The 56447-nt window shown below is 63.7% G+C and carries 57 protein-coding genes (1 of these 57 running past the window's edge); 25 read left to right on the top strand and 32 right to left on the bottom strand.

What is annotated here, in order from left to right:
- From speB to ACIQC5_RS22815, 15 genes are all read left to right on the top strand, one after another.
- Positions 1–227, top strand: partial view of an agmatinase gene (gene speB, locus ACIQC5_RS22885; RefSeq protein ID WP_400287393.1) — the 3' end only. The gene continues 772 nt to the left of window position 1, outside the view; the window shows 227 of its 999 coding nt (coding positions 773–999); its start codon lies beyond the left edge, outside the window; its stop codon occupies positions 225–227.
- Complete coding sequence (locus ACIQC5_RS22880) at positions 224–1663, top strand: purine-cytosine permease family protein (RefSeq protein ID WP_400287392.1); 1440 nt, start codon at positions 224–226, stop codon at positions 1661–1663. Before speB ends, ACIQC5_RS22880 begins: the two co-directional genes overlap by 4 nt.
- Before the next feature lie 12 nt (positions 1664–1675).
- Positions 1676–3196, top strand: a complete 1521-nt coding sequence (locus ACIQC5_RS22875) for an aminobutyraldehyde dehydrogenase (protein WP_400287391.1) — start codon at positions 1676–1678, stop codon at positions 3194–3196.
- 29 nt (positions 3197–3225) lie between these two features.
- Complete coding sequence (locus ACIQC5_RS22870; protein ID WP_400287390.1) at positions 3226–4503, top strand: D-arabinono-1,4-lactone oxidase; 1278 nt, start codon at positions 3226–3228, stop codon at positions 4501–4503.
- Between the two features lie 80 nt (positions 4504–4583).
- On the top strand, positions 4584–5342 hold the full coding sequence (locus tag ACIQC5_RS22865) for an SDR family NAD(P)-dependent oxidoreductase (RefSeq protein WP_400287389.1): 759 nt from the start codon (positions 4584–4586) through the stop codon (positions 5340–5342).
- Between the two features lie 37 nt (positions 5343–5379).
- Positions 5380–6303: an NAD-dependent epimerase/dehydratase family protein gene (locus ACIQC5_RS22860; RefSeq protein ID WP_400287388.1), complete on the top strand. Its 924-nt coding sequence runs from the start codon at positions 5380–5382 to the stop codon at positions 6301–6303.
- A gap of 8 nt (positions 6304–6311) precedes the next feature.
- Positions 6312–7190, top strand: coding sequence for a polysaccharide deacetylase (locus ACIQC5_RS22855; RefSeq protein WP_400287387.1), 879 nt, complete (start codon positions 6312–6314; stop codon positions 7188–7190).
- Between the two features lie 125 nt (positions 7191–7315).
- Complete coding sequence (gene mscL / locus ACIQC5_RS22850; protein WP_400287386.1) at positions 7316–7768, top strand: large conductance mechanosensitive channel protein MscL; 453 nt, start codon at positions 7316–7318, stop codon at positions 7766–7768.
- A 212-nt stretch (positions 7769–7980) separates the two neighbouring features.
- Complete coding sequence (locus tag ACIQC5_RS22845; RefSeq protein WP_400287385.1) at positions 7981–8865, top strand: amino acid-binding protein; 885 nt, start codon at positions 7981–7983, stop codon at positions 8863–8865.
- A 372-nt stretch (positions 8866–9237) separates the two neighbouring features.
- Positions 9238–10578 carry an MFS transporter gene (locus tag ACIQC5_RS22840; protein WP_400287384.1) on the top strand — a complete coding sequence of 447 codons (1341 nt, stop codon included), beginning with the start codon at positions 9238–9240 and terminating at the stop codon, positions 10576–10578.
- A 104-nt stretch (positions 10579–10682) separates the two neighbouring features.
- Positions 10683–11366 carry a GntR family transcriptional regulator gene (locus ACIQC5_RS22835; RefSeq protein WP_400287383.1) on the top strand — a complete coding sequence of 228 codons (684 nt, stop codon included), beginning with the start codon at positions 10683–10685 and terminating at the stop codon, positions 11364–11366.
- Positions 11363–12178 carry an aspartate/glutamate racemase family protein gene (locus ACIQC5_RS22830; protein WP_400287382.1) on the top strand — a complete coding sequence of 272 codons (816 nt, stop codon included), beginning with the start codon at positions 11363–11365 and terminating at the stop codon, positions 12176–12178. The genes ACIQC5_RS22835 and ACIQC5_RS22830 overlap by 4 nt, the downstream gene beginning before the upstream one ends.
- A gap of 28 nt (positions 12179–12206) precedes the next feature.
- A complete protein-coding gene (locus tag ACIQC5_RS22825) occupies positions 12207–13637 on the top strand; it encodes an amidohydrolase family protein (protein ID WP_400287381.1) in 1431 nt (476 codons plus the stop codon).
- Positions 13638–13645: 8 nt separating this feature from the next.
- A complete protein-coding gene (locus ACIQC5_RS22820; RefSeq protein WP_400287380.1) occupies positions 13646–14380 on the top strand; it encodes an aspartate/glutamate racemase family protein in 735 nt (244 codons plus the stop codon).
- A gap of 271 nt (positions 14381–14651) precedes the next feature.
- On the top strand, positions 14652–15302 hold the full coding sequence (locus ACIQC5_RS22815) for a hypothetical protein (RefSeq protein ID WP_400287379.1): 651 nt from the start codon (positions 14652–14654) through the stop codon (positions 15300–15302).
- Positions 15303–15514: 212 nt separating this feature from the next.
- Here the strand turns inward: ACIQC5_RS22815 and ACIQC5_RS22810 are convergent, their stop codons facing one another.
- From ACIQC5_RS22810 to ACIQC5_RS22790, 5 genes are all read right to left on the bottom strand, one after another.
- Positions 15515–16099: a dihydrofolate reductase family protein gene (locus ACIQC5_RS22810; RefSeq protein WP_400287378.1), complete on the bottom strand. Its 585-nt coding sequence runs from the start codon at positions 16097–16099 to the stop codon at positions 15515–15517.
- A 6-nt stretch (positions 16100–16105) separates the two neighbouring features.
- The gene (locus ACIQC5_RS22805) at positions 16106–16453 is read right to left on the bottom strand and encodes a hypothetical protein (RefSeq protein WP_400287377.1); all 348 of its coding nucleotides are present in this window, start codon (positions 16451–16453) and stop codon (positions 16106–16108) included.
- Between the two features lie 280 nt (positions 16454–16733).
- Positions 16734–18107, bottom strand: a complete 1374-nt coding sequence (locus ACIQC5_RS22800; protein ID WP_400287376.1) for an NAD(P)(+) transhydrogenase (Re/Si-specific) subunit beta — start codon at positions 18105–18107, stop codon at positions 16734–16736.
- Entirely contained in the window at positions 18104–18463 is a 360-nt protein-coding gene (locus ACIQC5_RS22795) for an NAD(P) transhydrogenase subunit alpha (protein ID WP_400287375.1), read from the bottom strand. Before ACIQC5_RS22795 ends, ACIQC5_RS22800 begins: the two co-directional genes overlap by 4 nt.
- Positions 18463–19710, bottom strand: a complete 1248-nt coding sequence (locus ACIQC5_RS22790; protein WP_400287374.1) for a Re/Si-specific NAD(P)(+) transhydrogenase subunit alpha — start codon at positions 19708–19710, stop codon at positions 18463–18465. The genes ACIQC5_RS22795 and ACIQC5_RS22790 overlap by 1 nt, the downstream gene beginning before the upstream one ends.
- A 187-nt stretch (positions 19711–19897) precedes the next feature.
- Between ACIQC5_RS22790 and ACIQC5_RS22785 the strand changes: the two genes are divergently transcribed.
- Positions 19898–20509: an NADPH-dependent FMN reductase gene (locus tag ACIQC5_RS22785; protein ID WP_400287373.1), complete on the top strand. Its 612-nt coding sequence runs from the start codon at positions 19898–19900 to the stop codon at positions 20507–20509.
- 4 nt (positions 20510–20513) lie between these two features.
- On the opposite strand, the gene ACIQC5_RS22780 is transcribed toward ACIQC5_RS22785, so the two are convergent.
- The gene (locus tag ACIQC5_RS22780; RefSeq protein ID WP_400287372.1) at positions 20514–20975 is read right to left on the bottom strand and encodes a DUF6194 family protein; all 462 of its coding nucleotides are present in this window, start codon (positions 20973–20975) and stop codon (positions 20514–20516) included.
- Between the two features lie 3 nt (positions 20976–20978).
- A complete protein-coding gene (locus ACIQC5_RS22775; RefSeq protein WP_400287371.1) occupies positions 20979–21671 on the bottom strand; it encodes an HAD family hydrolase in 693 nt (230 codons plus the stop codon).
- A 124-nt stretch (positions 21672–21795) separates the two neighbouring features.
- Here ACIQC5_RS22775 and ACIQC5_RS22770 point away from each other — a divergent pair, with 124 nt between their 5' ends.
- Both ACIQC5_RS22770 and ACIQC5_RS22765 read left to right on the top strand, forming a co-directional pair.
- Positions 21796–22437, top strand: a complete 642-nt coding sequence (locus ACIQC5_RS22770) for an NADPH-dependent F420 reductase (RefSeq protein ID WP_400287370.1) — start codon at positions 21796–21798, stop codon at positions 22435–22437.
- Between the two features lie 205 nt (positions 22438–22642).
- Entirely contained in the window at positions 22643–23428 is a 786-nt protein-coding gene (locus ACIQC5_RS22765) for a VOC family protein (RefSeq protein WP_400287369.1), read from the top strand.
- Between the two features lie 20 nt (positions 23429–23448).
- On the opposite strand, the gene ACIQC5_RS22760 is transcribed toward ACIQC5_RS22765, so the two are convergent.
- The 8 genes from ACIQC5_RS22760 to ACIQC5_RS22725 form a co-directional block, all read right to left on the bottom strand.
- Positions 23449–24333: a PaaX family transcriptional regulator C-terminal domain-containing protein gene (locus ACIQC5_RS22760; protein ID WP_400287368.1), complete on the bottom strand. Its 885-nt coding sequence runs from the start codon at positions 24331–24333 to the stop codon at positions 23449–23451.
- 103 nt (positions 24334–24436) lie between these two features.
- A complete protein-coding gene (locus ACIQC5_RS22755) occupies positions 24437–24928 on the bottom strand; it encodes an acyl-CoA thioesterase (protein WP_400287367.1) in 492 nt (163 codons plus the stop codon).
- 10 nt (positions 24929–24938) lie between these two features.
- Entirely contained in the window at positions 24939–26297 is a 1359-nt protein-coding gene (locus ACIQC5_RS22750; RefSeq protein ID WP_400287366.1) for an MFS transporter, read from the bottom strand.
- 2 nt (positions 26298–26299) lie between these two features.
- Positions 26300–28702, bottom strand: coding sequence for a bifunctional salicylyl-CoA 5-hydroxylase/oxidoreductase (locus tag ACIQC5_RS22745; RefSeq protein WP_400287365.1), 2403 nt, complete (start codon positions 28700–28702; stop codon positions 26300–26302).
- 14 nt (positions 28703–28716) lie between these two features.
- Positions 28717–30405, bottom strand: a complete 1689-nt coding sequence (locus ACIQC5_RS22740) for an AMP-binding protein (protein ID WP_400287364.1) — start codon at positions 30403–30405, stop codon at positions 28717–28719.
- A gap of 48 nt (positions 30406–30453) precedes the next feature.
- Positions 30454–31326, bottom strand: coding sequence for an acyl-CoA thioesterase (locus ACIQC5_RS22735; RefSeq protein WP_400287363.1), 873 nt, complete (start codon positions 31324–31326; stop codon positions 30454–30456).
- A 5-nt stretch (positions 31327–31331) separates the two neighbouring features.
- Entirely contained in the window at positions 31332–31814 is a 483-nt protein-coding gene (locus ACIQC5_RS22730; protein WP_400287362.1) for a cupin domain-containing protein, read from the bottom strand.
- A gap of 18 nt (positions 31815–31832) precedes the next feature.
- The gene (locus ACIQC5_RS22725; RefSeq protein WP_400287361.1) at positions 31833–32678 is read right to left on the bottom strand and encodes a fumarylacetoacetate hydrolase family protein; all 846 of its coding nucleotides are present in this window, start codon (positions 32676–32678) and stop codon (positions 31833–31835) included.
- 134 nt (positions 32679–32812) lie between these two features.
- Between ACIQC5_RS22725 and ACIQC5_RS22720 the strand changes: the two genes are divergently transcribed.
- Both ACIQC5_RS22720 and ACIQC5_RS22715 read left to right on the top strand, forming a co-directional pair.
- Positions 32813–33211 (top strand): RidA family protein, encoded by a 399-nt coding sequence (locus tag ACIQC5_RS22720; RefSeq protein WP_400287360.1) that lies wholly within the window; start codon positions 32813–32815, stop codon positions 33209–33211.
- A 29-nt stretch (positions 33212–33240) separates the two neighbouring features.
- Entirely contained in the window at positions 33241–33585 is a 345-nt protein-coding gene (locus ACIQC5_RS22715) for an iron chaperone (RefSeq protein WP_400287359.1), read from the top strand.
- 20 nt (positions 33586–33605) lie between these two features.
- On the opposite strand, the gene ACIQC5_RS22710 is transcribed toward ACIQC5_RS22715, so the two are convergent.
- From ACIQC5_RS22710 to ACIQC5_RS22655, 12 genes are all read right to left on the bottom strand, one after another.
- Positions 33606–34409 (bottom strand): IclR family transcriptional regulator C-terminal domain-containing protein, encoded by an 804-nt coding sequence (locus ACIQC5_RS22710; RefSeq protein WP_400287358.1) that lies wholly within the window; start codon positions 34407–34409, stop codon positions 33606–33608.
- A gap of 91 nt (positions 34410–34500) precedes the next feature.
- Positions 34501–35172 (bottom strand): 3-oxoacid CoA-transferase subunit B, encoded by a 672-nt coding sequence (locus ACIQC5_RS22705; protein WP_400287357.1) that lies wholly within the window; start codon positions 35170–35172, stop codon positions 34501–34503.
- A 2-nt stretch (positions 35173–35174) separates the two neighbouring features.
- Positions 35175–35861: a 3-oxoacid CoA-transferase subunit A gene (locus tag ACIQC5_RS22700; RefSeq protein ID WP_400287356.1), complete on the bottom strand. Its 687-nt coding sequence runs from the start codon at positions 35859–35861 to the stop codon at positions 35175–35177.
- 5 nt (positions 35862–35866) lie between these two features.
- Positions 35867–37087 (bottom strand): thiolase family protein, encoded by a 1221-nt coding sequence (locus ACIQC5_RS22695; protein ID WP_400287355.1) that lies wholly within the window; start codon positions 37085–37087, stop codon positions 35867–35869.
- Between the two features lie 76 nt (positions 37088–37163).
- Positions 37164–37598 carry a 4-carboxymuconolactone decarboxylase gene (gene pcaC, locus ACIQC5_RS22690; RefSeq protein ID WP_400287354.1) on the bottom strand — a complete coding sequence of 145 codons (435 nt, stop codon included), beginning with the start codon at positions 37596–37598 and terminating at the stop codon, positions 37164–37166.
- Entirely contained in the window at positions 37595–38398 is an 804-nt protein-coding gene (locus ACIQC5_RS22685) for an alpha/beta fold hydrolase (RefSeq protein WP_400287353.1), read from the bottom strand. Before ACIQC5_RS22685 ends, pcaC begins: the two co-directional genes overlap by 4 nt.
- The gene (locus ACIQC5_RS22680) at positions 38391–39809 is read right to left on the bottom strand and encodes an adenylosuccinate lyase family protein (RefSeq protein WP_400287352.1); all 1419 of its coding nucleotides are present in this window, start codon (positions 39807–39809) and stop codon (positions 38391–38393) included. Before ACIQC5_RS22680 ends, ACIQC5_RS22685 begins: the two co-directional genes overlap by 8 nt.
- Entirely contained in the window at positions 39806–40438 is a 633-nt protein-coding gene (gene pcaG / locus ACIQC5_RS22675) for a protocatechuate 3,4-dioxygenase subunit alpha (protein WP_400287351.1), read from the bottom strand. Before pcaG ends, ACIQC5_RS22680 begins: the two co-directional genes overlap by 4 nt.
- A 4-nt stretch (positions 40439–40442) precedes the next feature.
- Positions 40443–41312 carry a protocatechuate 3,4-dioxygenase subunit beta gene (pcaH, locus tag ACIQC5_RS22670; protein WP_400287350.1) on the bottom strand — a complete coding sequence of 290 codons (870 nt, stop codon included), beginning with the start codon at positions 41310–41312 and terminating at the stop codon, positions 40443–40445.
- Positions 41313–41362: 50 nt separating this feature from the next.
- Positions 41363–43234 (bottom strand): bifunctional sugar phosphate isomerase/epimerase/4-hydroxyphenylpyruvate dioxygenase family protein, encoded by a 1872-nt coding sequence (locus ACIQC5_RS22665; RefSeq protein WP_400287349.1) that lies wholly within the window; start codon positions 43232–43234, stop codon positions 41363–41365.
- Positions 43234–44145: a shikimate dehydrogenase gene (locus ACIQC5_RS22660; protein ID WP_400287348.1), complete on the bottom strand. Its 912-nt coding sequence runs from the start codon at positions 44143–44145 to the stop codon at positions 43234–43236. The genes ACIQC5_RS22665 and ACIQC5_RS22660 overlap by 1 nt, the downstream gene beginning before the upstream one ends.
- Before the next feature lie 202 nt (positions 44146–44347).
- Positions 44348–45118 carry an IclR family transcriptional regulator gene (locus ACIQC5_RS22655; protein WP_400287347.1) on the bottom strand — a complete coding sequence of 257 codons (771 nt, stop codon included), beginning with the start codon at positions 45116–45118 and terminating at the stop codon, positions 44348–44350.
- A gap of 202 nt (positions 45119–45320) precedes the next feature.
- On the opposite strand from ACIQC5_RS22655, the gene ACIQC5_RS22650 reads away from it, so the two are divergent.
- A complete protein-coding gene (locus ACIQC5_RS22650; protein WP_400287346.1) occupies positions 45321–46643 on the top strand; it encodes an MFS transporter in 1323 nt (440 codons plus the stop codon).
- A gap of 138 nt (positions 46644–46781) precedes the next feature.
- On the opposite strand, the gene ACIQC5_RS22645 is transcribed toward ACIQC5_RS22650, so the two are convergent.
- The gene (locus ACIQC5_RS22645) at positions 46782–49520 is read right to left on the bottom strand and encodes an FG-GAP repeat domain-containing protein (RefSeq protein ID WP_400287345.1); all 2739 of its coding nucleotides are present in this window, start codon (positions 49518–49520) and stop codon (positions 46782–46784) included.
- Between the two features lie 285 nt (positions 49521–49805).
- Between ACIQC5_RS22645 and ACIQC5_RS22640 the strand changes: the two genes are divergently transcribed.
- A complete protein-coding gene (locus ACIQC5_RS22640) occupies positions 49806–50042 on the top strand; it encodes a hypothetical protein (protein ID WP_400287344.1) in 237 nt (78 codons plus the stop codon).
- A 26-nt stretch (positions 50043–50068) separates the two neighbouring features.
- On the opposite strand, the gene ACIQC5_RS22635 is transcribed toward ACIQC5_RS22640, so the two are convergent.
- The 4 genes from ACIQC5_RS22635 to ACIQC5_RS22620 form a co-directional block, all read right to left on the bottom strand.
- Positions 50069–50356, bottom strand: coding sequence for a MoaD/ThiS family protein (locus ACIQC5_RS22635; protein WP_400287343.1), 288 nt, complete (start codon positions 50354–50356; stop codon positions 50069–50071).
- A 7-nt stretch (positions 50357–50363) separates the two neighbouring features.
- Positions 50364–51527 (bottom strand): WD40/YVTN/BNR-like repeat-containing protein, encoded by a 1164-nt coding sequence (locus ACIQC5_RS22630; RefSeq protein ID WP_400287342.1) that lies wholly within the window; start codon positions 51525–51527, stop codon positions 50364–50366.
- Positions 51528–51682: 155 nt separating this feature from the next.
- Positions 51683–52474, bottom strand: coding sequence for a glycoside hydrolase family 16 protein (locus ACIQC5_RS22625; RefSeq protein ID WP_400287341.1), 792 nt, complete (start codon positions 52472–52474; stop codon positions 51683–51685).
- A gap of 64 nt (positions 52475–52538) precedes the next feature.
- Positions 52539–52739, bottom strand: coding sequence for a hypothetical protein (locus ACIQC5_RS22620; protein WP_400287340.1), 201 nt, complete (start codon positions 52737–52739; stop codon positions 52539–52541).
- Positions 52740–52905: 166 nt separating this feature from the next.
- On the opposite strand from ACIQC5_RS22620, the gene ACIQC5_RS22615 reads away from it, so the two are divergent.
- The 3 genes from ACIQC5_RS22615 to ACIQC5_RS22605 form a co-directional block, all read left to right on the top strand.
- The gene (locus tag ACIQC5_RS22615) at positions 52906–55515 is read left to right on the top strand and encodes a CHAT domain-containing protein (protein ID WP_400287339.1); all 2610 of its coding nucleotides are present in this window, start codon (positions 52906–52908) and stop codon (positions 55513–55515) included.
- Positions 55512–55874, top strand: a complete 363-nt coding sequence (locus ACIQC5_RS22610) for a CU044_2847 family protein (protein WP_400287338.1) — start codon at positions 55512–55514, stop codon at positions 55872–55874. Before ACIQC5_RS22615 ends, ACIQC5_RS22610 begins: the two co-directional genes overlap by 4 nt.
- 139 nt (positions 55875–56013) lie before the next feature.
- On the top strand, positions 56014–56447 hold a 434-nt coding region (locus ACIQC5_RS22605), incomplete at its 3' end, for a cation:dicarboxylate symporter family transporter (protein ID WP_400287337.1).

Genomic DNA, 56447 nt, shown 5'->3' with positions numbered 1-56447 from the left:
AGATGGGCGGACTCCACTCCCGCGAACTCCTTGCCCTGCTCCGCGGACTCAACGGCATCAACATCGTGGGCGCCGACGTCGTGGAGGTCGCCCCGGCCTACGACCATGCGGACATCACCACCGTTGCCGCGGCCACCTTGGTCTTCGATCTCCTCGGGCTGATGGTGAACCGCAGCAAGGCCACCTCAGTCCGTGAACTGCAATCCGCAAGTTGGACTGCGTCATGAGCACCGCGCCCACAACAGAGGTACCCCGGCTCGAGGACAAAACCATCCAGCCCATCCCGGCCAACGAGCGCCACGGCAAAGCCCGTGATCTCTTCACCATCTGGTTCGGCTCCAACATCATGATCATGACCATCGTGACAGGCGGACTCGCCACCACGGTGTTCGGCCTCGGCTTTGTGCCGGCGATCGTGGGCATCATCATCGGCAACATCGTGGGCGGCATCTTCATGGCGCTGCACTCCGCCCAAGGCCCGCAACTGGGCGTGGCGCAGATGATCCAGACCCGCGGGCAGTTCGGCTCCTTCGGGGCACTGCTGATCGTGGTCATCGTGGTGGTCATGTACGTCGGCTTCTTCGCAGCGAACCTCGTCTTCGGTGGCGAAGCAATGGCCGCGGTGAGCCCGGGCATCAGTGTTGACGCGGGCATCGTCATCATCGGAGTGGTCAGTGTTATCGCCACGATTTTCGGCTACAGGCTCATCCACGCTTATGCACGCATCCTGAGCGTCGCGGCGGGTTTGGCACTGCTGCTGGCCTTCGTCTGGATCCTCGTGGTCCACGGCCTGCCAGCCAGCTTCCTCGAACAAGGCAACTTCAACTGGGTCGGTTTCATGGGGACCATCTCGGTCTCCGCACTGTGGCAGTTGGCCTACGCGCCATACGTCTCCGACTACTCCCGCTACATGCCGCAAGGAACGGGGTCCGCCCCCGCATTCTGGGCATCGTACTCAGGCTGTGTCCTGGGCACGCTGTTCCCCATGATCCTTGGCGCCCTGGTAGGAACGCTCGCCATGACCATGAGCGGGGGCGACGTGGAGATCGTCGGCAGCCTGGGCGCGTTGCTCCAGCCATGGACCCTGATCATCGTAGGCATCTTCTGCCTGGGCGTCGCGGCGTCAAACGCCATGAACCTTTACTGCGGCGTCCTGTGCACCCTCACCATCGGGCAGACGTTCAAGCCCACGTGGTTGCCACGGGCCAAGACGCGCAGCATCGCTGCGATCATCCTCTTCGTTGTCGCAGTCAGCATCGCCCTGTTCGCCCGCGACAATTTCATCCTCTTCTACACCAACTTCCTGTCCTTCCTGATGTACGTCCTGGTTCCGTGGACCGCTATCAACCTGGTGGACTACTACCTTCTGCGGCACGGCGACTACCGGGTTGAAGACTTCTTCAAGCGCGACGGCGGTGTGTACGGGCGGTTCAATTGGGTCGCCATCGGTTCATACGTAGCAGGCGCCCTGATCCAGGTCCCCTTCTCGGCAACCGCGATCTACACAGGCCCACTGGCCGCCGCGTTGGGCGGCGTGGACATCTCCTGGATCGTCGGGCTGGTGGTGGTTGCTCCCCTCTACTACATCGCGGCCCGGGTTTTCCGTAAGAAGACGGAAACCGCCGCCTTTCCCACCACTGCACTCACCGCAGACCTCATCTGAAAGCGAATCATCATGACCACCACGCATGCCGAACAGTTCACTGTCCGACGCTCCTCCTCCGACCACGCTTCCGCCGGCGTCCTGCCGCTCCCTCTGCCCCTTCCTCCGGCAGGACATTTCATCAACGGGTCGTTCGTTCCGGGCTCCTCCCAGCAGTCCATAGACGTCGTGGATCCCGCCACCGAACAGGTCATCGCATCCGTCCAAGCGGGCACCGCCGCAGATGTCGACGCCGCCGTTGAAGCCGCCGTCGCAGCCCAGAAGTCCTGGGGAGCCACCACGCCCAAGGAACGCGCCGATGTCCTGAACCTGATCGCCACCATCATTGAAGAGAACCGGCAAGCGTTCGAGGTCATCGAGTCCGCCAACACGGGCAAGCCACAGGCTGTCGCCGAGGATGACGTCACGAGCACCATCGATACCTTCCGTTTCATGGCCGGCGCTTCCCGCACGCTCACGTCCATGGCCGGCGGCGACTACGCTACCGACCACACCTCCGTGATCCTCCGCGAACCCGTGGGCGTCGTCGGCGTCATCACCCCCTGGAACTACCCGCTGCTCATGGCCGCTTGGAAGATCGCACCGATTCTCGCCGCAGGCAACAGCATCGTCCTGAAGCCCTCCGAGCAGACCCCGTTGTCCACGCTGAAGCTGGCCGAACTCGTTGCCGGGCGAATCCCGGACGGGATCCTCAACGTGGTCACTGGCCAGGGACGGACGGTTGGGCAGCGGCTTTCGGAGCACCCCGACATCGCCTTGGTCGCCCTGACGGGCAGCGTTGTGAGTGGCCAGGCCGTTGCGGAAACCGCCGCAAAGTCGGTCAAGCGCGTCCACTTGGAGCTCGGCGGCAAGGCCCCGGTTGTTGTCTTCCCCGACGCCGACCTCCGCGCCGCCGCTGCTGGAGTCCGCAATGCAGGATTCTGGAATGCCGGTCAGGACTGCGGTGCAGCGTGCCGTGTGCTGGTCCACGAGTCGGTGGCCGCAGAATTCACCGAGCATCTGGTTCGGGAGGTCGGCACGCTGGTAGTCGGCGCACCCGAGGCTGGGGACGACGTCGAAATCGGTCCCATGATCTCCCGCCCCCACTTCGAACGCGTCAAGGAATCCCTTGCTGAAGCCCGCGCTGCAGGCCTGAATATCGCGATTGGCGGCTCGGCATTGGAAGGCCCCGGCTACTTCATCGAGCCAACGGTCATCAGCAACGTCCCTGCCGGCGCGCCCATCGCAACCCACGAAATCTTCGGTCCCGTGGTCACTGTGGAGACCTTCAGCACCACCGAAGAAGCCGTCACCCGAGCCAACGAGAGCCCGTATGGCCTGTCCGCGTCGGTATGGACCAAGGACTCCAGCCTCTCCCTGCGGATTCCCAAGCAGTTGGACTTCGGCACCGTCTGGGTGAATGCGCACCTGGTCCTTGCCTGTGAGGTACCTTGGGGCGGATTCAAGGGCTCCGGCTACGGTCGGGACCTGTCGCTGTACGCCCTGGATGATTACTCGCGCACCAAGCACGTCATGATCAACCACGGCGCATAAGACGTCAAACAAGCAACGGAGCTTTCACCATGACCACTAAAGATCTTCGCCGCGCCGCCACTCCCACGGCGCCTTTCGGAACAGACATCACCTGGACCAACTGGGGCGGCAACCAGAGCGCGACACCGGCCTTCACCGTCCGGCCGGGGAACGAACAGGAAGCGCTCGACGCCGTCCGTTTCGCCATCCGCGAAGGGTTGCCTGTGCGGGCGGTCGGCTCAGGACATTCGTCCTCACCCCTGGTTCAGACTGGCGGCGTCCTGATGGACATGTCCGGGCTCTCAGCGATCACGGGTACTGACAAGGCCGGGCGTCGCGCCCGTGCCCTTGCCGGCACCACCATCAACGCCTTCGGGGATCCCTTGTGGGAGCAGGGCCTGGCCCTGGGTAATCAAGGCGACATCGACAAGCAGCAAATCGCCGGGGCACTGGCCACCAGCACCCACGGATCCGGGAAACACCTGGGCAGCTTCTCGTCCAACCTCCGCTGGGTGAAGCTGATCAACGGCTATGGCGACATCGTGGAAATCGGCGAAGGTCAGCTCCGCGAACTCCGGGCCGCCCAGGTTGCTTTGGGTACGCTTGGTGTCTTCCTGGAAGTGGAACTGGCTGTTGAGGACAGCTACTACCTGCAGGAACAGATCACGTATCCCACGTGGGAAGAAACCACCGCCACATGGCAGACCGATATCGACAACAACCGGCACTACTCGTTCCTGTGGTGCCCTGCGGACGATTCCTGTGAGCTCCTGGATCTCCCTGGCGCGCCCGGTCTGAGCATGGCCAACCGCAGCTACACCAAGCGGTACAACGTTGCTGCCATCCAGGACGAGCGCGGGATTTCGACCGTGGAAGGTGCCCGGCTGGACCGCTCGTACCGGATTTACCCTGGCGGTTTCACCACCCAGTTCCACGAACTCGAGTACTTCGTCCGCAGCGAGGACGGCTTTGCCGCCGTCGAGGCCATCCAGGACCTGATCCGCACCAAATATCCCGAGCAGAAGTACCCTGTTGAAGTCCGCTGGGTGAAGTCCGACGACGCCTACATGTCCCAGTTCCAAGGGCGAGACAGCACCGTCATCACGCTGACCACCGAACCCGGCACCGACTACTGGCAGTTCTTCCGGGACGCCGACGCCGTGCTGCAGGAATTCGAGCCGCGGGCCCACTGGGGGAAGATCCACTTCATGACACGGGGCCGCCTTGAGCGTCTCTACCCCGAGCTTGACACCTTCATTCACGTCCGCCGCGAATTCGATCCCCGGGGAATCTTCCTGAACGACCACACACGGGCCCTCGTAGGCTAGTCGATCAAATTCCGGCCGATGCCCAAGGCCGTGCGCCCGGGGCACCTCAAACCACCCACTTTGATGAGGGAAGAGAACACATGAGCCATTTTTCGAACAAGGTCTACCTTGTCACAGGAGCCAGCTCCGGCATCGGTCTCGCCACAACCCGGGCCCTCCTGGCACAAGGGGCAAAAGTTGCAGCCGTCGCGCTCCAGGACGGGTTGCTTGATGAGGCAAAACGCCGGCTTTCGGGCGACGTTCTCTTCATCGACGCCGACGTTTCCAAGTCCGCGCAGGTGGATGCTGCCTTCACGCGCGCGGAAGCTGAACTCGGACCGCTGAGCGGAGCTTTCAACGCCGCAGGAATCTCCCGTGTTGCTCCCATCACCGAAACATCCGACGAGCTGTGGCAGACATTGATCCACGTGAACTTGTCCGGCACCTTCCATTTCGCCAGGGCAGCGGCACGATGCCTGACATCAAATGGCGGTGGATCCCTTGTCTGCACAGCCAGCGAGCTGTCACTCGTCGGCCAGGCCGGCTACACCGCATATGCCGCTACCAAGGGTGGCGTCCTGTCGATGATGCGGGCCTTGGCCGCAGAATTGGCGCCTGCCGGCGTCCGGGTCAACGCCTTGTCACCAGGCACCACTGACACTCCCATGCTCGCGGCCGAGTTCGCGAACGAACAAGAACGGGCCAGAGACGAAGCTTCCGTCCCACTGGGCCGATTCGCCCAGGCTGAGGAGATTGCCGCCGCGGCGCTGTGGTTGCTGGGCCCTGAGTCCTCCTACGTCACTGGCACAAACCTTGTGGTGGACGGTGGCCGAACCACCACCTTCCCGCTCGGTCACTGAACCGAACACCCACCACGCGCACTGAAAGGCACACCACATGAGCTCTGTCCTGGTCACAGGCGGTGCCGGATTCACCGGACGCCACATCGTCAACGAACTTGCCGATGCCGGCTACACGACCATCAGCTTCAATCGGGATTTCCTTGACGCTCCACGGCCCGATGTTGTTTCCGTTCAAGGCGAGCTGTTTGATATCCCGCGCCTCTTGGAGATCTTCAAGGAACACGACGTCGACACCATCGTCCACACCGCGGCAATATCCCACCCGACCTACTCCCTGAGCTTCCCGCTGGCAACGTTTGCTGCCAACGTCGAAGGAACAGTGGCAGTGTTCGAGGCAGCACGAATCCACGGCATCAAACGGATCATCAACTTCTCTTCCGAGTGTGTGTACGGGAAGACCTCAGCATCGGTCGTTCTCGAATCGGAGCCGGTAAGTCCCACCACGCCTTACGCGGTCACCAAGGTGACTGGGGAATGGCTCGGGCAGGTCTACAGCGACAGGTATGGCATCGACGTCATCTCCCTGCGCATCAGCCAGGTTTACGGGCCCGGGAACCGCATGGACGAAGTCATGCGGGACATCATGCGCGGCGTAGTCCGGGACGGTTCATTCTCACAGGACCACGGTGCCGACCATCGCTACAACCTGGTCTACGTCCGCGACGTCGCCCGTGCCATTCTGGCGGCAGTCCGGGCACCGCAACCAGCCTCGGGGAGGCCGCTGGCCTACAACATTTCCGGCAGCGAGTACTGGACCCTCAGCGACGTCGTCAAAGAAGTCCGGATCGCTTTCCCGAACGTCAGCGTGGAGATCGGGCCCGGCCCGGATCCCACCCTGGACCTGCAAGGCCACTTCAGCGTCGCTTCAGCAGCCGAGGAACTCGGGTACGAACCGGCTTGGCCACTGCAGCGGGCCATCGGCGATTATGCTGAATGGCTCTCCACCCACGACTTCTAGGAGCGGACATGGCCTTCGACACCAGCGGCTGGAGACAGGGGGCTGCGTGCGTTGCCGCGTTGACCTTCGACGTCGATGCAGAGTCGCCCATCCTGGCTGCCGGCCGCCGGCATGCGGACAACGCGATGGCGATGACTCACCAGGCGTTTGGACCGAAGGTGGGAGTTCCCCGGATTCTCCAGATGCTGAAGGAGGTGCAGCAGCCAGCCACATTCTTCATTCCCGGCGTCACCGCAGAACGATACCCCCACATGGTTGAACAGGTGCTGGAAGCGGGTCACGAGATCGCGCACCACTCACACACCCACCGCACTGCCGTGAGCATGGGTTTCGATGACGAACGCAGGGACTTCGATCAGGCACTTTCCGCGCTCGGACGCTTTGGCATCTCTCCCAAGGGGCATCGAGCCGCGATGTGGGAGCCTTCATGGCAGACTCCATCGCTGGTGGCCGAATACGGGCTGACATACGATTCCAGCCTGATGGACTCGGACATCCCGTATCTCATTGAGACCCCTGCCGGGATAGTCGCGGAGCTCCCCCCGCACTGGAGCCTGGACGATTGGGAACAATATGCCTTCCTTCCCGAACCCAAGATCGGTGAAATCATCCAATCGCCACTGCTCGTAGCCGATATGTGGATTCACGAGATCGACGCCATGCGACGACACGGCGCCCTTTTCATGCTCACGTGCCACCCGTTCCTCACTGGACGGGCAGGACGGCTGGAGGCGCTGCGAACGGTCATCGAAACGGCCATGGAACGCGGCGACGTCCGCTTCACCACCTGCGAAGCACTCGCCGAAGCGGCACTCGGTGACCCCGCTTTGGTTGCCGAACCCCTGAGCCCCACCACAGCGTCTGCGGAGCTGTATCCGGACTACTAACCCTGTTTATCCTCCCCAACAGAGCGACGCTCCGTCCCACGCCCCAGTGCCCCCACGTGAAACCTGCAAGTGGTAGTTTGTTCTCTGCCTAAGCCACACACCCGTACCCAGTCGGAGGACATTCCATGCTTAAGGGTTTCAAGGACTTCATACTTCGCGGCAACGTGATTGAACTGGCCATTGCCGTCGTTATCGGCAGTGCCTTCACCGCTCTCGTAGCAGCCTTCACCAACCACATCATCAACCCCGTGATTGCTGCGGCCGGCGGCATGAATGCCGAAGGGCTTGGCTTCAAGATCTGGGAGAACAATCCGGCCACGTTCGTCGATTTCGGCGCGGTGCTGACTGCCCTGGTGACCTTCGTGATCACCGCGGCAGTGGTCTACTTCATCTTCGTGGCGCCCATGAACAAGATCAACTCCATGGTTAAGGACCGCCTCTCCACCGAGGAACCCGAGGAAGAGCCGCTGCCTGCGGACACCGCGCTGCTGGCGGAAATCCGGGATCTCCTGAAGGAAGCAGCGGCCCACCGTGGCACGGACCGCGATTCCGATCTCGACCCGGACAGCGTCCGCTAGTCCGGACTCCGCAGGAACGCCTCTGCCCCGAGCGTTCCTTCCCGGTTGCTTTGCATAGCCCGGCGTTCTCCCCGCGAGAACGCCGGGTTTTTGCGTTGCCGGCGGTGGGCACACGGGCACTAAGTGGGCAGGAACGCAGCACCCACCACCGTGTCCACAGAACGTGACGCGCAGGCAACCCTCCCGAAACAGGCGCAGGGCAGCATGAGAGCATGAAGCCCAATCCGAGCACTCCCGTCACCGCGGACCTCCTGTGCGATGTCTGCGGTCAACTGCCGGAACCTCCCAAGGCCCGGCTCACGCTGGCCAACATCGCGGTCATGCTGCCCATCGAGTTACTGGTACACGCCGCTGTGGTGGAAACCCATCTCCCCTACCTGGCCAAAGTCCTGCTGCTCACAGTCACGGCCACCGTGCTGGTCATCTGGGTCGCGGAGCCATCGGCTGCCAAGGTCCTCAGGCGTTGGCTACACGCACCGGCACTTCGTCAGCGGAACAAGCTGCATGCCGCACCTGCGTTGTGGCGGGCCAGGACGCTGCTGCGGGACCAGCCCGGCTCGTTGCAGAAGATCACCCAGTCGCTGGCACACCTGGACACGAACATCCTCAGCATCCACATACATCCCATGGATGGCGCCGGGCTGAAGGGCACGGTGATGGACGAGTTCGTCCTCTCGGCTCCTGGCGAAGTCACCGAACATGAACTACTGAAGGCACTCGACGACGGCGGCGGACGTGAGTCCCACGTTTGGCCCACCACAGCGCTTGCCATGGCTGATGGTCAAACCAAGGCGCTGAGCCTGGCCACCCGCATTGCCGGGAACCCGAATGAGCTTCCGCACGCGGTTGCCGAGCTGCTTTCCGCCAAGGTGGTCCCCAACGATCCCGAGAACCCGGCACCCGAGGCGAGTGCCGGCGTCGGACGTTCAACGGACATCCTGAAGATTCCTACCGCATGGCATGGACCGCTGGTCTTCTCCCGCCCAGGCGAGCCGTTCACCCCAGCCGAGTCTGCCCGCGCACACCGTCTTGCTGAGCTCGCGGAGATTTTGGCATACAGTCCTGATGCACCCCCAAGTTCGGCATACCAGCACTAGCCGGCGCTCCTTCCCACTTAGTATCCCGAAAACCCGGCATTTCCCAGGAAACGCCGGGTTTTCGCGCGTCCACAGGGAAGTAACCGGGAGGGAACGCACGCGGACATCCCCTCGGTCACATTTCGCCCATAAGCTTTGTATACCAAAACCCTTGACAGTGCGGCGCGTCACATCTACCTTAGATTTTGGGATCCCAAAACGGGATCCCAAAGGACTCCATCACCGGCTGCGGCCCCTCCCCACCGAAAGGGCAGGGACCGCAACAGTTGCCGCCGGCACGGGTCCGGCTGCAGCGGTATCCCCGCCCGGCTCATCCCCCCAAAACATCACGTAGACATTCCCATCCCGTTGACTCCTAATGAAGGAGAAGCTGTGTCTCTCCAAAACACCGAACTGGAAATCCAGGAAAACGAACCAACATCCGGCAAGAACGGCGTGCAGCGACGCACGAACGTCCGCTGGAAACTGTTCATCCTGCTCCTGGTCCTGGTCGCCGTCAATTACATCGACCGCGGGTCCATCTCCGTGGCCCTGCCCATCATCCAGAAGGAATTCAACATGCCGCCCGAGCTCGTAGGGCTCCTGTTGTCGGCATTCTTCTGGACCTACGCACTCATGCAAATCCCCGTCGGCTGGCTGATCGACAAGTTCGGCCCCCGCAAGATGGTCACTGCTTCCTGCATTGGCTGGGGCGCAGCAACTGCTGCTTCCGGCTTCGCAGGTGGCTTCCTGAGCATGTTCATTGCACGCCTTGGCATCGGTGTCACTGAGGCCGGCGTCATGCCTGCCGGTGGCAAGCTCAATGCCATCTGGATGCACAAGAAGGAACGTGGACGCGGCGCCACCATCCTCGACGCCGGAGCTCCCCTGGGCGCTGGCCTGGGCGGCATCCTCATCACCTGGCTGATCGCCTCCACGGGCAGCTGGCGCATGTCGTTCATCATCGCCGGTGGCGCCACGGTCCTCATGGGCCTGGCCGTCTGGTGGTACATCCGCGACAACCCCCGCCAGCACAAGGGCGTCAACGATGCCGAAGCTGAGTACATCGAAGCCTCTCACGCCGAGGACGACGCCGAGGCGGCCAAGGAAGGCGCCCAAGGCAAGCGAGCCCTTCTCCCGTACCTGAAGTTCCGTTCCTTCTGGGCCATGTGCTTCGGCTGGCTTGGCTTCAACGGCGTCTTCTACGGTCTGCTGACCTGGGGCCCTTTGTACCTGGCCCAAGCCAAGGGCTTCGACCTGAAGACCATCGGCTGGTCCACGTTCGTGATCTTCGGCGCCGGCTTCGTCGGTGAAATCCTCGGCGGAATCATCGCCGACAAGTGGCGCGCATCCGGCGCATCCGCCAACCGCGTCATGCGTACCCTGCTGGGCATCTCCAGCGTCGTAGTGGTGGGCGGGCTCGTAGGTGTAACCGTGGTCGCAGACCCGATCACCGCCGTCGTGCTTCTCTCGGTAGTCCTGTTCTTCCTGCGCTGGGTTGGCCTGTTCTGGTCCATCCCGTCCATCCTGGGCGGCCGCACCAATGCCGGTGTGCTCGGTGGAGCCATGAACTTCAGCGGCAATATTGCCGGGTTCATCACCCCGATTGTGGTAGGCCTGATTGTCGGGGCCACCGGCTCCTACACCTGGGCGCTGCTGTACTTTGTTGGATCCGCGGTGGTCATGGGCATCTCGGTGCTGGCCCTGGATTACAACAAGCGACTCCCGGTCTAACTCGCACTGACCGGGCCGGCCGGACGGTCCTGAACCGCCGAATGGCCGGACGCCCGCCGGGTCGCCGGGCGCACTGCCTCACACATCACGAAATGGAGCTGGAAATGCTAGCCGCAGAAGACACGAAGAACACTGACCGCCCCCTCCGGGAGTCAGTGCGTGACACGCTCCGTTCCAGGATCTTCGAGGGGCACTATGCGCCCGGCGCCCGGCTGGTGGAACGCGATCTCGCCGCCGAATTCAACGTCTCCCGCCTGCCCATCCGCGAAGCCCTCCGGATGCTGCGGCAGGAAGGCCTGATCAGGGACCGCGCCGGCCGCGGCTCCGAAGTCAGCGGACTGAGCCCCAAGGACGTGGAAGATCTCTTCGACGTCCGCCAATCACTCGAAGTCCTCGCCTGCCGGCTGGCAGCCAAACGCGCTACCGCCGAAGACCGCGAACACCTTGCCGGCCTGTTGGATGAGGCCGATCGCTGCATGGCAAAGGGCTCCATCCTGGAAGCCCACCGTGCCAACAGTGAATTCCACGATGCCATCACTAGCATCGCCAACAACGACTTTCTCCGCTCTGCGCTCGAACCCCTGCAGGGACGCATGCACTGGCTGTTCCGCCACGTCAGCGACCTTCCGGAACTCATCCAGGAACACCGCGACCTGTATGCCGCGATCGCCAGCGGCGACGCCGACCGCGCTGCCGCCCAATCGGCGTCGCACATCGGCAAGTACCGCGAGCAGTTCCCGCAGGATTCCAGCGCCACCGAGCCCACTATTCAACGGAAGAAACCATGAAACTCCTGGTCATCAACCCCAACATCAGTGACGATGTCACCGCATTGATCGAGGCCGAGGCTCTGCGTTCGGCAGGACCGGATACCGAATTAATCGTGCGGACCGCCGGGCACGGCGTCGAGTACATCGAAACCCGCTTCGAGTCGCTGATCGCCGCTGGCGCTGTTGCGGAGCTGATCGCCGAATACGCGCACGACGGCGGAGCCAGCCTTGGGCGTGAACGCGGCGGTGCTGCTGTGGACGGCGTCGTTGTGGCTGCCTTTGGGGATCCCGGCATGCCTGCCCTGAAGGAACTGGTGGACGTACCGGTCATCGGGATCACCGAAGCCGCACTCTGCGCGGCAGCACTCCAGGGCCAGCGTTTCTCCATCATCGCCATCTCGGACCGCATCCAGGCCTGGTACCTCGACTGCGTGGAGCGCTTCGGTTTTGGCGGCCGTCTCGCCTCCATCCGATCCATCAACCAGAGCCTCAATTCGATCGGATCCGTGCAGGCCGACTTCAAGGAAACGCTCTTGGCACTTAGCCGGCAGGCGGTCGCAGAGGACGGTGCCGACGTCGTGATCCTTGCAGGTGCGCCGCTCGCAGGACTTGCCCGCGAGCTCGAGGGTCAGATTCCCGTGCCCGTGGTGGACGGCATCTCGGCCGGCATCCGCATGACGGAGGCCGTGGTCGCGTTGAAGTCCGGCGCACATCGCGGCGGCTCGTTGGCCGCCCCACCGGTCAAACGCCGTCAGGGTCTCTCCGCACATCTCGACGCTGCCCTGACCGTCGCCCAGTCGGCGCACCTTTCCTCGTCCCCCGCTCTCTAAACGCTTCCCACGAACCAGGAGGACAACGATGTCCCACATTCCCGATCTAGTCATCGCCAACGGCACTGTGGTCAACAGTTTTGGCCGGCAGGCGGCCCACGTGGTGGTGGACGGCGGCCGAATCGTCCAACTCGTCGATGCCGCCGAGCCCATTCCCACCGCTGCCCGCACCATTGAAGCCCACGGCCTGCTGGTCATTCCGGGCGGCATCGATGGCCACTGCCATGTTGCCCAGGTGACCGGCCGATTCCGCACACTTGACGATTACCGGACCACCTCCACGGCAGCACTCTGGGGTGGCACCACCACCATCATCGACTTCGGCATCCCCCGCGATGCCCAGGAAACACCGCTGGATGCCGTGCTGAACAAGAAGCGCCTCGCCGCCGAGTCGCGCTGCGATGTTGCCCTGCACGGCTCTGTGGTCAGCTGGGACGAAACCGTGCCGTGGCAGCTCGAACAGCTCGCCGCCGAAGGTGTGCGGTCCGTGAAGATGTACACCACCAACCGCGGCTCCACCATGGCCGACGGCGATACCGTCCTGAAGGTCATGCGGGAAATGGTGCGCTTGGACGGGCTCACGTACATCCACGCTGAGCACGACGCCATCATCACCGACTGCACCGAGCAGCACGCCGCGGATGGCCGGATCAGTATCGAACACCTGCACCGCACACGCCCGGAACTGGCCGAGGAAGTCTCCGTCAAGGAGACTCTCGCTTTGGCCGAATACACCGGGGCGCCCGTCTACTTTGTGCACCAATCGACTCCCGGGGCCGTGGATCTGGTGACCGAAGCCCGCGAGCGCGGCCAGGAAGCCTACTCCGAGACCTGCCCTCATTACTTGACCTTGGACGACACCGTCTACGGTTCCGCGTTCCCCGAATGGTATGCCTGCTGCCCGCCGATGCGCAGCGCGGAAACTGTCGCCGCCCTCAAAGATCGGCTTTCCGCCGGAGCTATCCACACGGTTTCCTCTGACCACTCCTGCTACGACCTCTCGCAAAAGCGGGAACGAACTGACGATGTCCGCTACATGCCGCACGGCCTGCCCGGCGTCGAAACCCGTATGCCGGTCACCTTCACGGCGCTGGTCTCCGAGTCCGGCGGATCCGTTGAGGATTTCGTCGAGGTCTTCTCTGCCGGCCCCGCACGGATCAACGCCGTGCCGCGGAAGGGCGCCATCGTGGAAGGCTTCGACGCTGACCTCGTGATCTTCGATCCCGCCACCCAGCAAACGGTCGACGGCGGTGCGCTGCACCAAGGGACTGATTTCTCGCCTTTCGAAGGGAAGACGCTGAACGGCTGGCCCGCCGTCGTGGTCTCTGCCGGGCGAGTGGTCCTGGACGAGGACGGTTTCCACGATCCCGGCGCAGTCGGCCGTTTCGTAGCCCGGAATGGGTTCAATGAACACCGCGACGCGCTCTCTGTTCCCGTTTCCCTTCCCCTCCCCGCCTAGGAGCCACCATGCCTTCTGCCAACCGCCCCACCCGCATCGGCATGATCGTGCCGTCCTCCAACACCTGCCTCGAACCGCAGACGTACCGCATCCTCGGTGACCGCCGCGACGTCACCATCCACTCAACCCGCATTCCGGTAACCCGGATTGCCTTGGACGATTCCTCGGACAAGCAGTTCGATTCCTCCGTGATGCGTGCCGCTGCCGAACTGCTGGCGACCGCGAACGTGGACGTGATCGCCTGGAACGGCACCTCCGGATCCTGGCTGGGAGCTGCCCACGATCACGCCATGGTTCGCGAGATCACCGAGGCCACCGGCATCCCGGCCACCACGTCCACGCTCGCCTACCTTGACGCGTTTGCTTCGTTTGGGACCGAGCGGATCGGGCTGTTCACTCCGTATACCGCGGACGTGAACGAGTCCGTGATCTCGTCCTACGCCCGTGAAGGAATCAAGACCCTGGACCACCGGCACCTGGACCTCAGCGACAACGAATCCTTCGCCCGGGTGACCGATTCGGAGATGCTTCCCGGGTCCCTTGAGTTGGCTGCCTTGCACCCGGATGCCTTGGTCTACCTCTGCACCAACCTGTACGGCGCCAACATCACGGCGGAGGTGGAAGGCCGCACCGGAGTACCCGTTCTCGATTCCGTGGCGGTGACCTTGTGGCATGCCCTGAAGCTGGCCGGCGCTCCGCTGCTGGACCCGAAGTGGGGCAGGTTGTTGGCCGACCCAGCGTAGGATCGGCTGCCGGTACCGGGGCTTAGGTCGGTGCTGGGGGTTGTTGGCTGCTGGGGGTTACAGCCCGCCCCGCGCTCCTTCCCAGTTACTCCACCCTTGCCCCGGCGTGTCTGCCCGAAACGCCGGGTTTTGAAGGTCCCGGGCTCCACTAACTGGGAGGGAGCGCGACACAATAGCGTGCAGATGTTCGTGAACATAGTCCGGATGCAGACGCCGTGCGACGATTTGTCCATCACTTTCGCATCGCACCATTTCTCACCGTGGGGGACCCATGTCTGACAACACACAATTCAACGCGCCGGAAAACAACGGGTCCGGTTCACAGCCCAGTCCGGAACCGCAATTTGGTGTCCGCGTTCCTTCGGGGGCCGGCCCTGAGATCCCGGCGTGGCACCCCGAAGCCGCACCGTCCCAGCAAGGCGATCAGTTCGGGCAGGGCAATCAGTTCGGGCAGGGTAACTCCGTCGCCAGTGCTGTCCCCCGCGAGGACGTTGGACGCGGAACCCTCTTTGCACTGGCGGCCCTGCCGATTGGTGTCATCATCTGGATGATCATCTGGAGCCTTGGATGGATGTCTTCCCTGGTGACATTCGCGGCTGCGTTCATGGCCGCCAAGTTCTACGTCGTCGGAGCGGGCACACTGAGCCGGAAGGGTGTGTGGGTAGTAGCCGCGGTCACGGTAGTCACCGCCCTGGCATCGTTTGTTGGCGGACTGTGGCTTGACGCCGTGAGCTTCCTGGGCCGCGAGCCCCTGGCCATGGTGTTGAACTCCGAGCCGTGGCTGCTCTTGGGCGACAACTTGGCCTACAACCCGGAATTCGTCTCCGGTTACATGGGTGACTTCCTGCTGGCGCTGCTGTTCGGAGCCTTGGGCTGCTTCTTCACGTTGCGCCAGATGTTCGTGGCAACAAAGGAAAGCTAGAACACGTGGCCTGAGCTCAGGGTTGTTGGCTGCCGGGGCCTAGGTCGGTGCTGGGGCTTAGGTCGGTGCTGGGGGTTGTTGGCCCCGCGCTCCTTCCCAGTTACTCCACCCTTGCCCCGGCGTGTCTGCCCGAAACGCCGGGCTTTGAGGGTCCCGGGCTCCACTAACTGGGAGGGAGCGCGGCCACCAATGTTTTTGTGTGATCTCAGCTGTTACAGGGATCGGCCCGAACCCGATACCGCAGGAACAACCCGATACCGCAAGAACACTGCGCCGTTTCCGAACGCGCGTTCCTGGATCAGCTCAAGCCGGACTTCCATGCCGTCGGGAAGCCCCTTCTTCCCACCACCGATCAGCACCGGAACGATATAGAGTTCGCATTCGTCGATGAGGCCTGCCCGGAATGCCTCCGCGGCGATCTCCGGTCCGCCGATGAGGATGTCGCTGGTAGCTGAGGCCTTGAGCTCGCGGACATCGTCTGCCCGGAACTCCCGTTCCATCCGGGTATTGCCTGTGGACGGAGAGGTCAGGCTTCTGGAGAAGACCACTTTCTCAGCCGCACGCCACAACCGCGCGAAGTCGTCGAAGTACGCGGGCGCGGAACTTGTGTCCATGGATTCCCAGGCGCTCATCACGTCGTAGAGGCGCCGGCCGTACAGGTAGTGCTGCACGGATCGCTCACGGTTGTTGATGAATCGGTGCACTTCCTCGTCCGGTGTGCCCCAGTCGAAGTTGCCGTCGACGTCTGCAACATAGCCGTCCAGGGACATGATCGCCCCGTAGATCAGCTTGGCCATCGCGCCTCAATCCTCGTCGATGCGTTCGAGCAGCTGGCCAAGGGCGTCGCGGATATCATCGTGATCATATTGGCCCGCGCGGCTCTCCGCCGAGATGACCCCGCATCGATGGATCTTCTTGAAATCGCCAATCGGGAATTTGTAGTGGCCCTTTTGGTCATCCGGATGCTCGTCGTCCACACCGAGGTACCACTTGGAATACTCGGTGTGACCGTGTTTATCCAGGAACGCATTTTCCTGTTTGGTTGATGGCGCGTGCTCGCTCCAGTCATCGCGGGTGTCCTTGACCACCTTGCCATCGCGGATCAAATGCTTCGCGTGGTCAAAGGCCTTTTTGTTGAGTTTCACAGTCATAGCGCAACCTCGCTTGGAAAGGGCTGTTGGCATGGTTGGGGTACCTCGTAGAAACCACCCTAGGACCGCGCGCGGTGTGCCACCATAGCCCCGGCTCGCAGAGCGGCTCGGGAGCTCGCAGATCGGCTGAGGAGATCGAAGGCCGGCTCGCGCAACGGCCCGGAGGCGGCATCGGGAAATCGTGTCTACCTGAGATCCGTACAAGCTGTGTCTGTACAAAAGTGTTCTCTCACCGCGGCGTACGCGACGCAATTCGGCCGGGAAATTTGTGGCTCCGGGGCTACAACCCTTTTACGGCGCCGAGCACTTTGGTCAGCGAATCTTTCGCATCGCCAAAAAGCAGCGTGGTTTGCGGTTCGTAGAGGAGTTCGTTCTCAATTCCGGCAAAGCCAGGGCGCATGGAACGCTTGAGGAACACCACCTGCCGGGCGTCAGCGACTTCCAAGATAGGCATCCCATAGATCGGCGAACCGGACGTGGTCTTGGCTGCAGGATTCACGACGTCATTGGCGCCGACCACCAAGGCTACGTCTGCGGTCTTGAACTCGGAATTGATCTCGCTCATTTCCTTGAGCGACTCGTACGGCACGTTGGCTTCGGCGAGCAGCACATTCATGTGGCCGGGCATGCGTCCGGCCACAGGATGGATGGCGAAGTCCACCTCGATGCCCCTGGACTCCAGGGCCAAGGCCAATTCGGCGGCAGTGTGCTGCCCCTGGGCCACGGCCAATCCATATCCGGGAACAATAATCACGCGCTGCGCATAGCCCAAGAGCACGGCAACGTCCTCCGCGCTGGACGAACGAACAGGGCGCTCACTTACGGCTGTGGAGCCCGCTGTGGAGCCGCCCTTGAAGGCACCGAACAGGATGCCTGCCACGCTGCGCCCCATTGCCGCGGCCATGGCGCGGGTGAGGATGGTACCGGATGCCCCCACCAACGTTCCGGCCACAACCAGGAGCACATTTCCAAGCACCAGCCCCGAAGCAGCCACCGCCAAACCGGTGAAGGCATTCAGCAGCGAAATGACAATCGGCACATCAGCGCCGCCAACCGGAAGCACCAGCAGGATGCCGGCAACCAGCCCCAGTATCAACAGCACCAGCGCCAGCCCGAACGAGCCGTTCAGGATCACCGCAATTCCCGATCCCACGGCTGCCAGCAGCACCGCACCCATCAGCAAAGGCAACCCGGGGAAGGTCACGGGCCGGGTTGTCATGAGCCCTTGGAGTTTGGCGAAGGTCACGGCAGAACCGGCGAAGGACACAGCTCCTACCAGCAACGTGAAGACGATTGCCAGGCGCACCCAAGGATCACCCGTGTGTGAGAGCTCCAGCAAAGCGACAAGGGCAGCCGCACCACCGCCCACCCCGTTGAACAGGGCCACCAGCTGCGGCATCTGCGTCATCTGAACCCGTCGTGCCACCGGAGCAGCCACGCCCGAACCCACCGCGATGGCTCCTAGAATCCACGGAATATTGTCCAGCTTCACGGAGACAAACACGGTAATTACGGCCAATATCGCCCCAAAAGCACCAATCAGATTCCCGCGTCGGGCGGTCTTTGGCGAGTTCAACCCTTTGAGTGCCAGGATGAAACACGCGGCGGCGGCAAGGTACAGGAGGGCGGTCCAGACAGGACTCAGCAGGGTCACTTGGCGGGCTCCTTACCGGCAGCTTCGGCGCCGCTCGACGAACCAGCACTACCTCCGGAACCAGCTCCCGACGGCGGCCGCTGCCTTCCGCGGAACATCTCCAGCATGCGGTCGGTCACCACGAAGCCGCCCACGAGGTTTGCGGTAGCGAGGACCACGGCGAGCAAGGCAACCACGAGCACCCACGGATCCGATGCTTGGCCGGCCACGATGACGGCTCCCACCAAGATGATTCCGTGGATCGCATTAGCCCCGGACATCAACGGTGTGTGGAGGGTGCTGGAAACCTTGGAAACGACCTCGAACCCAACAAATACCGCCAGCACGGTGATTGTCAGCAGGCTCATGCCATCCATCAGTTCGCTCCTTCGCTGCCACGCCGCAAACTCCCGGCATTGCCCGGCTGCAAACCCGCAGCGGGGCCACTCCCGGTGTGTGCGCCCTCGGCAACCGTCTCGCCGGCGAGCGCAGCGAGAGCCTCCGCCGTGGGCGCGTGCCGCACCTCGCCGTCGTGCGTCAGGCAGGTGCCGGCGACAACTTCGTCCTCGAAGTCCGGTGTGACCACGCCGTCCTGCGTTATCAGTGCGATCAGGTTGGCAACGTTTTTTGCGAACAAACGGGAGGCATCCGCCGGCATGGCCGAGGCCGGGTCCTTCATTCCCACCAGAGTCACGGAGCCCTGTCCGTCGGCTGTGGGGATGTGGAGATCCTGCCCGGGGATGCAGCCCTCGACGTTTCCGCCGGACTCTGCCGCGAGATCCACCACCACGGATCCGGGGCGCATTCCCTGGATCATCTCGCGGCTGACCAGAAGAGGGGCCCGTCTGCCCGGCACGGCCGCAGTGGTGATGAGGACGTCCGCCTGCGCCACGTGGGGTGCGAGCAGTGCGCGCTGCAGGGCACCACGGTCTGCGCTGAGCTCACGGGCGTAGCCGCCGGACGCCTCAGCCGTTTCCAGGTCCAGTTTGATGAACGTTCCGCCCATGGACGCGACCTCATCCGCTGACGCAGGCCGGATGTCGTTGGCGGAGACGCGGGCACCAAGCCGTTTGGCCGTTCCAATGGCCTGCAAACCGGCCACCCCGGCCCCCAGGACCAGGACGCGGGCCGGCGGGATAGTCCCGGCCGCCGTCATATACAGGGGAAAGAATCGCGGAAGGCGCATGGCAGCTTCCAGGACACACCGGTAGCCGGCAACAAGCGCCTGGGAGGTCAGGGCATCCATGGACTGAGCGCGCGAGATGCGTGGAACCAGTTCCAGGGCGAAGGAGGTCACGCCCCCGACGGCGAGCGCCCGCACCGTAGGTAACTCCGACGACGGCGACCCAAGGCCCACGGTGACGGCGCCCCGGCGAAGGGATCCCGCCGTCGACGGTTCCAGGGGACGCACGTGGCAATAGACGTCCAGGCTGCCAACATCCAACTCTTGGACCACCACGGCACCTGCGTGCCGGTAGTCGTCGTCGCTATGGCCTGACGCCAGTCCCGCGCCCGACTCGATCTGCACTTCCAGTCCCAAGCCCGCCAGTTGCTTGACCGTTTCCGGCGTGGCGGCCACGCGGCGCTCACCGTCGAGCCGCTCGCGCGTTATGCCTGCTTTCACCCGCCACCCCTCTTCCGGAACTCTCCAGAAACCAGTTGGCACGAGTCTATGGCTCACCGGGCCACGACGGGAGTAGGGGGCTGCGCTATGTGGACAAGTCGCATAAGGTCGAGGAGAGCTGGGAGCAACCAGCCACCACACCGTCGACGAGCCGGTTCCGGCCGTGCCGTCGGAAAGGAATGCCGCTGTGGACACTTTCAAGATCGGCTATTTCGTCGGAAGCCTCTCAAGTACGTCAATTAACAGGACCCTCTCCAAGGCGCTCATCAGCGTGGCGCCACCGGAGCTGGAATTCACTGAAATTCCCATCAAGGATCTTCCGTTGTACAGCTCGGATTACGACGCCGACTTCCCGCCTGCCGGGCGGGCCTTGAAGGACGCGATCGCGGCGTCGGATGGAATCCTTTTTGTCTCCCCCGAATACAACCGCTCAGTCCCTGGCGCACTCAAGAACGCGATCGACTGGGGATCACGGCCTTGGGGCACCAACTCGTTCGCCCGCAAACCGACCGGCATCATTGGCGCCTCACCCGGCGGGATCGGCACAGCGGTCATGCAATCGTCCATGCGCAGCGTCCTCAGCTTCCTCGACGCCCCACAACTCAACGCGCCCGAGGCGTACATCCGGTTCAACGCAGACGCCTACGCCGAGGACGGTTCGGTCAAAGACGAAGCCACCGCCGGCCTGTTGCGCCACTACATGGCGGAATACAGCGCGTTCGTCCAGCGCGTCCTTGCGGCCAACGCACCGGGGCACATTGGTGACCAGGAACCCGATTCGGCCAAGCTGACCCGGTAGCACATCATGTGCTGGACCGGCGTTCGAAACGTCGGCGTTGGTCCGCATGGGCGTCTTCCAGGAGTTTCAGTGCCGTTCCTGTGGTGCGACTGCCGGGGTTCACGATCGCCACCCATCCCAATGCACCGTAGACAGGGTGCGGAAGAACGACGTCGGCCTCGCTGAAGTCGCGAACGGCAAAGTCCTTGGGGCTTTCACCTGTGAGATCCGTGAACTTTGCTTGGCCGACGTGGATGTTCAGTCGCCACCGGCCTTCGGGGTCGAGCTTGGACAGGGCGTCATCGGGATAGTCCTTGGTGACGATGGTCGCGTACGGCTGGATATTCTTGGGGACACTTCCGTCCGGGGAGTAGTAGAAGAAGTGGTCTCCCCACGCGATCTCCGGGAACTCGCTTCCTTCGCCCGGCGCGAGTTCCAGCACGCCATCGAAGGCCCGGACGGCTTGGAGGATGTGTTCCATACTCATGCTTCACTCCTGGGCGTTCTGCCGCCCGGCTAGCAGCCGGCCAATTGCACTGGCTTCAAGGTTCTCCAGCAGCGCCCGCGGGTTCTCATAGACCTCCACGGCGCCAGCGTGTCGTAATTCAGCTGCGCTGATTCCGCCGCAGGTCAGGGCAATGGTGTGCACGCCTATTTCCGCGGCAGCCTTAACGTCCCACACAGCATCACCAACGAAGACGATGTCCCGGGGGCCCAGCCCGAGCTTCTCCATGCATGCCAGCAGAATGTCCGGAGCCGGTTTACTCTCCTTGGCGTCATTGGAGCTGGTCCAGGCATCGATCGCGGAGTCGGCGTCAAGCAGTCGCCGGCAAACATCCAAGTCCCGCTGTTGGGCAGACGATGCCAGGCCCACCGCCAATCCAGCCTGGGAACACGCGTTCAAGAGTTCCTTCGCGGCGTCGAACGGCCGCAGGGCAGGCCAGAACGTGGAAAAGACGGCACCGTGGCTTGATTTCAAGACCTCCTGGGTCTCAACGGAGCAATCCGCGAGGACCTGATGAATGAGCTTGTCGCCGCCCATGCCCACGCATCGGTGGATGGTAGACATCTGGACGTCCAAGCCTTCCCGCCGGAAGGCCAGCCACCACGCAAGAGTGTGTAGGTAACTGGAGTCGATCAGCGTTCCATCGACATCGAAAAGGACACCGCGCTTGGTGGACATTTTGTAAGACTACTGACCGTGCGGTCCCTCAGGAAGACCCACACTGCGTATGCGCCCGTTGACCTCACCAGACATATTCCGTAACGCTGGAAATACGCGTCTGCAACTTGTTGTTGCCGCCTGTATGACAACAATCGGAATCATCGGTGCAGGACACATTGGCAGCCAGGTTGCACGCAAGGCCGTGGAACAGGGATACGACGTCGTGATCAGCAATTCACGGGGTCCCGAAACTTTGGCGGAACTTGTGGCTGAACTCGGCCCGCGCGCCCGGGCCGCGACGGCCGCCGACGCAGCAGCGGCGGGCGATTTCGCCGTCGTGACCGTTCCACTCAAGAACTATCAGGACATCCCCGCGGGACCGCTTGAGGGCAAGATCGTGATCGACACCAACAACTACTACTGGGAGCGGGACGGCCGCATTCCCGCCCTCGACAACGGCGAGGAGACCACATCCGGGCTGCTCCAGAAGCACCTCCCCACGTCCAAAGTGGCCAAGGGCTTCAACCACATCTTCGCCAAGGACATCACTACGGACGGCACCCCGGCGGGGACACCCAACCGGCGCGCTCTCGCCACGGCGAGCGACTTCCCCGAGGCCGCCGAGCTCGTCACCAGGCTCTACGACCAGTTCGGCTTCGACACCGTCAACATCGGCCCGCTTGAAGACAGCTGGCGCGTCGAGCGCGACCGCCCCGCCTACGTCATCCGGCAGACCGCCGTCGAGCTCCAGGAGAACCTCGCCAAGGCGACCCGTACGGTCTAAGAGGAGACGCCCGACGGCGGCACCGCTCCAGTTCCTGAATGACGACGAACTGCGCTCATCCCGTGCTGCATGAAGTCGAGCGGTTCGCATCACGAATTGGGTTAAGCGCGCACTGGATGGTTGGCCCGTCTTCCCTGATGCTCGGCGCATAGGGCATCAGGGAAGACGGGTTATGCCCGAAATGAGCCCAACCCAAGGAGCAAAGATGACTGTCCACAGTGAGCAATGGCCCGCAGGAACACCCAACTGGGTTGACCTCAGCGTTGACGACCTCCCCGCCGCCAAGGCTTTCTACACCGAGCTTTTCGGGTGGGAGTATCTGTCCGGTGGAGAAGAGGCCGGCGGCTACCTCCTGGCCAGCCTCGGTGGCAAGGCAGTGGCAGGATTGGGGCCCAAGCAGGGCCCCGGAATGCCTACGGTCTGGACCACGTACCTGGCGTCGGACAACGCCGACACCACGGCCAAGGAGGTCGCCGCAGCTGGTGGCCAACTCATTGCTCCGCCCTTTGACGTGATGGATTCCGGCCGCATGGCTGTCGTGGCGGACAGCGTCGGCGCCGCCTTTGGTATCTGGCAGGCCGGAACCCACATCGGCGCCGAGCGCGTCAACGAGCACGGGTCCTTGTGCTGGAACGAACTTCACACCCGCGACTACGCTGCGGCCCGCTCGTTCTACTCCGACGTTTTCGGCTTCAGCTACCAGGACATCAACGAGGAAGGCTTTATCTATTCCACGTTCAAGCGCCCGGGTGACGGCGTCGAAGTCGGCGGCGTCCATCACGACACCGACATCCCCGACGGTGCCCCGAACTACTGGCTCGCCTGGTTGGCCAGCGACAACGTTGACGCCACCGCCGCCAAGGCTCGAGAACTGGGTTCAACACTGTTGGTCCCAGTGATGGATAGCCCCTTCGGTCGCATGACAATAGTGCAAGGACCGCAGGGCGAAGTGTTCGGCGTCATCGCGACACCGCAAACCAGGGCCCAGTAGCCCCGGTCGTCTGGCGTGCCCTAGGCTGCGGCCGGGTCCAGGGCTCCACTGATGAGCTCATGGGCGTGCGCCGCGGCCAAAGGCGCGGCCAGGCGGTGCACTGCCTGGAACGTCCTCCGGACAGCCGGGCCGTGCCACTCAGGTGGAAGGTAGTCGGCCGGCAGGTTGGGATCGCGGTACGGGAACCGGCGCCACATGGTCAGCATCGGAATGTAGTAGCGGAAGGCATCGCGCCGCTCTTCTTCGGTTGATGCCGCGAGAGCAGCCACTGGATCGTCGCCAACCCGATCAGCCCATTGCTGCTCCGCGCCCTTGTAGAGCTCCAGGAACTCCGTGAAGTCCTGATCCAGCTCGTTCAGGTCCCACCACTCCGAGATCTTGGGCCGCATGGGGCCGTCAAAGACGTAGTCGCTGCGGAACAGGTCTACGAATTCGATGAGCCCACTGGCAGTGAGTCGTTCCCTGGCCTGGTCCAGCTTGTGTGCGGGCGCGATCCACACGCCCGAGGCAACGGATCCGAATCCCAACCCGGACAGTTCGGACCGCAACTGGTGCCTGCGGTTCCGCATCGATTCCGGCACAGAAAACACCGCCAGCACCCACGTGTCCACTGGCGCAGGTTGTTCGGGGGCGAAGATCCGACGGTCGCCTTCGCGGAACACGTCGCTGATGGATTCCGCGATCTTGTACTTGGCAATGCCGCCTTCACGCACGCTCTTCAGCACACCTTTGGCTTTGAGCCTGGACACCGAAGACCTCACGCCCGGCGCGTCATAACCCAGCGTGCCCAGCATGGAAATCAGCGCTGAAACCGGCAGTGCGTCGCCCGCGTTCCGGCCGTAGAGACCGAAAATCGTGACCAGGAGTTGCTGGTGGCGCACCGGGGGTGCCGGGACGGCGAACATAAAGGATCCTCATTTCCGCGCCACAGTTCAGGCGGCAGTCATGTTCATCATAGGTGCGGCGTTCCATGAAGATCACGACGACGGCGGACCTCGCCCTGGGTGCCTACGGGACCCTCTCGGTTCGGATTGCCCGGACTGTTCGGACGGCACGGACGAAATGCTCCGGCCACGGCTGCGCGCTTGTGGCGCCCGAGGGGACATGAGCGGTGGTGACTGTCCCGAAAGCTGCCACGACCGAGCCGCCCGAAAGCCCGCCATCCGCCCCCGTGGCGCCCCCGCCTGGACCACCGCCGTCGGGCGTCTCCAAAGCTTGGCCCCGCACCTCGAACGCCATGGTCAGCGAGGTCCGGCCGAGCGCGTGGATCTTCACCGTTGCGGTGACGCGCTGGCCGAACCACAGCTTGGCCTTGTAGTTGATCACTTGCTGGACGCGGGGTGCGCTGGGAAAGTAGTCGGGCAGTTCCAAAATCCGGAAAAGCTCAGCCTCTGCAGCCTCAACCCAGCGGAGGATTGCCGAGTTGTGTTGATGGCCGGAGGCGTCGGTGTCCACCCATTCGACCGTCCGTTCAACGCTCGCCTCCGGAAACGCGTCCATATTGTCTTCCTTATCTCGCAGCCACGGCAGCGTCGTCCGGGTCCGGGTTGGATGCAAGGACAGGTGCCTCGACCACAGGCTTCGGAATCATCGCCACAGCTGCGGCAGCCAGGACCGCGATGCCGGCGAAGATCGCAAAGTTGGCTTCGAACGGGAGCTTCGAACCCGCGATCCAGCCACCGATCAAAGGTCCGGAGATGGCGCCGAGTCGAGCGAAGCTCAGGGCCCAGCCCGTCGCGGTGCCGCGGATCTTGGCCGGGTAGTAGTCGGCGATGTAGCCCGTCAGGACCAGCGAGGTGGAGATGGAGCCAACCCCTGCGAAGGCCACGAAGAGCAGGTTCACCACCATGGTGTTCGGGAAGACGAGCAGCATGATGCCCAAACCGCCCAGGACGTAGAACACCACCAGGATGAGCTTCTTGCCATACTTATCAGCAGCGCGGCCCAGGATCAGGCCACCGATTGCCGAAGCGAGGCTGAACACGAGCAGGAACGTCAGGGACGAGCCGAGATCGTAGCCGGCCTTCTTCATGATGCTCGGCAGCCACGTGTTGAGACCGTAGACGAGCACCAGGCCGCAGAACAGCGAGATCCAGAAGAAGACGGTGGACCGAAGATACTTCAGCGAGAACATGGTGGTGATGGTCTTCCACCACGGCTCTGCGGACTGCGACCCGGCAGGAGCAACCGGGACAACCGGCTTGTAGTCCGCGATCTTAAGACGTGACGCCAAGGACCGGGCCTGGGTGGAACGCCCCTTGGATTCCAGGTACTCCAGGGATTCCGGGAGGAACTTCCAGATGATGGGCAGGAGCACGATGGGGGCCGCGCCAATGGCGATGACCGCACGCCACCCGCCGCTCGGCAACACGAACAGTGCAGCGAGCGCGGCCGCCACGATGCCCAGCGAATAGCCGGAGTACATGAGGCCGTAGTTGAAGGACCGCTTGTTCGGTGCCGAGTATTCAATGGTCAGGGCTGCCGCCACGGGAATCACGCCGCCCATGCCCAGCCCGCCGATCAGCCGGAAGAGTCCAAAAAGCTCCGGAGTTGGTGCCCACGCTGCGCCGGCCTGGGTGAGCGTGAAGATCACCATGGAAGCCAGAAGCATCTTCTTGCGGCCCACAAGGTCGCTGAGAGTGCCGATGAACAGGGCTCCGATAAGCATGCCGATCAGGGCATATGATCCGAGCCCTCCCAGTTGCAGCGGGCTGAGGTTCCATTCCTTGTACTCTGCAAGCGCAGGGAGTACAGCCCCGAGCACGCCGACGTCGTAGCCTTCGGCGAGGATGGCGAGCCAGCAGCAGAACAGCACCAGGCCTGTGGTTCGCGTGGGCACTTTCCAGTCAGTCATGGGTGCGGCGGCCATGGCTACTTCACCAGAACTGACGTAGCGACCGATGCAGCATTGGATGCGGGCGTCCAGCGCAGGTGCGTGTTGGCCTCTTCGGCGTCCGGTTCCTTGAGCAGCGACAGGCGGGGTCGAACGGCATCGGTGCGCGAGCTCGGCGGCTTGCGGCGGCCGGCACGGAACTGTGGAATCCACTGGGCACCGGGGCCGTGGTATTCCTGTTCGGCGGCGGCATGCAGGGTCCACTGGGGGTCGTACAGGTGCGTACGGCCCAGGGCGATGAGGTCGGCACGTCCTGCCAGGAGGATCGAGTTCACGTCGTCGTAGCTGGAGATGGCGCCGACGGCGATCACTGCCACGCCTGCCGGGGCGGCAACTTCCTGACGGATGCGGTCCGCGAACGGCGTTTGGTAGCTGCGGCCGAATGCGGGCTTCTCTTCCTTGGCCACCTGGCCGGTGGAAACATCCAAGCCGGCGGCTCCGTGTGCGACAAACGCCCGGGCAATCCCGACGGAATCGTCGGAGGTGTTGCCGCCCTCGATCCAGTCGGTCGCCGAGATGCGCACTGTCACAGGCTTGTTGGCGGGCCAAGCCGCGCGAACGGCGTCGAACACTTCCAACGGGAACCGCAGCCGGTTCTCCAAGCTGCCGCCGTATTCGTCGGTCCGCTTGTTGGAGACCGGAGAGAGGAAGGAGGACAGCAGGTAGCCGTGCGCGGCGTGGATCTCGAGGAGATCGAAGCCGGCCTGCTCGGCGCGAAGGGTCGCAGAGACAAACTCGGCCGTGACGGCATCCATTCCGGCACGATCCAGCTCGGCCGGTGTCTGGTTGCCTGGACCGTAAGGCAGCGCGGACGGCCCAACAGTGGCCCAGTTGCCGGATTCGAGAGGCTGGTCGATGCCTTCCCACATGAGCTTGGTGGAGCCCTTCCGGCCGGAGTGGCCCAGCTGGGCGCCGATCTTGGCGGTGGAACGACTGTGAACGAAGTCCACGATTTCCTTCCAGCTGTCCCTCTGGTCATCCGTGTACAGTCCACTGCAGCCCGGGGTGATGCGGCCGGCCTCGGAAACGCAGACCATTTCGGTCATGACCAAACCGGCGCCACCAAGGGCCTTGGAGCCCAGGTGCACCTTGTGGAAGTCGCCGGGGACACCGTCAACGGCCGAGTACATGTCCATGGGCGAGACAACGATGCGGTTCTTCAGCTTCAGTTCGCCGATGCTGAACGGCTGGAACATGGCCGGGGCGGTCTCAGCCAGTCCGTGGGCAGCTGCGAAGTTGCGGTCCACGGCATCAGCGAACCCGGGGTCGCGGAGGCGAAGATTTTCCTGCGTGATGCGGCGGCTGCGGGTCAGCAGGTTGAAGGCGAACTGCGTGGGGTCTTGGTCCTTGTACTGGCCGATCCGTTCGAACCACTCGAGCGAAGCCTGCGCGGCACGCTGGGTGGAAGCGACCACGGGACGGCGCTCTGCTTCGTACGCGGCAAGCGCAGATTCAACGTCCGGGTGTTCGTGCAGGCAAGCGGCCAAGGCGAGCGAATCTTCCATGGCGAGCTTGGTGCCGGAGCCGATGGAGAAGTGTGCGGTGTGGGCGGCGTCGCCCAGCAGCACAACATTATTGTGGCGCCAGCTCTCGTTGCGAACGGTGGTGAAGTTGATCCACTTGGAATTGTTGGTCAGGACCTCGTAGCCGTTCAACTCCTCGGCAAAGATCTCGCGGATCTTGGCGATCGACTTTTCGTCCGAAACGCCCGGAGGGAAGACCTCGTTGGCGGTTTCATCGAAGCCGGCTGCGTGCCACACGTCCTGGTGCATTTCCACAATGAACGTGGAGCCTTCATCCGAGTAGGGGTAACCGTGGATCTGCATGACGCCCCACTCGGTTTCCTTCACGAAGAACTTGAACGCCTCGAACACCTGGTCCGTACCGAGCCACATGAACTTGTTGGTCCGCGGATCAAGGTTTGGCTTGAACGAGTCGGCGTACTTGGCCCGGATCTGCGAGTTGATGCCATCAGCAGCGAGCACAAGGTCGTAGTTGGCTTCGAGTTCCTCAACGGCCGGGGCCAGGGTGCTGAACCGCACGTCGACGTTTAGTTCGATGCAGCGGCGCTGCAACAGCTCCAGCAGCTCCTTGCGGCTCATGGCAGCGAAACCCTGCCCGCCGACGGTGATCATCTCGTCGCCGAAGTGGATGTCAATGTCGGACCAGCGGGCAAACCGGCGGCTCATGTACTCGGCCACCACAGGATCGGCGTTGCCGATCCCGCCGAGCGTCTCATCGGAAAACACGACGCCGAAGCCAAAGGTGTCGCTGGCAGCGTTACGTTCCCAGAGGGTGATGTCGTGCGTCGGGTCCAGCTGCTTCATGAGGGCTGCGAAGTACAGGCCACCGGGGCCGCCTCCAACAATTGCGATCTTCATGGTGTTGCTCCTTCTCAAGCCTGGCTCTGGCCGGCAGGGGTAAGTTCTTGGGTGTCTCTGGTGATGCCGCCGCCGGTGGAGTCCCCGTTTTCGAGGCCCTCGCGGAGCTTGAAATGCTGCAGTTTGCCGCTGGGATTCCGTGGCAGTTCGGTGACGAACCGGACCTCCCGCGGGTACTTGTAAGGGGCGATGGTCTGCTTGACGAAGTCCTGGATGTCCTTGCGCTTGCCGGCATCGCCAATGACGCCCTCGCGCAGCACGACGAACGCGCAAACGATGCTGCCGCGTTCCGGGTCCGGGACACCGATAACGGCGTTTTCCACCACGTCCGGGTGCTGGTCGATGGCGGATTCAACCTCGGGAGCGCCAATGTTATAGCCGGAGGAGACGATCATGTTGTCCGAACGGGACTGGTAGGTGAAGTACCCGTCCTCGTCCTTGATGAACGTGTCGCCGGTGACGTTCCAGCCATTGACGACGTAATTTGTTTGGCGGGCATCGTCCAGGTAGCGGCAACCGGTGGGACCAATGACGGCCAGGCGCCCAACCTGCCCCGCGCCGAGCTCGTGACCCTCCTGGTCAAGGATGGTGGCCCTGAAACCGGGGACTGCGCGGCCTGTTGTGCCAGGCTTGATATCGTCCCCGGCCGCGGCAATGAAGACGTGGAGCATTTCCGTGGCACCGATGCCGTTGACCAGTCGCAGCCCGGTAGCCTCGTGGACGGCGTGCCAGGTTTCCTTGGACAAGTGCTCGCCGGCGGAAACCGCGATCCGCAGGCCGCGGAGCAGCTCGCCCCGGTTCTCCTTGAGGATGGCACGGTAGGCCGTTGGCGCGGTGAACAGGACGGTAGCCCCGGCAGCTGCAGCGTGCTCGGCCAATTCAACCGGTCCCGCCTTTTCGGTCAAGAGCGACGACGCCCCAAACCGCAGCGGGAAAACCACCAATCCACCCAGGCCAAACGTGAAGGCCAAGGGCGGCGACCCAGCGAAGACATCCTCCGCCGTGGGCTCCAGGATGTACCGGGCGAACGTGTCCGCGTTGGCCAGGATGTCCCGGTGGAAGTGCATGGTCACCTTGGGCACACCCGTGGTGCCGGACGTCGGACCCAGCAGCGCGACGTCATCCGCGGAAGTGTCCACCGGGGCGAACTCCCCGTTCTTGGTGGAGCAGCGCGCGGTGAGGTCGCCGTCGTCGTCCGCTCCGTACGCGACCACGGTGACCGCGTCGCCGGCAGCAGTGACGAGTTCGTCCACGAAGCGGTGATCGGAGATCGCCACCACGGGTTTGGTGAGCTGGATCAGAGTGGCGACCTCGCTGGAACGCAGCATCGGCATGGTAGTGACCACCACTGCCCCGGCTTTGAGGACGCCGAGCCAAGCGGCTACGATCCACGGGTTGTTGGGGCCGCGGAGCAACACGCGGTTGCCGGGTACGACGCCAAGGTCTTCGGTAAGGACCTGCGCAACCTGATTGGCTCGCTTTTGCAGCTCGCCGTAGGTCCAGACCGTGCCATCGGGTGTCCGCAAGGCGGGCCGGTCCGCGCCATGTTCAACGACCGCATTGTCGATGAGCACTGACGCAGCGTTGAGCCGCTCGGGGTACTGGAGTTCGGGAAGGGTGAATTCGAGCGCCGGCCAGGTATCGGCGGGCGGCAAGTGGTCGCGGGTAAACGTGTCCACGTGGGCCGATGACATCATGCTCATGGCCGTTCCTTTCAGTGGTGCGTCGGTGAAGCTGCTTTGCCGGTCGCTTCAGGCGCCGGCACGGATCATGCCTTCTTGGGCAACTGTTGCAAGGAGCCTTCCTTGCCGATCGAAGAAGCGGCCCATGGACAGGCCGCGGTTGCTCTGTCCGGATATGGCTTCTTGGGCATAAAGGACCCAGTCATCCGCACGGCCATCGCGGTGGAACCACATGGAGTGGTCCAGGCTTGCTGTGGCGAGCCCGGGGCTGGACCAGTTGAGTCCGTTCACGCGGAGGAGCGGTTCCAGGATGGTGTAGTCGCAGACATATGCCAAGGCGGTGCGGTGGATGTTTGCGTCGTCGGGCAGGCTGTCAAAGGCCTTGACCCAGATGGCTTGCTGCGGCACGGGGCCGCCCTCCAATTCGACATATACCGGACCGGGAATATGCCTCATGTCGAAGCTACGTCCCGCAGACCAATAGTCGGAAGCCGGACCCTCGGCATCAACCAGCACTTCGGCAGCGCTGCGCAGTGATTCGGGCTCGACGGCGGCAGGCGCCTCAGGCTGAAAGTCCGGACCGCCCTCGGGAACCTGGAACGAACCCATGGCGGCATATACAGGTTTGCCGTTCTGGAAGCCGCGGACCGTCCGGGTGGAGTACCCGCGACCATCACGCAGGCGCTCCACTTCGTAGCGAACGCTGGAACCGACGTCGACTGGCCGCATGAAGTAGCTGTGCATCGAGTGGAGCTGCCGGTCAGCGTCCACCGAGCGCATCATGGCCGCGGCGGCCTGGGCCACCATGTCGCCACCGTATGCCTTGGGCCAAGGAACATATTGAGTACTTGCCTCATATGCTTCATCGTGTACCTCCGCGGGCACTGGCGTAAGGTCTACAGCCCTGAGGAAGGTTTCCGACGTCAAGGTTCCAGTCATCATGGCGGTTATGCCCTGCGGTAGTCGGCGAGAGTTTCGTCGGCGACGTCTTCGAGGTTGACCACGAGGTTCTCCGGCGTGCGGGCCGTGAGCCACACGAGGTCTTCCGTGACGGACATGTTGGCCTCAACGTGCGGCATGAACGGCGGTACGAAGACCCAGTCGCCGGCCTTCATATCCAGGAATTCCTGGTAGTTCTCGCCGAAGTAGATGCGGCCATGGCCGCGGAGCACGTAACCGCCGGTTTCAGCCTCGCCGTGGTGGTGCGGGAGTGAGCGGTAGCCGGGGGTATTCGACACCTGGCCGAACCAGATCTTGGTTGCGGGGGTGTGCTGGATGCTGACACCGGAGACGCGGATGCAGTCGCCGGACTGGGCGGTGTTGGTGTCTTCTGCGCCGGCGCGGGTCACCACGGGGACCACCTTGCCGTCGGCCTGCGCGTAGATGGAGTTGTCGCCTTCGAGGCGGTATTCGGTAGCGGTCTGACTCATTGGTTTTCTCCTTGGTTTCTAGACGGTTGCTGCAACGGGGGCGTGGATCCGGAACTGGTTTTCCAGCCGGCCGATCCCGTCGATTTCTGTACTGAGAACATCTCCGTCGTTCAGGAAGCGCGGCGGGGTCATGCCCATGCCCACTCCCCCGGGCGTTCCCGTGAGCACCAGGTCACCGGGACGGAGCGTGGTGAACTGTGAAATGTAGGACAGTAGCTGCGCGGGACCGAACACCAAGGTGCGGGTGTTCCCCTGCTGCACGAGCTCGCCGTTGACGTAGCCACGGACCTCAAAGTCTTCACCCGCGGCGTCCGCGGTCAGCATGACCGGGCCCACCGGCGTCGTACGGTCGAACGCCTTGCCCTGGAACCATTGCAGCGTCCGGCTTTGCCAATCCCGCATGGAAACATCGTTGGCCACGGTGTAGCCGGCAATGGCCTCGCGGGCAGCGGCCTCATCCGCGCGGAACAGCTCAGAACCGACGACGACGGCGAGCTCGGCTTCCCAGTCCACGCGGCCACTGCCCTGGACTTCTACCGCGTCAGAAGCACCGACCAGCGTGTCGGCAAACTTGGCGAAGAGCGTGGGGAACTCGGGCAGTTCGCGGCCCATTTCCTTGATGTGGTCTCCGTAGTTCAGGCCGCAGCAGATCACTTTGCCTGCCCGCGGCAGGAGCGGTGCGAAGTCGGCGTCCGTGATGACCTCGCCCTGCGCTGCAACGGCTTGTGCGACGATGTTCCGCCAATCCGGCTGGGCCAGGAGCTCCCCGACGTCGGCTGCCGGAAGCGCAAGGTACGAGTCGGCGCCCGTGGCGAGTGCCGCCGTCGTGCCTCCGCCGGCTGTCCGCAAAGTGGCGAGTTTCATGCGTTCTGTCCCTTCGAGATTTGATATGTCGACTTTTTTACGATCGTCACATATGCTCAACGTAGCACGGCAGGAATGATCTGCACAGAGGCTTTTCAAAATTTTTCGCAGTTGCCACGACCAGGAGGAACAGCATGAGCCACCAGACGATCAACCCGGAATCGCTCCCCAAGCCGTCCGGTTTCGCGCACGGCATTCTCGCCGGCAATACGGTATTTCTGGGCGGGCAGACCGCGCTGGATAAGAACATGAACATCGTGCCGGGTGGCATCGTGGAACAGTTCACGCAGGCGTTCACCAACGTGCTCACCACGCTGCGCGAGGCCGGCGGACAGCCCGAGGACCTGGTCAACGTGACCATCTACCTCACGGATGTGGACGACTACATGGCGAACGGGCGCGAGATCGGACGCATCTGGCGCGACATGGCGGGCTCGCAGTACCCGGCCATGGCGGGCATCGGCGTCACACGGTTGTGGCAGAAAGAGGCCCTGATCGAAATCCAGGGCATCGCGGTGATTCCGGAGCGGTAAACCCCCGAATTTTGGGGCACGATGTCCCTATGGGAACCGTCACCGAATATCTGGAGAAGGTCAGCGCAGACAACCGCGTCATTCTGGAGCGGATTGTGGGGATCGCACGCGAGCTCGCGCCCGACGCCGAAGAAGGCACCAGCTACGGCATGCCTGCTTTGCTCGTGAACGGCAAGGGCTTCCTGAGCGTGCTCGAAACCAAGAATCACCTGGCACTGTATCCGTTCAGCGGTCAGATTCTGCCTGAAATGGCGGAGGAACTTGGTGGTTACTCCTGGTCACCGGGGACACTGAGGTTCTCTGCGGACAATCCTGTGCCGGATTCGCTGGTGCGCCGGATCCTGGAGACGCGGTTGGCGGCGATCCGTCGGTAGGTTTTGTACGGCAGATGCTCTCAGTGCTTCGCGGAAACGTCCTGGGAGATCGCGTTGGCCGTAGCGACGACTTCCTGGCGCACGGATTCAAGGTACGCATCCGGGTCCGGCTGCGCTGCGACAGCCTGGGCCTGCAAGGACACGTTGATGGCCGCGACATTGTCGCCGTTGTTGTGGTTCCATACCGGTGCCGCGATGGACATCAGCCCGATCTCCAGCTCTTGATCGAGCAGGCACCAGCCTTGCGCACGGACATGCTCGACGGCGGCCCTCAAGTCGGGCACGCTGCCGACGGTTCGCGGGGTGAGCGGGGTGAGTTCCGCCGTCGAAAGGTAGGCCTCCAGCTTGGCCTGGGGCAATCCGGCAAGCAGCACGCGGCCCATGGACGTGGCGTAGGCCGGGAAGCGGGTGCCCACGGTGATGCCAACGTTCATGATCCGGCGCGTGGCGACGCGGGCAACATAGAAGATGTCCGGACCGTCGAGGACCGCAGCGGAGGTGGACTCCCCCAGTTTCAGGCTTAGCTGCTCGAGGTGCGGCTGCGCCAGCTGCGGAAGTGAGAGAGCCGATAGGTACGAATACCCAAGCTGCAGCACCTTGGCCGTGAGCGCAAACGTCTTGCCGTCGGTGCGGACGTAACCGAGCTCCACGAGGGTGTGCAGAAAGCGACGGGCCGTGGCGCGCGTAAGGTCCGTGCGTGCAGCGACTTCGCTGAGGGTCATGACCGGGTTGTTGGCGTCGAACGCCCGGATCACGGCGAGGCCCCGGGCCAGCGACTGGACGTACTGGTCGCTGGCCTGCGGGGTAACTGCGGAGTCGGTCATGGTTACCAATCCTAGGGGGCGTTGCGGGGCCTGCTCTGCACCCCAAAACCCAGGAATAGCGCGCAGAGCGGGCCCCACAACGGGAGCGGGACTAGGCCTCGGCCTTCTTCAAAGGCAAGGGCACGAGTTCCTGGAGTTCTTCGAACGTGCAGCCGAACGTCTCGCGGACTGTGACGCCGTCGGGCCCGGTGAGGAAAACAGCCTTGTCCGTGTAGACGCGGGTGACGCAGCCGACGCCGGTGAGCGGGTAGGTGCACTGTGCCACGAGCTTGGACGCACCCTCGCGGGTCAGCAGGGTCATCATCACGAAGACGTCTTTGGCGCCGGTTGCGAGGTCCATCGCACCACCCACGGCGGGGATGGCGCCGGGGGCGCCCGTGTGCCAGTTGGCGAGGTCGCCGCTGGCGGAGACCTGAAACGCGCCGAGGACGCAGATGTCCAAGTGACCGCCGCGCATGATCGCGAACGAGTCGGCATGGTGGAAGTACGATGCCCCGGGAAGCTCGGTAACGGGGATCTTGCCCGCGTTGATGAGGTCGTCGTCGATCTCGTCCCCAACAGCGGCAGGGCCCATGCCGAGCATCCCGTTCTCCGTGTGGAGGGTGATGTTCTGTTCTTCGGTGAGGTAGTTGGACACGAGGGTCGGCTGGCCGATGCCCAGGTTCACGAAGGAGTCGGGTGCGATGTCGCGGGCCACCAATTGGGCGAGCTCGTCGCGGCCCAGCGGCTTTTCGGAGGTCTGGATGCTTGTCTGGGTGCTCATGATCAAGCCACCTTTCCTGCAGAATCGGCGGAGTCGACGCGGACCACACTGTTGACGTAAATACCGGGTGTCACAACGTTCTCCGGGTCCAAGGACCCGGTGGGCACGATCTCCGAGACCTGCACAATGGTGTGCTTGGCAGCGGCGGCCATGATCGGCCCGAAATTCCGGGCGGTCTTGCGGTACACGAGGTTGCCCTTGCGATCGGCCTTGAGCGCCTTGATGAGGGCGACGTCGGCGTGGATCGGGGTCTCGAACACCTGCCATTTGCCGTCCAAGAACCTGCTCTCCTTCCCGTCAGCCAAGGTGGTTCCGTAGCTGGTGGGGGTGAAGAAGCCGCCGATACCGGCACCGGCGGCACGGATGCGCTCGGCCAGGTTGCCCTGCGGGACCAGCTCCAGTTCAATCTCGCCCGCGTGGTACTTCGCGTCGAAATGCCAGGAATCGGACTGCCGCGGGAAGGAGCAGATCATTTTGCGGACCCGGCCTTCCTTGATCAGCAGCGCCAGGCCCTGATCGCCCTGGCCGGCGTTGTTGTTCACCACGGTCAGGTCCTTCGCGCCGCAATCCATCAGCGCATCGATCAGTTCGAACGGCTGGCCGGCATTGCCGAAGCCGCCGATCATCACCGTGGAACCATCCTTGATGTTGGCGACAGCCTCGCCAACAGTGTCAATGAAATTCAGCATGACCCTTAGACTCCTTCTGAAACACCAGCAGAAACGTTTTCGAGCACCACGGCCAGGCCCTGCCCAACACCGATGCAGATCGCCGCGACACCCCACCGCTGGCCGGAGGCCTGCAGGGAACGGGCAAGGGTGCCCAGGATGCGGGTACCGGAGGCCCCCAGCGGGTGGCCCATCGCGATCGCACCACCGTGGCGGTTCACGATTGACGGGTCGATCCCCCACGCGTCAACACACGCCAGCGACTGCGCGGCGAACGCTTCGTTAAGTTCGACGGCGCCAACCTGGTCCCAGCCGATGCCCGCCTTCGCGAGGGCCTTGTTCGCGGCCTCCACCGGGGCGAAGCCGAAGAACTGGGGATCGTTGCCATGCGCACCACGGCCTGCGATCCGCGCCAACGGCTCCAAGCCAAGAATCCCAGCAGCAGCCTCCGAACCAATCCACGCCGCAGAAGCACCGTCAGACAACGGCGACGCATTCCCGGCGGTGACCGTGCCGCCGTCGGGCCCCGAGCCCTCAGGCCGGAATACCGTCTTCAAACCGCCCAGCTTCTCCGCCGTGGAGCCGGCACGGATGCCCTCGTCCCGCACCAGGTCCGTCCCCGGAACCGGGGCCACCAAAGAGTCGTAGAAGCCTTCGTTCCACGCGGCGTCGGCCAGGTTGTGCGAGTCCGCAGCGAACTGGTCCTGCCGTTCGCGGGTAATCCCATACTTCTCGCGCAGCCGTTCCGTGGCCTCGCCCAGGGAGATGGTCCAATCCTTGTTCATGGCCGGGTTCACCAAACGCCAACCGAGCGTGGTGGACGCGAGCGTCATGTCACCGGCCGGGTAGGGCTTGGAGGTCTTCGGCAGCACCCACGGCGCACGGGACATGGATTCGGCGCCGCCCACCAGCATGAGCTCGGCGTCACCCGCGTTGATCTGACGCGACGCAATAATTGCCGCATCCAGGGAAGAGCCGCACAGACGGTTGACTGTGGTGCCCGGAGTGGAGACCGGCAGGCCGGCCAACAAGGTGGCCATGCGGGCCACGTTGCGGTTTTCCTCGCCGGCACCGTTGGCATTGCCGAAGACGACCTCGTCGATCCGCTCAACATCGAGCCCCGGGGCCCTGCGAACGGACTCGCGAACCACGTGGGCGGCAAGGTCATCGGGACGGACAGCGGCAAGACCGGAGCCGAACTTGCCAAAGGGCGTGCGCACGGCGTCGTACACGAAAGCCTGTTTCATGGATTTCTCTTTCTGCTTGCCCAACTAGGTCGCAATAGTGCGCGTTTTGGGGGGTCTAAACGCGCACAAGTGCGACCTAGTTGGGTTCGTTGGCGTCGATCTCGTCGAATACTTTCTGGGCCGTCTTGAAGGCCGAATTGGCCGACGGCACACTGCAATAGATGGCGGTCTGCAGCAGGATTTCCTTGATTTCGTCCCTGCTCAGGCCGTTGTTGAGGGCCGCCCGGACGTGCATGGCGAGCTCCTCCCAGTGACCGTGCGCCACCAGCGCCGTGAGGGTGACGGCCGAGCGCATTTGCCGGCTCAGGCCGGGCCGCGTCCAGATGCCACCCCAAGCGATCCTGGTGATCATGTCCTGGTAGTCCTCGGTAAAGGAATCCTTGTTGGCGTTCGCGCGGTCCACGTGCGCGTTGCCGAGCACTTCGCGGCGAACCACCATGCCGGCGTCGTAAATGTCCTGTGCGGTCGCATCGGGCTGCACCGCGCCATTCCGCTCAGTAGAAGAGCTCACAGTCCGTTCTCCCTCATGAAGTTGCGCATCAGCTCAGCCACGGCGGCCGGCGCCTCTGCGGGTGCAAGGTGGGCGACGCCGTCGAGCGCTACTGACTCAGCCGAACCGCCGCCGGCGGTGATACCGGCGACAACAGCTTCAGCGAACGACGGCGGAGCAACAGTGTCCTCGACGCCGGCGATCGCCAGTGTGGGGACGGTGATGCTGCCGAGCTGCTCGCGGACGTCGAACGCGGCGAGGGCTTCGCAGCAGAACGAGTAGCCGAAGCGGTCGGCGTCACGCAGGGCATGCAGGAGGCGGCTGCTGATCTCCGGCTGGCGGTCCATGAATCCGGGACCGAACCAGCGTTCTGCGGAGCCTTGGATCATCACGGGAGTGCCCAGTTTGCGAACTGTCTCCGCGCGCTCCAGCCAGCCCTCGGGTGTGCCGAGTTTAGCGCCGGTGCACTGGACGGACAGGCTGCGGAGTCGGTCGCCGTGCTTGATGCCGAGCTGCAGGCCGGTGGCCCCGCCCAGCGAGACGCCCGCGTAGTGGAACCTTGCGCCCGGTGAAACGGAGTCCACAAGATCGACGACGGCGTCAGCCAGTTCCGCGATATCGAAGCCTTCGGTGACGGTCGGCGAGATGCCGTGGCCCGGGAGGTCCCAGCCGATGACGTCGTAGTCGCCGCCCAGGAGAGCGGCGGTTTCGGTCCAGAGAACAGTGGACGTGCCCAGCGACGGGCCCACCACCAGGAGCGGCTTGGCTCCCAGTTCGCGCTGCGGGGAAAGCAGCACGGCCTTGACAGTTGGCTTAGCCACGAGTGGCTCCTTTCGATGAAGATCCAGTGAAGTCGGGGTAGGCGGCGAGGATCCGACGGCTGATCTCGGCGGCTTCACCGAGATAGCCCGCGGGGTCCAGCAGGGCTTCAAGCTCTGCGTCCGTGAGCTTGTCCGCCGGGACGGCTTCGCGCAGGAGCTTGGTGTAGATGCGGGACTGCTCGGCTGCAGGAGCCTTCAGCGCTTCGTCGACGACGGCCTGCAGCTTCTGCTTGCCGCCCTCACCGAGCAGAGGCGCGACGGCGGCCGCCACACCTTCGCTGAGCAGCAACGGTCCCGGGATTTCCAGGTTCCGGCGCATCGCCTCAGGGAAGACGCGCAGGCCTTCGGTGAGTTCGCGCAGATGTCCGGCCGCACCAAGGGCCAGCGCGAACAACTGACGCAGGGCCGGCCATTCGCTGTGCCAGGCACCGTCCGGGCGCTCATCGTTGAAGGTTGCCGCAGCGAGGTGCAATTGAGACGCGAGTCCTGGCGCTTGCAACGCTGCACTCCGGATCAACACGGACAGCACGGGGTTCTGCTTCTGCGGCATGGCCGAGGAAACACCGCGTCCGGCTGCCTGCGGTTCACCGAGTTCGCCCACTTCAGGGCGGCTCAGGAACAGCAGGTCCGCGGCGATCTTGCCGAAGGAATCGATGAGGGCCGTGAGCGAGTCGCCCAGGGCCGTAACGGCGAGGCGGTTGGTGTGCCAGGGAGCTGCGGCCGAAGCCAGCCCGAGCTTCGAAGCCAGAGCGTCGGCAAGCGTGAACGGCGTTGAGTCCGAGCCCAACGTCAGCTTCGTGGCCGAAGCCAGCGTCCCGCCGGCCCCACCAAACTGCACCGGCAGCTTAAGGGATTCCACGCGGGCACCCGCGGCCGCAACGCCTTGGAACCATTGAGCGGCCTTGAGCCCAAACGTGTAAGGCAAGGCATGCTGGGTCAGACTGCGCCCCACGCACAGCGTTTCCGCATGCTGTTCTACCAAGGCGGCGAGCGCCGTCGTCGTGCGCTTTACATCAACCAGCAACGCTGAAACGGTGCGGCTGGCGAGCACCATGAGTGCTGAGTCGAGGACGTCCTGGCTGGTCAGGGAGGTGTGGACGGCCTTGCCGGCGATCCCTTCAGGGTCCAGATCCTTGACCTTTGCCCGTAGGCCACCCAGCAGGGGAATCACCGGGTTGCCACCGCCTTGGGCGCGTTCGGCGATAGCGGCTACGTCATAGGAGCCGGCATCGGCGGCTTCGGCCACCACAGCGGCGGATCCGGCGGGAACGAGTCCCGCATCCTCAAGGACGGCAGCCCAGGAGGCTTCGACGTCGAGGATTGCCGCGATCACAGCACGGTCGCCCGTCAGCGCCGCCACAGCGGGCGACGCCGAGACGGGGGTAAGGAGGCCGAAGTCGCCGTCGGTCATTCTGAGGTACCCGCGTTGCCCGTTGCCAAGTCCCCACTTGCCAGGTCCCCCGTTGCCAGATCGAGCGAACCGTCCTGCTGGAAATCAAGGAACACGGTCTCGTCGCCACCCTGCAAGCGGACGTCCCACGTGAGCCCGCCATCGGGGTCGCGGCGCGCGATCAGCGTCTTGCGGCGCTCCGGGTCCAGGGAGCTCAGCAGCGGGTCATTGGCCAGTGCTTCCTCGTTTTCCGGCAGGTAGACGCGTGTGAAGAGACGGTTCATGAGGCCACGGGCGAACACGGCTACAGAGATGAACGCCGCAGCGCCCGGCTTTGTGGGGCCGGGATTGACCGTGGTGAAGGTGTACACGCCGGAGTTGCCCACGGAGCCGCGCCCCCAACCCGTGAAGGTGTAGCCATCGCGGACCAAAGAGCCTGTGCGCTGGACGATGTTGCCCTCGGAGTCCGGCTGCCAGATTTCAAGGATGGCGTCCGGGATGGTGTGGCCTGCGCCGTCGTAGACCGTGCCTTGGAGGCGGATGCTGCCGGGGCTGCCCGGAGCGAGGAGTTCGTTGTCCTTGTTGAAGGGGAGGGCGTATCCGTAGAAGGGGCCTACGGTTTGGCCCGGTGTGGGTGCCAGCTTGCTCATGTGCTTACTCCTCGTCCCCGGCGTCGCCGTATGCTTCGTTTTCCGTCCAGGTCCGCTTGGAACCGGTCAGGATGATGTCCCACTTGTAGCCGAGCGCCCATTCGGGGCTGGTGAGCTCATGGTCGTACTGTGCCACGAGGCGATCGCGGGCGTCCTGGTCCACGATCGACTGGTAGATGGGGTCCAGGGGGAAGAGCTGATCGCCCGGGAAGTACATCTGGGTGACGATGCGCTGCGTGAACTCCGAGCCGAACATGGAGAAGTGGATGTGGGCCGGGCGCCAGGCGTTCAGGTGGTTCTTCCACGGGTAAGCGCCGGGCTTGATGGTGGTGAAGCTGTACGAGCCGTCCTCGCCGGTGATGCACCGGCCGACGCCGGTGAAGTTCGGGTCCAGCGGTGCGGGGTGCTGGTCGCGCTTGTGGATGTAACGGCCGGCGGCGTTTGCCTGCCAGATCTCCACGAGCTGACCGGCAACCGGGCGGCCGTCACCATCAAGTACGCGGCCGGCGACGATGATGCGCTCACCCTGCGGCTCGCCGTTGTGCTGGATGGTCAGGTCCGACTCCAGCGCGTGCACATCCTGGTGGCCGAACGCAGGCGAGTAGAGCTCGATTGTTTCCGGGTCCGCGTGGTGCAGGCTCTTGGTGGGGTGGCGAAGGATGCTGCTGCGGTACGGCGCGTAATCCAGGCGCGGCATGGTTTCCAGGCCCTTGCCGTTCCTGACGGCCTCAGCATAGCGGTCGCCGATGCCCTGGATCTCAGCACTGAGGTCCGCTTGGGTTTCCACTTTCTTGGAATCATGCGCGGCGTGTGGCTCAGCGGCGGGCACGAGCTCATCGGATTCGAGCGCTTGTGTGGTCTGGTCTTGCGGCACAGCCGGCTCCTTTCGGTTGATGGGTTCTCTTTGGTTTGCAGGCAGCGGGTTTACACCCGGTGGAGCGAGTCGTATTGGACGGCGTGGCGCACCGGAGCGTTGGGCGCCCCGTAGCCGTCGTAGTTGCCCCGGCGCTCCACCATTTCGAAGAACACACTGCCCACGGTGGCGGTGTAGAAGTGGAGGAATTCGCCGCTGGCGTCCCGGTCATACAGAAGGTTGAGCTCCTTGAGTGTGCCAAGGAATCCGGGTTCAAGATCGAACCGGGCGTCCAGGTCCTCGTAGTAGTTGGCCGGAATCTGCAGGAACTCAAGGCCCCGATCGCGGGCGGACCGGGCCGTGGCCACGAGGTCGTTTACGGCGAAGGCAATGTGTTCCTGGTACGTTTTGCGGGCCTTTTGGGCTTGCTGCGCCGGTGCCAGGTTCAGCACGAGCCGCACCGCGCCGTTGCTGGTTTCCATGACCTGCGAGCGCACCAGGCCGCTGGGGCTGGGGACCTCGGCGAACGGCTGCGGTTCAAGGGCAAGGGCGCTGGTGTAGAAGAGGACGGCTTCGTCGAAGTGCTGCCAAGGCTGGGCCAGGTTGACGTGGTCAATCACGGCGCTCCGCGCGGCTCCGGTATGTTCCAGTCCCTCGCCAAACTCGTGAGTCCAGGCGGCGGTTCCGTCCGGGCTGCCCTGGCAGAGGAAGATCTCGGTGGAGTCCGGCGCGGAGATGCCTTGGAAGACTTCCTCATCGGCCTGGACCTTGCGGGCAACCACCGGCGCCTTGAGTTGCTGGGCGCGAGCGGAGGCAATCACTGGGGAGTCGACGTCGAACCCCAAAGCGGCGATAGCCGGTTCCGAGTGCGATGCCGCTTGCTCGTTGATGATCACGCGGGCCTGTCCCATGGTCCAGAGCTGGACGTCCTTAGTGCGGTGGCGGCCTTCGAATTCGAAGCCGAGCTGGCCCAGGAGCTTCTCAAGCTGCGCGGTGTCGTCGGCCTTGACCTCGGCGAAGTTGAAGCCGGCGGGCTCGTTCACCTTGGGCAGCGTGGCCAGTTCCATGGGATAACGACGGCGGGACGCGCTGCCGTTGGCGGCCGCGGCGTCCGTGGGGCTGCTTGCGAGCCACTTGGCGCTCTGCTCCTCCAGCCAGATCAGGGAGCGCATGGCATCCACGGCGGTGCGCTCAACATCTGACTGGCGGAAGACGTCATTGAAGACCTCCAGCGAGACCGGACCCGTGTAGCCGGCGCGGACCACGTGGCCCATGAACTTGGCGAGCTCGAACTGGCCCTCGCCCGGGAACACGCGGTAATGGCGGCTCCACGAGAGCACGTCCATGGAGAGCTTGGGGGCGTCGGCAACCTGGACGAAGAAGATCTTCTCCGCGTTGATCTGCTCGATCGGCGCGGTGTCCCAGTCGCGGGAAAGGATGTGGAACGAGTCCAGGCACGTTCCGAGGTTGGGGTGATCCACCATCTCGACCAGACGATATGCGTGCTCGTAGTCGTTGACGTACTTTCCCCAGGCCAGGGCTTCGTAGGCAACTTTGACGCCGTGATCCCCGGCCAGCTCGGCGAGTTCCGTCAGCTGGGAGGCGCGGAGTTCGTCGTCGTCAATCGTGGCGGTAGCAACGTTCGAGCAGACCAGGATGGTGTCCATGCCCAAGCGTTCCATCAGGTTGAACTTGGCCTCAGCCCGGCGCAGGTTGGCTTTGAGCAGGTCCGGAGTGACGCCGTCGAAATCCCGGAACGGCTGGTACAGATCCAGGCCCAAGCCGAGGTCGGCGGCCATTTTCCGGACTTCCTCCGGGCTCAGCGGCGAAGTGACGAGGTCCTGCTCGAAGATCTCGATGCCGTCGAAACCCGCGATGGCGCAGGCCTGCATCTTCTCTTTCAGCGTGCCGGACAGGCAGACCGTGGCGATCCCGGTGCGCATCAGTGGCCTGCCTTGGTCAGTTCAGGAGCCGCTGCCGCGGCGTCTTCCACCGCGATCAGCTCCAGGAAGTGGGCCCGCATCCGATCGCGATCGGCGTCGCGTCCCGTGAAGAGCTGGAAAGCGTCGGCAGCCTGACCAACTGCCATGCGACCGCCGTCGAGAACGTCACAGCCTTTCGCGCGGGCCTCGCGGACCAACTGCGTTTCGATCGGGCGGTAGACGATGTCCGCCACCCAGTGCCGCGATTCCACGAGGTCGATGTCCAAGGGCAGTCCCGGGTGGGCAGCCATGCCAATCGGAGTGCAGTGCACCAGGCCGTCGGCGAGGGGCATGAGCACGCCCAGCTCAGCGGGAGTGCGCGGCGTGACCGTTGCCTTCGGAAAAAGGTCGCCGAGTTCGGCGGCACGTTCCGCGGCGCGGGATGGGTCCATGTCCACGAGGTCCAGCGTGCTGACGCCGGCTTTGAGCAGCGCGTACGCCACGGCGGAACCGGCACCGCCCGCACCGAGCTGGACCACGCGGTCGAGCTTGGCGGTCGGCAGCCCGGAAGTGAGTGCCGCGCCGAAGCCGGAGAAGTCTGTGTTGTGGCCGATGAACCGGCCGTCTTGAATCAGGACCGTATTGACGGCACCCAGGCGACGGGCGTCGTCGGAAATTTCGTCAAGGTGCTCAAGCACCAGCTGCTTGCACGGGTGCGTGATGTTCAGCCCGTTGAAGCCCATGCGCTGGGCTGCGGTGAGGAGATCCCCGACGGCGGTGGCCGGCAGCGCGAGTTCCAGCAGGTCGATGGGGCGGTACAGCAAGCGGAGGCCTTGCACATCGGCTTCGCGTTCGTGCATGGGCGGCGTGAGCGAGGGCATGACGCCTTCGCCAATCAGGCCCACCAGAACGGACTCGGCTCGGTTGCTCATCCTAAAGCTCCTTTGACTTCAGCACCTCGGGCTTTGGCGCTTTCTGGGGCGCCGCTGCTCCGGGTGTTATTCAGGTTACTACAAGCGTTCATATTCCGCACACTTGTTCTTATCGCGAACACTTGCGACGCGCTGACCCAACTGAGTCGCAGTTGTGCGCGTTTAGCGGCCCCAAAACGCGCACTATTGCGACCTAGTTGGGCTAACGCTGCGGGAGGCGGGCCGCGAGTTCAACCGCAGCTTCCTGCAGGGTGGGCACGTGCGAGATGAGCTCCTCCATGGTGAGGCGGAACACCGGCACGGCCGTGGCCAGCGAGGCAAACGCGTGCCCCTGGGCATTGAGGACCGGAACGGCGACAGCGCGCATGCCGATTTCGTTTTCTTCGTCCATCACGGCGTATCCCTGGCGGCGCACCTGCTCGATTTCCGCGCGGAATGCATCGCGGTCGGTGATGGAATGCTCCGTCAGCGGATCCAGAGGGAGCTCTTCCAGCAGCCTCTTGCGCTCAATCTCTTCCTCGAAGGCCACGATGGCCTTGCCTACGGACGTGGTGTGCAGCGCCCCCAGATGGCCGGGGTCGCTGGTGACGCGGAAGGTCTTGGGGCCATCCACCTTATTCACCGTCAGATGGTGGTTGCCGTCACGGACGGACAGGATAGTGGCCTCATGCGTTCGCTCGGTCACGCGCTGGAGGACCGGCAGCGCCGTGGCTGCAAAGCCGTGATGATTCGAGACTCTCTGGCCGAGCTGGAACACGCGCAGGCCCAGATGGTAGCGGCGGCCATCCGGCTCATAGTCAACAAACCCGTCGCGCGTCAGCGAGCCCAGGAGTCGATACGTTGTGCTGAACGGCAGCGCGGCACTTCGCGCCAAGTCCGCAGCGCTGGCACCCCTCGGCTCGTCGCCCAGCAATACCAAAAGGCTCAGGGCCTTTCCGACCATGTCGGTTTTTGTGTCCTCTTTCACACTCATAGTGAAATGCTCTCATATCGTGAGAGCTATTTCTAGATGGTGGTGACTTCTCTTGACAAGTGACCCCACTCACAGCCACTATTGCTGTATTACACAAGTAGCTCTCACCATGTGGTTACTTTTGGGATGAACCAGCCGCACCTCGCTTGGGTCTTCCCTCAGAGCTTTATCCGCGACATCGTCGTCACAGAAGGAACACCCAATGAGCCACACCATGCCGTCAGCGACGCCAGGCACAGAAACCACCACTGGAACTCCCAAGAAAGCCGCACTTGCCAGCTTCCTGGGCAGTGCGGTGGAGTACTACGACTTCTTCATCTTCGGCTCCGCCGCCGCCCTGATCTTCCCGCACGTGTTCTTCCCCTCCGCCGACGCCAACGCGGCCATCATGTCGTTCGCAACGTTCGGCTTCGCCTATGTCGCCCGGCCCGTGGGCGCCGTGATTCTGGGTCACTTTGGTGACCGGATCGGCCGGCAAAAGGTCCTCATGTTCACGCTGGTCCTCATGGGCGCAGCAACCTTCGTAATTGGCTGCCTCCCCGACTTCAAGACCATCGGCTGGTGGGCCCCGATCCTGTTGGTTGTCGCCCGTCTTTGCCAGGGACTCTCTGCCGCCGGCGAGCAGGCTGGCGCTTCCTCCATGACTTTGGAGCACGCCCCGGACAACCGCCGTTCCTTCTTCACCTCTTGGACCCTCACCGGCACCCAGGGCGGCCAGATCCTCGCTGCGTTGGTGTTCATCCCGGTGGTGGCACTGCCCGACGACATCAAGTACGGCATCGGTTGGCGAATTCCGTTCTGGTTGAGCGCCGTGGTTGTTCTGGTGGCCTTCTTCATCCGCCGCACCCTCCACGAGCCGCCGGCCTTCGCGGAAGCCAAGAAGAACAATGAGATTTCCAAGCTCCCCGTTGCCGATCTCCTGAGGCTGCACTGGCGCGATGTCCTCCGCGTTGTCTGCTGCGCCTTTATTGCCGCAGTGAGTACCGTCTTTGGAACGCTGGCCATCAAGTACGCCCAGGATGTTGCCGGCGTCAACAGCACCATCACGCTCTGGCTGGTGGTTGCGGCCAACGTTGTCGCTTTGGGAACGCAGCCGCTGTTCGGCATGCTCTCGGACAAGATCGGCCGCAAGCCCGTGTTTATCTACGGAGCCCTCTCCAGCGCGATCATGACGCCGGTGTTCCTGCTGACCCTCGAGGGCGGCAACGTGCCGCTGATGTTCCTGGTCTCCGTAGTGTTCTTCTCCTTCGGATACGCCGCCGCCAACGCCGTATGGCCGTCCTTCTACGGCGAAATGTTCAGCACCAAGGTCCGCTTCTCCGGTTTGGCCATTGGCACCCAGCTGGGCTTCCTCATGGCAGGCTTCGCACCGGCCATCGTCACGGCTTTGGGTGGCACCAAGCCCGGCGGATGGGTTCAGATCTCGATCTTCACCGCGGTGATCTGCGTGATCGCCGCTGTGTCGGCCCTGACAGCCCGCGAATCCGCCAAGACTCCCACCGCGGAGCTCGGCCTGCACAAGTAATCTCTGCGCTCCTGCCCACTTACTGGGCGCCAGCACCGGAAAAGCCCGGAATGTCCCCCGACATTCCGGGCTTTTCGCTGCCTGACCAAGTGCGAGGCGAGAGGTAACCGGGAAGGAGCGCAGGCCCCGGGACGAGAGCTACCGCGGGTTCAGCGCCACCGGTTTGAACTTCCCGGCACCGGTCCCGGAGTACATCAGCAACGTCCCATCGCCGGCCACTCCCACAACTGAAGGATCGCCTGTTCCAGTGAACCCATTGCCGAGGGCAGCGATGCTGGAGAACATGTTCCATCCGGAGCCCAGGTAGGACCGCGAGAGGAACCCCCCGGCCCCGTTGCCCGGGTACAGCCAGAGCCCACCGTCAGCTGCCCTGCCCAGAAGGTCTTCCCTGCCGTCCCCGTTGAAATCGCCGGCCTGCAGCACCAGGTTGAACATGTCCCACCCGGTACCGATCTGCTTTCGGGACAGGAAACCACCGGAACCATTCCCCGGGTAAACCCACAGCACACCGTCCGAAGACTGCGCCACGATGTCCGGTTTCCCATCGCCCGTGAAGTCGCCCGGGGCCAGCAACTGGGTGAAGCCTTGCCAGCCTGTGCCGATCTGTTTGCGTGCCAGGAACCGACCCGTTCCGTCCGTCGGGTAGAGCCACAGTGTTCCATCGGCAGCCCGGGCCACGAGATCGGGGTGGCTGTCGCCGTCGAAATCGCCGGCACTCAACACCGACGTGAACTGACCCCAACCCCAACCGACCTGCACGCGATTGCGAAAGCTGCCCGAACCGTTGCCGGGGTAAAGCCACAGCGCGCCATCGGCTCCGCGGGCCAGGATATCCGCGGCAGCATCGCCGTCGAAGTCGCCCGCTTCCCACACCTGGCTGAAGCCGTTCCAGCCGGTCCCGATCGCCAGACGATCCGCGAAGCCGCTGCCGTCGCCCGGGTAAAGGGTCATGGCGCCGCCCGCAGCCGCGGCGAGCACGTCCACCCGCTTGTCACCGGTGAAGTCCTGCCCACCAACGATGTCGCCGGCGCCGTTCCAACCACTTCCGACGGCGGTACGCGGCAGGAAGCCACCCTTGCCATCGCCGGGGTAGACATAGAGGCTGCCGTCGCTGGCCCGAGCCAACAGGCCAGCCGAGCCTCCACCGAATGAACCTGACGGGGCCAGGCTGTTGAACGCCTCCCAGCCTTGGCCGATTTGCGTTTTGGCAAGGAAACCACCCGAGCCGTTGCCGGGGTAAAGCCACAGTATTCCGTCGGAACCCGTCGCGAGTACGTCGCTGCGGCCATCGCCATTGAAGTCGCCCACGGTGACCAGTTGCGTGAAGCCTTGCCAGCCGAAACCGATCTGGCTCCGGGTCAGGAACCCGCCCTTGCCGTTGCCGGGGTAAAGCCACAGGGCGCCGTCGCTGGTGCGGGCAAGGATGTCCGCGAAGCCGTCGCCATTGAAGTCGGAGGTCCCCAGCACCGCGTTGAAAATGCCCCAGCCGGAGCCGATCTGCACGGGATCGTCCAACCGATTCCCCGGGAGACCTGAAAAGAGGAGGAGGGAGCCGTCGGCTTCGCGGGAGATCACGTCGGCCAGCTTGTCGCCGTCGAAGTCGCCCGCGGAGAAGCGCATGCGCGCCTTGAGCTTGGGATCGGCGTTAATGGTGACGGTCGCCGAGGTCGAGGAAACAGCGTTGATGGTGACTTGCGTGCCGGTGTAGGTGGTGAAGGTGCTGCCGGCCTGCCATGCGTGGTTCTTCGCGTAGTACGCCTCAGGGAACGGGATGGTTGACGGCATGAGAATCAGCGACGACGCGATGGTTGCCCCGCCACGCTGGACGATCTTGACGCCTCGGTTGCCCTCCCGCCCGGCGGCTGAGAGGTAGCTGTCGTAGCCAACCGGCTGCCGGAGCTCGAGGTAGTAGACCTCGCGGCTGATGGGATCGGTGAACTTGATGGCCCGTTGGGCATCGGTGCCGCCCCAAGGTTTGAGCGTGTAGCTCTTGACGCCCGTTGCCACGCCGACGTCGCGGATTTCGTCGCCTCGACCCAGCCCGGCGTAGTCCCAGAACGTGGAGCTGACCACCGGTTGCGCGTACTGGGCAGCGCCCATGATGTCGGTGGTGTCGCCGTACTCGCGGATGTAACAGGACGTGTCCGTGAATCGTCCGTTGCTGTCCACTCCGACGTCGGAAGCACCGCTGTAACACTGCAGCGCGTCCGCGTGCATGAGGCCAATGACATGCCCGAATTCGTGGCTCATCACGTTGTTGGAGAAGTTGCTGATCTGCGGCATGAGGACGCGCCCGCTGTAGCTGCCGCTGCTGTACCCGGCGCCCAGCGCGTTCCCGGACAGTGTGGACGTCGGGATGAAAATCACGAGTGCGGTGTAGGGGCTGGCCGACCATTTCAGCTCGCTGGTGATGGTGGACATGATGGTGCTGTAGCTGTCCGTGGACCTCGCCTTGGACTGGAAACCCGAGACCTTGCTGTCAACGGTCATCGACAGTTTGTTGTCGGTCATCGCCTTCCAGTAGCTGCTGGTAGACGCAACCACCTTCTCGGCGTCAGTCATCGAGACCGGGTTGGTGTTGTCCGCAAGCTTTGCTGTGACCAGGCGGACGCGGATGTCGCCGCCCGGACCGGCTGCTGCTGCGCCGTCGCGCAGGAGGGATTCGACGTCGGTGACCTCGCCGGTGCTGGAAGGCGCCTGTCCGGGTGGTGTCTCGAACACATGCTCCGAGTGCGGCGTCCCCTCGACGAACCGTACATTCGGATGATCCGGCTGTGGTTCCGAATCCGCCGAGGCCGGAGCCTGTACGAAAAACAGGCCGGTGGCAAATACCACCAAGCCTGTGGACACCGCGATTGATCGCCGCAAAAAGCCCATGCGTTCTCCCCTGGACGGAGCCTAACGGATCCCGTGAGTCTCAAGATCCGAGATCAGGTTACCGTCGCGCCCTCCGGGACAGCGGCAGGCTTGGGCGAACGGGCGGCGAGTCTCCCGCGCAGGTATCTCCGCCGTCGAAAAGTGCCACGACCGGGGTCGTGGAAATCTGGGCAGCGCGCAATGCTAACCGAACCCTAACCACGCCGAAATACCGTGGCAACATTGCCGCGCCACACTGGAATAGCCGGCAAGTGCAGGCACAAAGCTCCAGCCCAGGAGGCCACCATGTTGAAGGAAGTAGCAACTCACACAACACGAATACGCGCGATCAGCCAGCTCCACCGTGGAGACGAGATCGAAGCCCGCCTGTCCGTGGGACCCGCCTACGATGACGTAGTCATCCGCCGCGGACTGGTCCAGGAAACCGCGCCCGGAATCGGCGTTGTCTGGATCATGGATCACGTATCCGGCATGAGGAAAGCCATCAATACCGACGAATGCAGCGTTTGGCGCGTCGCCTGAAACCCGGCTTGACCCCAAACGCCAGCTCAGCCGCCGGCCACGGACTGGATAATCAAGACCTCCTGGCCAGCCGCAACTTCCGTATCAAGACCTTTCAGACGCCGGACCTCATCACCGTTCACGTAAATATTCACGTAGCGGCGGAGCGCACCGGTTTCATCACGCAAGCGCCGGGCCAACACCGGATAATCTCCGGTCACAGTGTCCAGCAACCGTCCAACGGTCACAGCCCCGTCGGCGGACGCAGTCAGATAGGACTGTCCGCCGACGAGTGGCTGCAGGACACCAGGCAACAAGACCGTAAAGTCAGCCACAACGGGCCTAACCAGGTACCGGAGCGCTGACAGCTGGCTTACCGTGGGCCGGTTCGCCCAGCGTCACGTCGCCAACCACGACGGCGGCACGCACGCACAGCACGTCCGGCAAGTGTGAGACCACCTCAGTAAAGGTCTCACCCTCGTTGTTGCTCGCGTACACGGCCCCGCCGCGGGTTCCGAAATACACGCCCACGGGCTCCGCGGTGTCCACGGACGCAGCATCACGGAGCACCGCGTTGTATTCGTGGTCCGGGAGTCCGGCATGCAGTTCCTTCCAGGAGTCGCCGGCGTCGTCCGTCCGATGCACGCTGAGTTTGCTGCCCGGTGGGATGCGTTCGCCGTCGGCTTTCATGGGAATCACCCACGCCGTTCCCTCGCGGCGGGGGTGCGTCAGCATGACGAAGCCGAAATCGGCGGGCAACCCCTCCGCAATGGAATCCCAGTTCTCGCCGGCGTCGTCCGTGCGGTACACGCCGTGATGGTTTTGGGCGTACAGACGACCCTCGACGGCGGCATCCGCGGCGATCTTGTGGACGCACTGACCGAATTCGGGGTTGGGATCGGGCATGAAGTAAGCCGAGATCCCCTTGTTGCGAGGCTCCCAGGAGGTGCCGCCGTCGAGTGATCTGTAAACCCCGCCCGTGCTCATGGCGATGTGGACCTGCTCGCCTGTTGGGTCCACGACGATCGAGTGCGCCGCCGCGCCGCCGTAGCCGGCGCCCCACTCGCTGCGGTGCGGGTGGTCCCAGAGGCCTCGGTTCAGTTCGAAGTGCTCGCCGCCGTCGGTGGATTTCCACACTGAAATCGGCTCGCAACCAGCCCACACAACGCCAGGGCGGGAGTCGGCGTCGGGGTAGATCTGCCAGATGCGCTCCAGCGCTGTATCTGTGCCGTCGGGGAATTTGATAGCGCCCTGCTCGGGCTCGGTCCAAGTTGCGCCAAAATCATCGGAATGGGCCACGGTGGGTCCCCAGTGCTCGGATCGCACCCCCACCATGATCCTGGTTTTGCCGTCCCGCGTGTCTATCCCGATGCTGGGTATCTCGCTCATCAGGAAGTGCGGGCCGGAGAGGGACCATTCTTTGCGGTCCGGGCTGCTTGCCAGCCACAGGCCTTTCTTGGTCCCGATCGCTAAGACATAACTCTCTGCGGTAGCCATGCACCCCATGCAACCATCAGGGCGGGTGGGTGGCAACGGTTTTTTGGGGCTATGTGGACAACCCCGGCAGTGGATCGACGGCCGTTACCGGAACACTCCAGTGCGACGAATGCTTTCCGTGCAAGGCAACCAATACAGCTAATCCATGGCCACGGGTTGAGTCATCAGAAGTCACTTTTCATTCCTAGCCCTGTTGACGCACCAACCCCGACTACCGAATGAACCATAGCGGTCTTCGGATAGTCCTGCGGTTCACGGCGCTCCTGGGAAGGAAATTCAAAGAGATCGATCATTAGTTGCTGCTCGTACGGGAGCACCTGCGGGGTGGCCATGATGACCTGACCATCAACGGTGAACTCTGCCCCGTGCTCGGACCAACGGACACCGTATGTATGTGGTTGGGTGGCATCAATCGGCAAGGGAATGTCCCGGACATCGGTGGTCAGACGAGGATCGTGGTGGGCCTTGACGCCGACGCGAACGGTACTGCTTTCAGGACCGATCTTGTCACCAAAGAGTTCTGCGATGCACAGCTCCCCGGAATCGGCAGGCCCGGACTCTTCAAACCCGACCAGCCAAATCCCCAGCATGCACGTCGGATCTGCGGAGGCGCTCACTTCCACTTGGACCTCGCCTGAGGCCGGCGTCCACAACCGGCGCGTGGGCTGCGGAGTCGCCACGTGGAGACCATCGAGTCGGTGACGGTGCGTCCCCCGGGTAGTACCACCCGCACCGGAAAACGTCCCCGTTTGGATATTGCTGACCCGGAAGGTTCCATCGGCCTCGCGCCAAGCGGGCTGATCCGCATCAACGCGCAGGCGCAGGCCATCGCTGACGAAGTCGTAACGGGCCTGTGATCGCGCGGGGTCGGTCCACTGGGGAAGGTAATGATCCACCCAAAGGTCCGGATTCAGTACGGGACCGGCAAAACGCTCGTCAAAATTTTCCCTGGGCACCAGCAAATCCTAAGCCAGCCACCGAACGATTGAGCGCCGCACCAGCCGTGAAGCCAGCCAAGTCTCAGTCCACAAACTCCGACTGCGTCTCAATGAAGTCCCAATCCTGCACCGTCAGCACACCGCTGACCTTGTCCGGGTGGGGTCCGCCGGCCTCGGCGATATGTTGGAGGACCTGCAGAGGAAGTTCCTCCGCGCGCAGGTTTTCGCGCAGCCATTCCTTGCTGTCCAAGTGCAGATCGAGCCACCACATGTAGATTTCCATCGCGGGACCACCTTCCGTCGAATTAACCGTAGGCCCGGGCCGGTTGCCCTACAAGGGGTCTTGTGGGGAATCCGGCGAAGGGCCAATCTGTACGTAGGGGTCAATGATCGCGCGGTTGAGCCAATCGCACGATTGAGCCGGCGCCCCACCGCCCAAGGGATCCGCGATGGACTGTGACATCGAGCTGGAGATCGACACCGGCTCAACGCGCGGCGAATACACGGTGCACGTGGTCCGTGCACCGGCGGGAGGCCACGCGTCCGGCGTGTTCCGGCTCGACGTCGACTCCGTCCTGGACCGGCTTCCACAACTCGAGGCAACGGTCCTCGCATCCGCGGTCGCAGCGCGGCGGACCACTCCGATTGCCGAGCTTCCCGTCAGGGATGTGGGCCAGGAACTCTTCCAGGCGCTATTTACCCGCGAGGTTTACGGAACCTACCGAGCCAGCTTGGGCGCGGCGCAGCATGCCGGCCAGCAATTGCGGGTGGTCCTGAGGCTCGCGGCGCCGGAACTGGCGGCCATGCCGTGGGAGATGCTGTTCGATCCGGAAACGGAAACTTACCTCTGCCAGACCGAGCCCTTGCTGCGACACGTCCCCGCACCCGACTACCACCAGAATCCCTTGGACGTTGCTCCCCCACTGCGCATCTTGGGGATCGTCGCCGCGCCGCGCGACCTGCCGAGCCTCGACGTCACCGCGGAGAAGGACCACTTGAGCAGGGCGCTTGCCGGCCCTGTGTCGGAGGGCCGTGTGGAGCTGGTCTGGGCGAAAAGCGGAACGTGGGACGACGTCCAATCCATGCTGCTGGCGGGCCCGTGGCATGTGGTCCATTTCGTGGGCCACGGCGACTACGACTCACGCACCGATGAAGGCAGAATCGCCCTTGAAGGTCCCGACGGCAGGGCGGCAATGGTTCGCGCCGTCAGGCTCATGGCGCTGCTGAGCGTCGCGGCACCTCGCCCCAGGCTGGTGGTGCTCAACTCATGCTCCTCGGGCGAAATGGGCCAGGCGGACCTCTTCTCGGGCACCGCATCCGCTTTGGTGCGCAGCGGAATCGGCGCCGTTGCAGCCATGCAATTCGCCATCAGCGACTCCGCCGCCATCGCCTTCGCGCACGGCTTCTACGCTGCAATCGCGAACGGGCGGACCGTGGACGAGGCCGCCCGCGTCGGCCGGATCTCCGTGATGGCCAGCCCGGACGGCACCCTCGAATGGGTCACCCCGGCGCTCTACGTCCGCGGCGGCTCAACGCAACTCTTCACCCTGACCGGCCCGCCGCGCGCACCGGCGTCGGAGGAACGTTCGACGCCGGCTGGCGGCAGTCCGGGCACCTTCCCGACGGCGGTCGGCGGCATTGCCGCGACGGGCTCGACGGCGGTCCCCGCCGGAAGCGGTCAGGTCGCCTCAGAAGCCGCTCACGTCACGTCCGCTCAAACCAACGCAGAGCGGGCTATGAAGCGCGCCCAACTTCGTGCGCTCTATGTGCAGGCCTCGGCCGAGTTGAGGGCCCGTCGTTGGGAGCAGGCAATCGAGCTCTTCGAGGATCTCCTGATGCTGGAACCGGGCTACCGCGACGCCACCGTGCTCAGGGAGTCAGCGCAATCGAGGCTGGAAAACCAGCGGACGTACCGCCAGGCACTGGCTGACGAGGAATCGGGAGACTGGCTGGCCGCCGCGGACGGCTTTGCCCTGGTACAGAACGATCCGGAGTTTCCCGAAGCTACTGTGAAACGACAGGACTGTGAGCGCCGCCAGCGCATCGCGGACCTGCAGGGCGAGCTGCGCTACCACTCGTCCTTGGGCTCTTGGGAAGCAGTGCTGGATGTATCCGCGGAGCTGCAATCATTGGATCCCTCGGCATCGGATCCAGACGGGTTGGCAAGCGCGGCGAAGTCTGAGCTCGACGCATTAAAACCCCCTGAGCCGCCCAAACAGGAATCGTCAAAACCCGAGGAACCCGAACCTCCCGAAGAGAAACCACAAGGTTCATACACGGCAGTGGCTCAGCCCCCGCGGCAACCAAGTACTCCTGTGCGGTCGCCGGCTCTCACCGCGCTGACGGCGCAGACACCAGCCGCAAACGCAAGCCCCAAGCCGACCCGCGCGAAACCACCGGCCGCGGCGCCCGCCAGCGTCCCGCCGTCGAACGCTAACGGACCGACAGATGCTAAAGCCCCGCCGCCAACCACCAACAAAGAAGCGCCCCTGTCCTGGACTCCTTTGGCCTGGGCCGGCGCCGCGTTGACGGTGGCGGGCGGAGTAGGCGCGTGCTTTGCCGTCTTTTTCCTCTGGTTCGACGAGAACTACTGGCAGGACAACGGCGGCGACATCGTGGGGCGTATTGGCTATGGCCTGGTTGCGCCGCTCGCGTACCTGTTGCTCGCGGTGGCCGGCCTGCCCAACCGAACTGTGCAGGGCAGGTTGGTCATGGCGGGCGTGGTCATCACCGGGTCGATTTTCGGGTTGTCGGGACTGAACTATTCGGTGCTGGCATCCGCCGTCCTGTTCAGTTTCCTGCATGGCGGGTTGGGTCTGTGGGCGGGAATCCTGGCGCTTCGTTCCCCCGAGAAGCAGTCTGTTGGCTGGCTGTTGATGCTGCCCACGGTGTCGCTGCCCATCATCTGGATCCAGGACAAAGGAACGTTCTTGGAGAGTTGGTACATGACGCACGCATATCTCCTGCTGGTCCAGCTCTTGCTGATGTGCGCGGCAGGCATTGGCATGCTGGTCGCGGCCCGCAGGCTGCGCCCGGTGTCGGAACGGAGCGCGCCATGACCCACTTGGTTGAGTTCACCACCGACGACGGCGGCACGGTAGTTGTGGAGGTGGCCAGCACCGCGGGGAGCCTGGTGACGAGGGGTGGTGACCACGCGGGGGATCACTCGGGCATCTTCGCCAGGGCACAACAGACGTTCGAGCGGGCTCTGGCGCATGTTCGCCCGGCGGTTCAGGGCGTGATTGATGAGCTGTTGAGCCTCGACAACAGGCCGGATGAGGTCAGCGTGGAGTTCGGTATTGACCTGCATGCGGAGGCGGGAGCTTTCATCGCGTCGGCGAGCACTGCGTCCAACTTCAAGGTGACTCTTACGTGGAACAAGCCGACCGAACCGTCGGCGCCCCCTATCGCCGGATAGATTTCGCATCGTGGAATGTTGATTTCAATATTAAACACAAGGGCGTTCTGGAATTAGCAAACCGGAAACACGCCACTCATAGCGTCGTCTGTGACCCCGGCCATGGCTTCTGCGTGGCCTCGCACAGATAGGCGTTGCCATGAAGATCCCCCCGACTCCCACCGCGGCACTCCCAGCGGCTGATAACCCCGCGGCCAGGACCCCCAAGAAGCCCCTGTATAAGTCGCTGTTTGTCCAGATCGCCGTGGCGGTGGTGCTGGGAATTGGCATCGGCTACTTCTGGCCGAACATCGGCTCCACCCTGCGGCCCCTGGGCGACGGCTTCATTCAACTCATCAAGATGATCATCGCGCCGTTGATTTTCCTGGTGATCGTCACCGGCATCTCTGCGGTGGGCGACGTGAAATCCGTCGGCCGGGTAGGGGTCAAGGCGTTGATCTACTTCACCGCGGCCACACTCTTCGCCTTGGCCTTCGGGCTGGTGGTGGCCAACATCATCCAACCCGGCGCGGGACTGAACATCGACCCCGCCACCTTGTCCGAAGATGCCGTGAACGCCAAGACCACCACGGC

It is taken from the genome of Paenarthrobacter sp. NPDC092416 (genome assembly GCF_044755025.1).
In the GTDB taxonomy this organism is placed as follows: domain Bacteria; phylum Actinomycetota; class Actinomycetes; order Actinomycetales; family Micrococcaceae; genus Arthrobacter.
This window is presented reverse-complemented; position numbering and strand designations above follow the sequence as displayed.

Bases quoted from the DNA above. Each gene is read 5' to 3' on its own strand.
- ACIQC5_RS22880 (WP_400287392.1), top strand. From the start codon at position 224: ATGAGCACCGCGCCCACAACAGAGGTACCCCGGCTCGAGGACAAAACC.
- ACIQC5_RS22875 (WP_400287391.1), top strand. From the start codon at position 1,676: ATGACCACCACGCATGCCGAACAGTTCACTGTCCGACGCTCCTCCTCC.
- ACIQC5_RS22870 (WP_400287390.1), top strand. From the start codon at position 3,226: ATGACCACTAAAGATCTTCGCCGCGCCGCCACTCCCACGGCGCCTTTC.
- ACIQC5_RS22865 (WP_400287389.1), top strand. From the start codon at position 4,584: ATGAGCCATTTTTCGAACAAGGTCTACCTTGTCACAGGAGCCAGCTCC.
- ACIQC5_RS22860 (WP_400287388.1), top strand. From the start codon at position 5,380: ATGAGCTCTGTCCTGGTCACAGGCGGTGCCGGATTCACCGGACGCCAC.
- ACIQC5_RS22855 (WP_400287387.1), top strand. From the start codon at position 6,312: ATGGCCTTCGACACCAGCGGCTGGAGACAGGGGGCTGCGTGCGTTGCC.
- mscL (WP_400287386.1), top strand. From the start codon at position 7,316: ATGCTTAAGGGTTTCAAGGACTTCATACTTCGCGGCAACGTGATTGAA.
- ACIQC5_RS22845 (WP_400287385.1), top strand. From the start codon at position 7,981: ATGAAGCCCAATCCGAGCACTCCCGTCACCGCGGACCTCCTGTGCGAT.
- ACIQC5_RS22835 (WP_400287383.1), top strand. From the start codon at position 10,683: ATGCTAGCCGCAGAAGACACGAAGAACACTGACCGCCCCCTCCGGGAG.
- ACIQC5_RS22830 (WP_400287382.1), top strand. From the start codon at position 11,363: ATGAAACTCCTGGTCATCAACCCCAACATCAGTGACGATGTCACCGCA.
- ACIQC5_RS22825 (WP_400287381.1), top strand. From the start codon at position 12,207: ATGTCCCACATTCCCGATCTAGTCATCGCCAACGGCACTGTGGTCAAC.
- ACIQC5_RS22820 (WP_400287380.1), top strand. From the start codon at position 13,646: ATGCCTTCTGCCAACCGCCCCACCCGCATCGGCATGATCGTGCCGTCC.
- ACIQC5_RS22815 (WP_400287379.1), top strand. From the start codon at position 14,652: ATGTCTGACAACACACAATTCAACGCGCCGGAAAACAACGGGTCCGGT.
- ACIQC5_RS22810 (WP_400287378.1), bottom strand. From the start codon at position 16,099: ATGGCCAAGCTGATCTACGGGGCGATCATGTCCCTGGACGGCTATGTT.
- ACIQC5_RS22805 (WP_400287377.1), bottom strand. From the start codon at position 16,453: ATGACTGTGAAACTCAACAAAAAGGCCTTTGACCACGCGAAGCATTTG.
- ACIQC5_RS22795 (WP_400287375.1), bottom strand. From the start codon at position 18,463: ATGGATGGCATGAGCCTGCTGACAATCACCGTGCTGGCGGTATTTGTT.
- ACIQC5_RS22780 (WP_400287372.1), bottom strand. From the start codon at position 20,975: ATGAGTATGGAACACATCCTCCAAGCCGTCCGGGCCTTCGATGGCGTG.
- ACIQC5_RS22775 (WP_400287371.1), bottom strand. From the start codon at position 21,671: ATGTCCACCAAGCGCGGTGTCCTTTTCGATGTCGATGGAACGCTGATC.
- ACIQC5_RS22770 (WP_400287370.1), top strand. From the start codon at position 21,796: ATGACAACAATCGGAATCATCGGTGCAGGACACATTGGCAGCCAGGTT.
- ACIQC5_RS22765 (WP_400287369.1), top strand. From the start codon at position 22,643: ATGACTGTCCACAGTGAGCAATGGCCCGCAGGAACACCCAACTGGGTT.
- ACIQC5_RS22760 (WP_400287368.1), bottom strand. From the start codon at position 24,333: ATGTTCGCCGTCCCGGCACCCCCGGTGCGCCACCAGCAACTCCTGGTC.
- ACIQC5_RS22755 (WP_400287367.1), bottom strand. From the start codon at position 24,928: ATGGACGCGTTTCCGGAGGCGAGCGTTGAACGGACGGTCGAATGGGTG.
- ACIQC5_RS22750 (WP_400287366.1), bottom strand. From the start codon at position 26,297: ATGGCCGCCGCACCCATGACTGACTGGAAAGTGCCCACGCGAACCACA.
- ACIQC5_RS22745 (WP_400287365.1), bottom strand. From the start codon at position 28,702: ATGAAGATCGCAATTGTTGGAGGCGGCCCCGGTGGCCTGTACTTCGCA.
- ACIQC5_RS22740 (WP_400287364.1), bottom strand. From the start codon at position 30,405: ATGAGCATGATGTCATCGGCCCACGTGGACACGTTTACCCGCGACCAC.
- ACIQC5_RS22735 (WP_400287363.1), bottom strand. From the start codon at position 31,326: ATGATGACTGGAACCTTGACGTCGGAAACCTTCCTCAGGGCTGTAGAC.
- ACIQC5_RS22730 (WP_400287362.1), bottom strand. From the start codon at position 31,814: ATGAGTCAGACCGCTACCGAATACCGCCTCGAAGGCGACAACTCCATC.
- ACIQC5_RS22725 (WP_400287361.1), bottom strand. From the start codon at position 32,678: ATGAAACTCGCCACTTTGCGGACAGCCGGCGGAGGCACGACGGCGGCA.
- ACIQC5_RS22720 (WP_400287360.1), top strand. From the start codon at position 32,813: ATGAGCCACCAGACGATCAACCCGGAATCGCTCCCCAAGCCGTCCGGT.
- ACIQC5_RS22715 (WP_400287359.1), top strand. From the start codon at position 33,241: ATGGGAACCGTCACCGAATATCTGGAGAAGGTCAGCGCAGACAACCGC.
- ACIQC5_RS22710 (WP_400287358.1), bottom strand. From the start codon at position 34,409: ATGACCGACTCCGCAGTTACCCCGCAGGCCAGCGACCAGTACGTCCAG.
- ACIQC5_RS22705 (WP_400287357.1), bottom strand. From the start codon at position 35,172: ATGAGCACCCAGACAAGCATCCAGACCTCCGAAAAGCCGCTGGGCCGC.
- ACIQC5_RS22700 (WP_400287356.1), bottom strand. From the start codon at position 35,861: ATGCTGAATTTCATTGACACTGTTGGCGAGGCTGTCGCCAACATCAAG.
- ACIQC5_RS22695 (WP_400287355.1), bottom strand. From the start codon at position 37,087: ATGAAACAGGCTTTCGTGTACGACGCCGTGCGCACGCCCTTTGGCAAG.
- ACIQC5_RS22680 (WP_400287352.1), bottom strand. From the start codon at position 39,809: ATGACCGACGGCGACTTCGGCCTCCTTACCCCCGTCTCGGCGTCGCCC.
- pcaG (WP_400287351.1), bottom strand. From the start codon at position 40,438: ATGAGCAAGCTGGCACCCACACCGGGCCAAACCGTAGGCCCCTTCTAC.
- ACIQC5_RS22665 (WP_400287349.1), bottom strand. From the start codon at position 43,234: ATGCGCACCGGGATCGCCACGGTCTGCCTGTCCGGCACGCTGAAAGAG.
- ACIQC5_RS22660 (WP_400287348.1), bottom strand. From the start codon at position 44,145: ATGAGCAACCGAGCCGAGTCCGTTCTGGTGGGCCTGATTGGCGAAGGC.
- ACIQC5_RS22655 (WP_400287347.1), bottom strand. From the start codon at position 45,118: ATGAGTGTGAAAGAGGACACAAAAACCGACATGGTCGGAAAGGCCCTG.
- ACIQC5_RS22650 (WP_400287346.1), top strand. From the start codon at position 45,321: ATGAGCCACACCATGCCGTCAGCGACGCCAGGCACAGAAACCACCACT.
- ACIQC5_RS22645 (WP_400287345.1), bottom strand. From the start codon at position 49,520: ATGGGCTTTTTGCGGCGATCAATCGCGGTGTCCACAGGCTTGGTGGTA.
- ACIQC5_RS22640 (WP_400287344.1), top strand. From the start codon at position 49,806: ATGTTGAAGGAAGTAGCAACTCACACAACACGAATACGCGCGATCAGC.
- ACIQC5_RS22630 (WP_400287342.1), bottom strand. From the start codon at position 51,527: ATGGGGTGCATGGCTACCGCAGAGAGTTATGTCTTAGCGATCGGGACC.
- ACIQC5_RS22620 (WP_400287340.1), bottom strand. From the start codon at position 52,739: ATGGAAATCTACATGTGGTGGCTCGATCTGCACTTGGACAGCAAGGAA.
- ACIQC5_RS22615 (WP_400287339.1), top strand. From the start codon at position 52,906: ATGGACTGTGACATCGAGCTGGAGATCGACACCGGCTCAACGCGCGGC.
- ACIQC5_RS22610 (WP_400287338.1), top strand. From the start codon at position 55,512: ATGACCCACTTGGTTGAGTTCACCACCGACGACGGCGGCACGGTAGTT.